Annotated in this window: 49 protein-coding genes (1 of these 49 cut by a window edge); 26 read left to right on the forward strand and 23 right to left on the reverse strand. The window is 67.1% G+C overall.

The features are described from left to right. The first annotated feature begins 102 nt into the window (after positions 1-102). Positions 103-600 carry a GNAT family N-acetyltransferase gene (locus ACFVIV_RS25300; RefSeq protein WP_379200330.1) on the forward strand — a complete coding sequence of 166 codons (498 nt, stop codon included), beginning with the start codon at positions 103-105 and terminating at the stop codon, positions 598-600. A gap of 84 nt (positions 601-684) precedes the next feature. Here the strand turns inward: ACFVIV_RS25300 and ACFVIV_RS25305 are convergent, their stop codons facing one another. After that, entirely contained in the window at positions 685-1,335 is a 651-nt protein-coding gene (locus ACFVIV_RS25305; RefSeq protein WP_379200332.1) for an amino acid-binding protein, read from the reverse strand. A gap of 226 nt (positions 1,336-1,561) precedes the next feature. On the opposite strand from ACFVIV_RS25305, the gene gatC reads away from it, so the two are divergent. Beyond that, on the forward strand, positions 1,562-1,858 hold the full coding sequence (gatC, locus tag ACFVIV_RS25310) for an Asp-tRNA(Asn)/Glu-tRNA(Gln) amidotransferase subunit GatC (protein ID WP_379200334.1): 297 nt from the start codon (positions 1,562-1,564) through the stop codon (positions 1,856-1,858). Further along, the gene (gene gatA, locus ACFVIV_RS25315; RefSeq protein WP_379200336.1) at positions 1,855-3,324 is read left to right on the forward strand and encodes an Asp-tRNA(Asn)/Glu-tRNA(Gln) amidotransferase subunit GatA; all 1,470 of its coding nucleotides are present in this window, start codon (positions 1,855-1,857) and stop codon (positions 3,322-3,324) included. The genes gatC and gatA overlap by 4 nt, the downstream gene beginning before the upstream one ends. A 71-nt stretch (positions 3,325-3,395) precedes the next feature. On the opposite strand, the gene ACFVIV_RS25320 is transcribed toward gatA, so the two are convergent. Beyond that, positions 3,396-4,277, reverse strand: coding sequence for an SDR family NAD(P)-dependent oxidoreductase (locus tag ACFVIV_RS25320; protein ID WP_379200338.1), 882 nt, complete (start codon positions 4,275-4,277; stop codon positions 3,396-3,398). A gap of 156 nt (positions 4,278-4,433) precedes the next feature. Here ACFVIV_RS25320 and ACFVIV_RS25325 point away from each other — a divergent pair, with 156 nt between their 5' ends. Beyond that, entirely contained in the window at positions 4,434-6,488 is a 2,055-nt protein-coding gene (locus ACFVIV_RS25325) for an ADP-ribosylglycohydrolase family protein (protein WP_379200340.1), read from the forward strand. A gap of 163 nt (positions 6,489-6,651) precedes the next feature. Here ACFVIV_RS25325 and ACFVIV_RS25330 read toward each other — a convergent pair whose 3' ends face one another. Further along, positions 6,652-7,977 (reverse strand): alpha/beta-hydrolase family protein, encoded by a 1,326-nt coding sequence (locus ACFVIV_RS25330; RefSeq protein ID WP_379200342.1) that lies wholly within the window; start codon positions 7,975-7,977, stop codon positions 6,652-6,654. A gap of 96 nt (positions 7,978-8,073) precedes the next feature. Between ACFVIV_RS25330 and ACFVIV_RS25335 the strand changes: the two genes are divergently transcribed. Continuing rightward, the gene (locus ACFVIV_RS25335; protein WP_379200344.1) at positions 8,074-8,289 is read left to right on the forward strand and encodes a hypothetical protein; all 216 of its coding nucleotides are present in this window, start codon (positions 8,074-8,076) and stop codon (positions 8,287-8,289) included. A 149-nt stretch (positions 8,290-8,438) separates the two neighbouring features. Here ACFVIV_RS25335 and ACFVIV_RS25340 read toward each other — a convergent pair whose 3' ends face one another. Further along, entirely contained in the window at positions 8,439-9,113 is a 675-nt protein-coding gene (locus ACFVIV_RS25340) for a hypothetical protein (RefSeq protein WP_379200346.1), read from the reverse strand. 167 nt (positions 9,114-9,280) lie between these two features. Between ACFVIV_RS25340 and ACFVIV_RS25345 the strand changes: the two genes are divergently transcribed. The 3 genes from ACFVIV_RS25345 to ACFVIV_RS25355 all read left to right on the forward strand — a co-directional run bounded on the left by ACFVIV_RS25345 (position 9,281) and on the right by ACFVIV_RS25355 (position 14,312). Then, a complete protein-coding gene (locus ACFVIV_RS25345; RefSeq protein WP_379200348.1) occupies positions 9,281-10,507 on the forward strand; it encodes a sensor histidine kinase in 1,227 nt (408 codons plus the stop codon). 171 nt (positions 10,508-10,678) lie between these two features. Further along, positions 10,679-11,344 (forward strand): response regulator, encoded by a 666-nt coding sequence (locus ACFVIV_RS25350; RefSeq protein ID WP_379200349.1) that lies wholly within the window; start codon positions 10,679-10,681, stop codon positions 11,342-11,344. Positions 11,345-11,417: 73 nt separating this feature from the next. Continuing rightward, a complete protein-coding gene (locus ACFVIV_RS25355; RefSeq protein ID WP_379200351.1) occupies positions 11,418-14,312 on the forward strand; it encodes a protein kinase in 2,895 nt (964 codons plus the stop codon). A gap of 4 nt (positions 14,313-14,316) precedes the next feature. Here ACFVIV_RS25355 and ACFVIV_RS25360 read toward each other — a convergent pair whose 3' ends face one another. Beyond that, positions 14,317-14,493 carry a hypothetical protein gene (locus ACFVIV_RS25360; protein WP_379200353.1) on the reverse strand — a complete coding sequence of 59 codons (177 nt, stop codon included), beginning with the start codon at positions 14,491-14,493 and terminating at the stop codon, positions 14,317-14,319. Positions 14,494-14,864: 371 nt separating this feature from the next. Between ACFVIV_RS25360 and ACFVIV_RS25365 the strand changes: the two genes are divergently transcribed. Together ACFVIV_RS25365 and ACFVIV_RS25370 are read left to right on the forward strand one after the other, a co-directional pair. Then, on the forward strand, positions 14,865-15,746 hold the full coding sequence (locus ACFVIV_RS25365) for a helix-turn-helix domain-containing protein (RefSeq protein ID WP_379200355.1): 882 nt from the start codon (positions 14,865-14,867) through the stop codon (positions 15,744-15,746). Next, a complete protein-coding gene (locus tag ACFVIV_RS25370; protein ID WP_379200357.1) occupies positions 15,743-15,943 on the forward strand; it encodes a DUF397 domain-containing protein in 201 nt (66 codons plus the stop codon). The genes ACFVIV_RS25365 and ACFVIV_RS25370 overlap by 4 nt, the downstream gene beginning before the upstream one ends. Before the next feature lie 73 nt (positions 15,944-16,016). Here ACFVIV_RS25370 and ACFVIV_RS25375 read toward each other — a convergent pair whose 3' ends face one another. From ACFVIV_RS25375 to ACFVIV_RS25400, 6 genes are all read right to left on the reverse strand, one after another. Beyond that, positions 16,017-17,048, reverse strand: a complete 1,032-nt coding sequence (locus ACFVIV_RS25375) for an ATP-dependent 6-phosphofructokinase (protein WP_379200359.1) — start codon at positions 17,046-17,048, stop codon at positions 16,017-16,019. Positions 17,049-17,141: 93 nt separating this feature from the next. Then, entirely contained in the window at positions 17,142-17,972 is an 831-nt protein-coding gene (locus ACFVIV_RS25380) for a hypothetical protein (RefSeq protein ID WP_379200361.1), read from the reverse strand. Positions 17,973-18,267: 295 nt separating this feature from the next. Then, positions 18,268-19,158, reverse strand: a complete 891-nt coding sequence (locus tag ACFVIV_RS25385) for a serine hydrolase (RefSeq protein ID WP_379200363.1) — start codon at positions 19,156-19,158, stop codon at positions 18,268-18,270. A 43-nt stretch (positions 19,159-19,201) separates the two neighbouring features. Continuing rightward, entirely contained in the window at positions 19,202-20,947 is a 1,746-nt protein-coding gene (locus ACFVIV_RS25390; protein ID WP_379200365.1) for a protein kinase, read from the reverse strand. Positions 20,948-21,004: 57 nt separating this feature from the next. Then, entirely contained in the window at positions 21,005-21,658 is a 654-nt protein-coding gene (locus ACFVIV_RS25395) for a response regulator (RefSeq protein ID WP_379200569.1), read from the reverse strand. A gap of 29 nt (positions 21,659-21,687) precedes the next feature. Next, on the reverse strand, positions 21,688-23,073 hold the full coding sequence (locus ACFVIV_RS25400; protein WP_379200367.1) for a sensor histidine kinase: 1,386 nt from the start codon (positions 23,071-23,073) through the stop codon (positions 21,688-21,690). A 193-nt stretch (positions 23,074-23,266) separates the two neighbouring features. Here ACFVIV_RS25400 and ACFVIV_RS25405 point away from each other — a divergent pair, with 193 nt between their 5' ends. The 6 genes from ACFVIV_RS25405 to ACFVIV_RS25430 all read left to right on the forward strand — a co-directional run bounded on the left by ACFVIV_RS25405 (position 23,267) and on the right by ACFVIV_RS25430 (position 30,286). Further along, entirely contained in the window at positions 23,267-23,596 is a 330-nt protein-coding gene (locus ACFVIV_RS25405; protein ID WP_379200369.1) for a hypothetical protein, read from the forward strand. 39 nt (positions 23,597-23,635) lie between these two features. After that, positions 23,636-24,463 carry an ABC transporter ATP-binding protein gene (locus ACFVIV_RS25410; RefSeq protein WP_379200371.1) on the forward strand — a complete coding sequence of 276 codons (828 nt, stop codon included), beginning with the start codon at positions 23,636-23,638 and terminating at the stop codon, positions 24,461-24,463. After that, positions 24,460-26,955: an FtsX-like permease family protein gene (locus ACFVIV_RS25415; RefSeq protein WP_379200373.1), complete on the forward strand. Its 2,496-nt coding sequence runs from the start codon at positions 24,460-24,462 to the stop codon at positions 26,953-26,955. Before ACFVIV_RS25410 ends, ACFVIV_RS25415 begins: the two co-directional genes overlap by 4 nt. A 44-nt stretch (positions 26,956-26,999) precedes the next feature. Beyond that, entirely contained in the window at positions 27,000-28,514 is a 1,515-nt protein-coding gene (gene gatB, locus ACFVIV_RS25420) for an Asp-tRNA(Asn)/Glu-tRNA(Gln) amidotransferase subunit GatB (protein ID WP_379200375.1), read from the forward strand. 213 nt (positions 28,515-28,727) lie between these two features. Next, the gene (locus tag ACFVIV_RS25425) at positions 28,728-29,525 is read left to right on the forward strand and encodes an alpha/beta fold hydrolase (protein WP_379200377.1); all 798 of its coding nucleotides are present in this window, start codon (positions 28,728-28,730) and stop codon (positions 29,523-29,525) included. Further along, on the forward strand, positions 29,519-30,286 hold the full coding sequence (locus tag ACFVIV_RS25430; protein ID WP_379200379.1) for a MerR family transcriptional regulator: 768 nt from the start codon (positions 29,519-29,521) through the stop codon (positions 30,284-30,286). Before ACFVIV_RS25425 ends, ACFVIV_RS25430 begins: the two co-directional genes overlap by 7 nt. Before the next feature lie 62 nt (positions 30,287-30,348). Here the strand turns inward: ACFVIV_RS25430 and ACFVIV_RS25435 are convergent, their stop codons facing one another. Continuing rightward, positions 30,349-31,065 carry a hypothetical protein gene (locus ACFVIV_RS25435; RefSeq protein ID WP_379200381.1) on the reverse strand — a complete coding sequence of 239 codons (717 nt, stop codon included), beginning with the start codon at positions 31,063-31,065 and terminating at the stop codon, positions 30,349-30,351. A gap of 115 nt (positions 31,066-31,180) precedes the next feature. Then, on the reverse strand, positions 31,181-32,341 hold the full coding sequence (locus tag ACFVIV_RS25440; protein ID WP_379200383.1) for a PQQ-dependent sugar dehydrogenase: 1,161 nt from the start codon (positions 32,339-32,341) through the stop codon (positions 31,181-31,183). A gap of 147 nt (positions 32,342-32,488) precedes the next feature. On the opposite strand from ACFVIV_RS25440, the gene ACFVIV_RS25445 reads away from it, so the two are divergent. Continuing rightward, positions 32,489-33,358: a DoxX family protein gene (locus ACFVIV_RS25445; RefSeq protein ID WP_379200385.1), complete on the forward strand. Its 870-nt coding sequence runs from the start codon at positions 32,489-32,491 to the stop codon at positions 33,356-33,358. 110 nt (positions 33,359-33,468) lie between these two features. Here the strand turns inward: ACFVIV_RS25445 and ACFVIV_RS25450 are convergent, their stop codons facing one another. Genes ACFVIV_RS25450 through ACFVIV_RS25460 form a run of 3 tightly spaced genes read right to left on the reverse strand, consistent with a single transcriptional unit; the run spans position 33,469 to position 36,111 of the window. Then, positions 33,469-33,768 carry a hypothetical protein gene (locus ACFVIV_RS25450; protein ID WP_379200387.1) on the reverse strand — a complete coding sequence of 100 codons (300 nt, stop codon included), beginning with the start codon at positions 33,766-33,768 and terminating at the stop codon, positions 33,469-33,471. 14 nt (positions 33,769-33,782) lie between these two features. Beyond that, on the reverse strand, positions 33,783-35,624 hold the full coding sequence (ilvD, locus tag ACFVIV_RS25455; protein ID WP_379200389.1) for a dihydroxy-acid dehydratase: 1,842 nt from the start codon (positions 35,622-35,624) through the stop codon (positions 33,783-33,785). 58 nt (positions 35,625-35,682) lie between these two features. Then, positions 35,683-36,111, reverse strand: a complete 429-nt coding sequence (locus ACFVIV_RS25460; protein WP_379200391.1) for a PH domain-containing protein — start codon at positions 36,109-36,111, stop codon at positions 35,683-35,685. Positions 36,112-36,484: 373 nt separating this feature from the next. Between ACFVIV_RS25460 and ACFVIV_RS25465 the strand changes: the two genes are divergently transcribed. The 3 genes from ACFVIV_RS25465 to ilvC all read left to right on the forward strand — a co-directional run bounded on the left by ACFVIV_RS25465 (position 36,485) and on the right by ilvC (position 40,046). After that, entirely contained in the window at positions 36,485-38,440 is a 1,956-nt protein-coding gene (locus ACFVIV_RS25465; RefSeq protein ID WP_379200393.1) for an acetolactate synthase large subunit, read from the forward strand. Beyond that, positions 38,437-38,940, forward strand: coding sequence for an acetolactate synthase small subunit (gene ilvN, locus ACFVIV_RS25470; protein WP_379200395.1), 504 nt, complete (start codon positions 38,437-38,439; stop codon positions 38,938-38,940). Before ACFVIV_RS25465 ends, ilvN begins: the two co-directional genes overlap by 4 nt. Positions 38,941-39,044: 104 nt before the next feature. Next, a complete protein-coding gene (gene ilvC, locus ACFVIV_RS25475; RefSeq protein WP_379200571.1) occupies positions 39,045-40,046 on the forward strand; it encodes a ketol-acid reductoisomerase in 1,002 nt (333 codons plus the stop codon). Positions 40,047-40,126: 80 nt separating this feature from the next. Here ilvC and ACFVIV_RS25480 read toward each other — a convergent pair whose 3' ends face one another. Continuing rightward, complete coding sequence (locus ACFVIV_RS25480; protein ID WP_379200397.1) at positions 40,127-40,768, reverse strand: hypothetical protein; 642 nt, start codon at positions 40,766-40,768, stop codon at positions 40,127-40,129. 95 nt (positions 40,769-40,863) lie between these two features. Between ACFVIV_RS25480 and ACFVIV_RS25485 the strand changes: the two genes are divergently transcribed. Then, positions 40,864-41,619, forward strand: coding sequence for a TetR/AcrR family transcriptional regulator (locus ACFVIV_RS25485; RefSeq protein WP_379200399.1), 756 nt, complete (start codon positions 40,864-40,866; stop codon positions 41,617-41,619). Here ACFVIV_RS25485 and ACFVIV_RS25490 read toward each other — a convergent pair. Then, on the reverse strand, positions 41,616-41,903 hold the full coding sequence (locus ACFVIV_RS25490; RefSeq protein ID WP_379200401.1) for a hypothetical protein: 288 nt from the start codon (positions 41,901-41,903) through the stop codon (positions 41,616-41,618). The two genes, ACFVIV_RS25485 and ACFVIV_RS25490, sit on opposite strands and share 4 nt — an antisense overlap. A gap of 386 nt (positions 41,904-42,289) precedes the next feature. Between ACFVIV_RS25490 and ACFVIV_RS25495 the strand changes: the two genes are divergently transcribed. From ACFVIV_RS25495 to ACFVIV_RS25515, 5 genes are read left to right on the forward strand one after another with little or no spacing between them, the layout of a single operon-like run. Then, positions 42,290-43,759 carry an ATP-binding protein gene (locus tag ACFVIV_RS25495; RefSeq protein ID WP_379200403.1) on the forward strand — a complete coding sequence of 490 codons (1,470 nt, stop codon included), beginning with the start codon at positions 42,290-42,292 and terminating at the stop codon, positions 43,757-43,759. Beyond that, the gene (locus tag ACFVIV_RS25500) at positions 43,756-46,689 is read left to right on the forward strand and encodes a Z1 domain-containing protein (protein WP_379200405.1); all 2,934 of its coding nucleotides are present in this window, start codon (positions 43,756-43,758) and stop codon (positions 46,687-46,689) included. The genes ACFVIV_RS25495 and ACFVIV_RS25500 overlap by 4 nt, the downstream gene beginning before the upstream one ends. Positions 46,690-46,723: 34 nt before the next feature. Next, entirely contained in the window at positions 46,724-48,835 is a 2,112-nt protein-coding gene (locus tag ACFVIV_RS25505) for a helix-turn-helix domain-containing protein (protein WP_379200407.1), read from the forward strand. Further along, on the forward strand, positions 48,832-49,821 hold the full coding sequence (locus tag ACFVIV_RS25510; RefSeq protein WP_379200409.1) for a hypothetical protein: 990 nt from the start codon (positions 48,832-48,834) through the stop codon (positions 49,819-49,821). Before ACFVIV_RS25505 ends, ACFVIV_RS25510 begins: the two co-directional genes overlap by 4 nt. A 2-nt stretch (positions 49,822-49,823) precedes the next feature. Further along, on the forward strand, positions 49,824-50,732 hold the full coding sequence (locus ACFVIV_RS25515) for a DUF6339 family protein (RefSeq protein WP_379200411.1): 909 nt from the start codon (positions 49,824-49,826) through the stop codon (positions 50,730-50,732). 25 nt (positions 50,733-50,757) lie between these two features. Here the strand turns inward: ACFVIV_RS25515 and ACFVIV_RS25520 are convergent, their stop codons facing one another. The 5 genes in view from ACFVIV_RS25520 to ACFVIV_RS25540 are tightly spaced (at most 45 nt apart) and all read right to left on the reverse strand, a layout consistent with a single transcriptional unit that may run on beyond the window. Beyond that, on the reverse strand, positions 50,758-51,861 hold the full coding sequence (locus tag ACFVIV_RS25520) for a DNA cytosine methyltransferase (protein ID WP_379200413.1): 1,104 nt from the start codon (positions 51,859-51,861) through the stop codon (positions 50,758-50,760). A 45-nt stretch (positions 51,862-51,906) separates the two neighbouring features. Next, positions 51,907-52,917 (reverse strand): DNA cytosine methyltransferase, encoded by a 1,011-nt coding sequence (locus ACFVIV_RS25525; protein WP_379200415.1) that lies wholly within the window; start codon positions 52,915-52,917, stop codon positions 51,907-51,909. Then, positions 52,914-55,079, reverse strand: a complete 2,166-nt coding sequence (locus ACFVIV_RS25530; protein WP_379200417.1) for a UvrD-helicase domain-containing protein — start codon at positions 55,077-55,079, stop codon at positions 52,914-52,916. Before ACFVIV_RS25530 ends, ACFVIV_RS25525 begins: the two co-directional genes overlap by 4 nt. 7 nt (positions 55,080-55,086) lie before the next feature. Beyond that, a complete protein-coding gene (gene drmB / locus ACFVIV_RS25535) occupies positions 55,087-56,805 on the reverse strand; it encodes a DrmB family protein (protein ID WP_379200419.1) in 1,719 nt (572 codons plus the stop codon). Beyond that, positions 56,802-57,340 carry the 3' end of a helicase-related protein gene (locus tag ACFVIV_RS25540; protein ID WP_379200421.1) on the reverse strand. The gene runs 2,644 nt beyond the window's last position, so only the last 539 of its 3,183 coding nucleotides appear in the window; the start codon falls outside the window, past its right edge; its stop codon occupies positions 56,802-56,804. The genes drmB and ACFVIV_RS25540 overlap by 4 nt, the downstream gene beginning before the upstream one ends.

Consider the following 57,340-nt stretch of genomic DNA (forward strand, 5'->3'; position numbering starts at 1 on the left):
CGTAGAGGGTTCGGTAAATACTTACACGGCGACGCGGGGGGTTAATATCGCACCGGCGTCGCCGTTCGATCATCTCGAAGACGACGACAACGGAGGCGGTTCATGAGCGGCGCGGTGGAGATCCGGCAGGCGACTCCCGAGGAGTACGGCGCGGTCGGTGCGCTCACCGTCGACGTCTATGTGGGCGAGGGGTACATCAACCCCGATAGCGACTACGTCCCGGAACTCGCCGATACCGATACCCGGGCGGAGACCGCGCGCATTCTCGTGGCGGTCCACGACGGCCAGATCGTGGGATCGCTCACCGTCGCCACGCCCGGTACCCCGTTCGCCGATATCGCTCGTCCGGGCGAGCTCGAGTTCCGCATGCTGGCCGTGGCCAAGACCGCCCGCGGGCTCGGCGTCGGGTCCACGCTGGTGCGTCATGTGATCGATATCGCTCGCGCGGAAGGCTTCGACGCGGTGGTCCTCACCACCATGCCGCTCATGCAGGACGCCCGCCGCATGTACGACCGACTGGGTTTCATCCATGTGCCGGAACGGGATTGGCTGACCATGGCGGGCACCCCGCTGACCGTCATGCGCATGCCGCTGAACTGACCTCCGCCATAAAGCATTCCGCGCCGGTGCGCACGAGGCGCACCGACGCGAAACGGCGGCAGGGTGCCCGAGGGCACCGGAGTCTTATCCGAGAACGGTCGCGATTATCCCGGCGAGATAGCCCAGGCGCGCGACCTCCGAGGGCCGGAAGTCCGGTCCGCCCGGGCGGCCCAACAGCAGCACCTTCCCGGTATTGCCCAGCGGCGCGGCGGCCAGCTTGGTGTCCATGTCCCGCCAGAGCTGCGGCACCCATTCGGCTTCGCCGTCGAGGACCGCGGGCTTTTCCAGGGGCATCCACGGCGCCGAACCCGCCTGGGTGGACGGCGCGCTCTGCGAACCCACCACGCGGTAGGCGCCCTGCGGGCCGATATCGATGACGGTGCTCCAGCCGACGCGCAGCACCCGCGGCACGCCGTCGACGAGCACCTGCAGCCGATCGTCGCGGGCATTGGCGACCTGATCGATGAGCTCCAGCTCGCGGTGCGTATCCAGCATTCCCGAATACGGCCGCAGCGAGTCCACCTGCACGTCGTGCAGCGATTCGGCCGCCGTGATCAAGGTGTCGGGCAGCGCGCCCGGCGGGACCTCCACCACGATGTCGTCGATCGCGAAGCCGTCACCGCGTTCGACCACATCCAGCGAGAGGATGTCGGCGCCCACCGAACCCAGCGCGAGCGCGAGCGAACCGAGACTGCCTGGCCGATCCGGAAGTTGCACGCGAAGCAGGTAAGACACGTGCCTTCCTCTCTCTTTTCCTCAGCGACCGAAACCTTGGGGTGGATACCCGGCTTCGCCAATACTTACACCCTTGGTAGCCGGTTATCGAATCGAAGCAACCAGAGTGACCCGAGCCACTTACCGAATGGTTACCTATCGGGGCCGGACAGTCCAGCCGGGCACGACTCGCTAGGCTGTGTCTGGCCGAATCACACGCAAGAACCATGCTGAAAGGGGTCCCGCGGTGCCCGCCATCTCCAGGGACGAGGTTGCACACCTCGCCCGGTTGTCCCGGCTCGCCCTGACCGACGACGAACTCGATCTCTACGCCGGTCAGTTGGATTCGATCCTGACCCACGTCAAGCAGATCACCGAGGTCGCCGCCGACGTTCCCGCCACCGCGTCCCCGAATCCGGAGACCAATGTGACGCGCCCGGATGTGGTGCAGCCGTGCCTGACTCCGGATGAGGCGCTGTCCGGCGCTCCCGCGGTCGAGGAGCAGCGGTTCCTGGTTCCGCAGATTCTGGGGGAGGGCGAATGACCGACCTGACCAAGCTCAATGCCTTCGAGCTGGCCGAGAAGATCCACGCCCGCGAGGTGTCCTCGGTCGAGGTGACCGAGGCGCACATCCGGCGCATCGCCGAGGTCGACGGCGAGATCAACGCCTTCCTACACGTGGCCGGCGAGCAGGCGCTCGTCACCGCCGCCGAGGTCGATCAGGCCATCGCCGCGGGCCGGGTGGCCTCGCCGCTGGCCGGTGTTCCCTTGGCGCTCAAGGACGTTTTCACCACCACCGATATGCCGACCACCTGCGGGTCGAAGATTCTCGAGGGCTGGGTGGCGCCGTACGACGCGACGCTCACCACCAAGCTGCGCGAGGCCGGCATCCCGATTCTCGGCAAGACCAATATGGACGAGTTCGCCATGGGCTCCTCCACCGAGAACTCCGCCTACGGCCCCACCCGCAACCCGTGGGACAAGGAGCGGATCCCGGGCGGCTCCGGCGGCGGTTCGGCGGCGGCGCTGGCCTCGTACCAGGCCCCGCTGGCCATCGGCACCGATACCGGCGGCTCCATCCGCCAGCCCGCCGCGGTCACCGCGACCGTCGGCACCAAGCCCACCTATGGCACGGTGTCCCGCTACGGCCTGGTCGCCTGCGCGTCCTCGCTGGATCAGGGCGGCCCGTGCGGTCGCACGGTCCTGGACACCGCGCTGCTGCACGAGGTCATCGCCGGATACGACCCGCGCGACTCCACCTCCCGCAATGTGCCGGTGGCCCCGGTCGTGGCCGCCGCCCGCGAGGGCGCGAAGGGCGATCTGAAGGGCGTGAAGGTCGGCGTGGTGCGGGAACTGCACTCCGACTCCTACCAGCCGGGCGTCATCTCCTCCTTCGACGCCGCCGTCGCGCAGCTGAAGGATCTGGGCGCCGAGGTGATCGAGGTGTCCTGCCCCAACTTCGAGCACGCGCTGTCGGCTTACTACCTGGTCATGCCGTCGGAGGTGTCCTCGAACCTGGCCCGCTTCGACGCCATGCGCTACGGCCTGCGCGTCGGCGACGACGGGACGCACAGCGCCGACCAGGTCATGTCGCTCAGCCGCGAGGCCGGGTTCGGCCCGGAGGTCAAGCGCCGCATCATGATCGGCACCTACGCGCTGTCGGCGGGCTACTACGACGCCTTCTACGGGCAGGCGCTGAAGGTGCGCACGCTCATCGCGCAGGACTTCGACCGGGCCTACGAGACCGTCGACGTGCTGGTCTCGCCGACCAGCCCGTTCACGCCGTGGAAGCTGGGCGAGAAGGTCAACGATCCGCTGGCCATGTACCTGTCGGACCTGTGCACGCTGCCGACCAACCTGGCCGGGCACTGCGCCATGTCGGTGCCGTCCGGGCTGAGCGCGGACGACGGGCTGCCGGTGGGTCTGCAGATCATGGCCCCGGCGCTGGCCGACGACCGGCTGTACCGGGTCGGCGCGGCCTACGAGGCGGCGCGCGGGCCCATCGCCTGAGCGATCGCCCGAGCGGGAGAAGCCGATTCGGCTCCCGGCCGATGGAGACATCGGCCGGGAGCCGAAGTCTTTCAGGCGGGCCAGGTGAATTCCGGGTCGGTGGCGTAGTCCAGGCGGCGCTGATCCAGGGCCATGGCGACCATGGTCTGCGCGCCCGGGCCGATGATCCTGCGCAGCGGCGGGTTCGGATCGTTCACCAGCTCCAGCAGGGCGGCCGCGCCGACTTCCGGTGCGGCTTCGACCCATTCGCCCTCGGCGGGTTCGGCGGGCTCGGCCGGGGCGTCCTGCGCCGCGGCGGTCAGCTCGGCGACCAGCTCCGGGGTCGGATAGTCGGGCATGCCCAGGATGGCGGTGCGCACTTCCTGATACGCCGGAATGCCTGCGGCGAACTTCATGCTGGACTTGGCCCAATCGGTGTCGAAGCCGCCCATCTGCGCGATGGTCACCTTGATGCCGAATGGGCGCAGTTCATCGGCCAGCGAGGCGCTGAAGCCCTCCAGAGCCCATTTGCTGGCGTTGTACAGCCCGAACAGCGGCAGCGAGCCGACCGCGCCGACCGTCGAGATCTGCACGATGTGCCCGGAGCCCTGCGCGCGCAGCCGCGGCAGCGCCGCCTGCGAAACCCACAGCGCGCCGTAGAAATTGGTGTCCATCTGATCGCGAATCTGATCCTCGGTCAGCTCCTCGATGGCGCCGACCAGGCCGAAACCGGCATTGTTCACGATCACGTCGAGCGACCCGGTGAACTCGAAGGCCGCCGCCACGGTGTCGGACACCTGCTTGCGATCGCGCACGTCCAACGGCAGCACCCGCAGCCGCTCGGTGGCCAGATCGTCGAGGGCGTGTGGATCGCGCACGGTCGCCACGACATGGTCGCCGGCCGCGAGGGCCGCGACCGTGAACGCGCGGCCGAGCCCGCGGCTTGCGCCGGTAATGAACCAGGTTCGAGTCATCGAAGTCCTTTCCTTGCGAGACCTGTTTGTCTCGAGACAAATTTGCCAAAGTGGTTGACATGCCCCTCGAACCAGGGGGCGAGGCCGTCTCGCTGCGGCGATATCGTGGAGACGGGTAGGCTGCGACCCGTTAGACGCCATAAGAGGGATTGGGGAATGCTGCTACCGGGGGAAGTTTTCGCGGGCTATGTGATCGACCGTGAACTGGGCCGGGGCGGGATGGGATCGGTGTACGCCGCGCATCACCCGCGACTGCGGCGGCTGACGGCGCTGAAACTGTTGCATCCGGAAATGTTCGGCAACAACGAGACTCGTGTCCGCTTCGAGCGCGAGGCCGATGTGGTCGCACAGCTGGATCATCCGAACATCATTACCGTCTACGACCGCGGCGCCGAGGGCGAGCAGCTGTGGATCGCCATGCAGTACGTCGACGGCGTCGACGGGGCGGATCTGGGGCCGGACAACCTCACGCCGGAAGGGGCGGTGCAGATCATCGTTCAAACGGCGGCCGCGCTGGATTACGCGCACGGTAAAGGCGTCCTGCACCGGGATGTGAAGCCCGCCAATATCCTGCTGTCGCACTCCGCCGGGGCGGGTGCGGGGTTCTCCCAGCGAGTCCTGCTGAGCGACTTCGGGATTGCCCGCGTGCTCGGCAACGCCCCCATCACCCGCTCCGGGACGCTGACCGCGACGCTGGCCTACGCCTCGCCGGAGCAGCTGAGCGCGGTGCCCCTGGATCACCGTTCCGATCAGTACTCGCTGGCCTGCACGCTGTACCGGTTGCTCACCGGCGCAGGGCCGTTCGACGCGGACAATATCGCCGCCGTCATGCTCGGGCATCTGCAATCCGCGCCGCCGCCGGCGAGTTCGGTCAATCCCAAACTGCCGCAAGCGCTGGACGCGGTACTGGCGCGGGGGCTGGCCAAGGATCCGCAGGACCGATACGCCTCCTGCACCGAATTCGCCCAGGCCGCATTGCAGGTCGTGTCGCCGCCGGCGGCTCCGGTGCTGACCGATACCCGGCCGCTGCCGGTGGCGGCCGCGCCGATCCGGCGGGTGCCGGCGCATCTCGAGCTCGTGCACGGCTGCCTGCTCGGCAGCGCCATCGGCGATGCGCTGGGCGCGCCGGTGGAAATGCTGCTGCTGCGCGATATCAAGCAGCGGTTCGGGCCGCGGGGCGTGACCGGTGAGCGAAACAGCTACCGGGGCAAGATCTCCGATGAGACGCAGCTGACGCTGTTCACCATGGACGCGCTCATTCGCGGGTCGGTCCGGGTGCGCGCCCGCGGGCTCGGCGACGCCACCGACGGGCTGATTCAAGGCATCACCGTTGGGCTGGTGCAGGAATCGCTGCTGGTGTGGTTGCAGGGGCAGGGGATCACGGTGCCCGAACAGCCGCTGCTGCTGCGCAGCGGGCTGACCGGCTATGCGGAGCTCATGAGCTATCGCGGTCCGACGCATACGACCACCACGGCCATGCAGCGGGTGGCGGGTCAGTTGCAGCCGAGTGCGCCGCTGGGGACGCGCAATCGGCCGATCAATGATTCCAAGGGCTGCGCGGCGGTGGTGCGGTCGGTGCCGTTCGGTTTCACGCATTCACTGGAGTACGCCTTCGAAACGGCCTGTGACGCAGGGGCGATCACGCACGGGAATCCGGGCGGGTGGTTGCCCGCGGGGACGCTCGCCGCCATCGTGTTCGGGTTGTGCCGCGGCCTGGAGCTGCGGGCGGCGGTGGAACAGGCGCGCGCCGAGCTGGTTCGGCATCGCGATCACGAGGAGACCTCGCACGCGCTGGCCGCCGCCATCCGACTGGCGCACGGATCGGCGCGGTTGGGGAGTCCGATGCCCGCGCTGGAAGTGCTCGAGTCATTGGGTTCGGGTGTGGTCGGGCCCGAAGCCCTGGCGATCGGCGTGTATGCCGCCCTGTGCGCGGAATCGGTCGGCGGGACCCCGGAGCAGATCTTCCGCAATGGAGTCCTGTTGTCGGTCAACCATTCCGGGGACAGCGACGCCACCGGAGCGGTCTGCGGGGCGCTGCTCGGTGCGCGATTCGGGGTGAGCGCAATGCCGCAGCAGTGGCGGGCCGGGCTCGACGCGGCCCCCATCATCGAGCGGCTGGCCAACGATTTCTGCCGGGAGTTCGGGCCGAACCCGCCGCGCAACGCCTACGGCGAGCCCACCGACGAGTGGTACACCCGGTATCCGGGATAGGCGGGCGCGCACCGAGATCCGGGTTGGGCACTCGGGCCTCGGCACGCGGGCCTCAGCGCTGGGGCACCCCGTGCTCGGGATCTGGCGCTTGATTACCCGGTGCTCGGGACCAGGCGCTCGGGCGCTTGGTGCTCTGGGACCAGGCGCTGGGCACCAGCGCCGGTTAGCAGTCGGGGATTGCGGTGCCCTGATCTGCGCCGTAACGGTGACCGTGCCCGGCCGGGGCATCCAGTGCGCCCAGCAGGTCGACGGCGGTCTGCACGAAGCTGACGCCGGGGATCCATTGCGGCATCGGAGCATCCGGGCGCGTGCCCGCGAGATCCGGCGGTTTCCACAGCAGCGACGGCGACCAATGCACCACCGGGTCGGAAGAATTGGCCAGGACCGTCGCACCCGCGCGATGCACCTGCCCGGCGGGCGGCCCGGCCCACAGCACGCCGCAGGTGCGCCGATCCTGCGCGGCGTCGTTCGCGAAGATCGAACTGCCGCCCAGCGCACCGAGACTCTGCCCGTAGACGAACAGCCGCGGCGGATCCGGCATGTGCGCGACCCGTTCCTCGATCGCGGTGAACAGTGCCCGCGCCGACTCCTGTGCGGCGGTCCGCCCGAACAGGAATGTCACCCAGCTCGGCGCGGCCGAATACTGCAACCCGATCAGCGCCACATCCCCGCCGAACCGCTGATCGATCCCGGCGGCCGCCTCGCCATCGATCCACCCCGACCCGGTCGGCACGGTCACCACCAGATTCCGCTTCTCGAACCCGCCCGACCGCTCCAACTCCCGAATCGCCAGCTCCACCCGGGAATCCAGATCCGGAGCGGAATGCAATCCCACGTACACCCGCACCCCCTGCCCCGGATCCCCGGCGACGAACCGCCGCCCCTGCGCCCCCAACGCCGGCCAGCTGATGGCCGATTCCGGACTCCCCGACCGCGTCGGCGAAACCGGCTGCACCACAGCGGGATCGAACCGAGCGTCAGCGGCCGCGTAGGCGGCCTGCCGCCAGTCCACGATCCCGGGCACCACCACGAGCTGCGTGGCCACACCCAGCACGACGAGCCCCGCCACCGCCCGTGCCCGCCCCAATCGCCGTGCGGCCCAGCGCAGCCCACTCCAGCCCGCCGCAACCGCACCCACGATCAGCATCGTCCCCACACCCCAGTGCAGCCAGTACCCGGCCCCGATCCGCGCCACCCCCATGACATCCCGCAGCTGGTTCTGCCAATACCCCGCCCGCAGCATGGCCGCGACCACCAGAATCGCGGTCACCCCGAGCATGGGCTTCCGGAACCGCGCCCATCGCGAGGTCTCGATCCGCAAGCGGCGCAGCACAACCCGAGTGAGTCCAACTCCCGCCAGCGCCAGCATCACCAGCAGCGAAGTCAACACCGCCTGCGCCGACGCCGTGCGCGGCAACAGCCCGGGAGCCAGCGACGCGAGCACCCCGAGCCCAACCCCCGCGGTGGTACCCACCCGCGGCCACGCCATGACGCCACGCTCACGCCACGATGCGGGCCCGCGCATTCCACGCCGCATGCCTGGCCGTCGATCAGCCCCGGCATCTCGGCGCAGATCCTCCCCTGCATGGCGCAGATCTGGCTCTGCATGGCGCAGCTCTGGCTCTGCATGGCGCAGCTCTGGCTCTGCATGGCGCAGGTCTGGCCCGGCATGACGCAGGTCTTCCCCGGCCCGGCGCGGATCCTCTCCTGCATGGCGCAGATCTTCCCCGTCATTCCGGCGTGCTTTTGGCCGGAATCTACTGGGCTGGTGTGGATCCCGGCCAAGAGCATGCCGGGATGACGGATGGGGCTGCTCCGATGGCGAGTGGAGGTGCCCCGATGGCGAGTGGAGGTGCTCCGATGGCGAGTGGAGGTGCTCCGATGACGAGCGTGACTTCTGCTCGGTTGCTCGGATGATTTCGTCGGCTGCTCCGGTGCGGATGTCGGTCATCACGCCACCGCCGGAACGGTCAGGTCGACGCGACGGGCGCGGGCCGTGCGGATCAGCAAGAGCAGGAGGGCGAGGGAGCCGGTTGCCGCGAGGGCGAATCCGGCGATGCGCAGCGGGGCCGGGACGGTGTCGGAGGTGTCGTCGAACATGGCCTCGTGGACCGGGACGCCGTAGTTCTGGCGGATGGAGTTCAGGTCGACGGCCGTGGTGGCGATGCCGGCCATGACCTGGCATTGGGTGCGGGTGTAGGTGGTGGGTCGGGTGGCGCAGGAGGCGTGCATGCGCTGTTCGAGGCCGGCGTCGAGGGTTTGGCGGGCCCAGGGGCCGAGCGGCTGGTTGTGGGCGTCGGCGTAGCGAAGCAGGTCGTAGCCGAAATCGTGGGCCTTGCAGGCGAGATCGAATTCCGCGGGCAGCGGGACGGGGGAGGAGCAGTCGCCGCGGGGGTTGACCAGCAGACCGGATTCGAGGACGGGGCGGTAGCCGAACTCGGCCTCGAAATCGGCGGGGATGACGGCCGGATCCGGGTGCGCGGCAGTGGATTCCAGGATGGCGCGGCGGGCGGCGGTGTCCTCGGGGGCGGCCGGCGCGGTGGCCGCGACGGCGGTGGCGGGTGCGAACACCACGGCTACGGAGAACAGCATGGTCGCGGCGGAGGCCAAACGGATCGCTCTCATGGGAAACGACGCTAGAAATCGGGGTGATCTTGCCGCCTCACGCTGCGGGGCCGTTCCCGCATGCGCGGGCCGGGGGAGCAGGATGGGAGGGTGATACCGGAGTAGGGGGTGGCAGATACCCCGGCCGTATGAGGTCTGGAGCCGTAATGGTTTCTAGTGTCGTAGACATGCTCGGAACATCCCTGGCGCCCAAGCGCCGCCTCAAAAACGCGCGACTCTGGTTCGACGCGGTCACGGTGCTGGTGGCGCTGGTGTTCATCGCGGTGGCCTGGCCCACCCTGCACCTCACCCATCAGGTGCCGGCGGCGGCGCAGCCCTTCATCGCGGGGCTGGCCGCCTTCCCGATCCTGCTGGTGCGGGCGAACCCGGCGCTGGGCTGGGCCATCTCCGCCGGATCCGCGCTGCTCATCGCGCTGGCCATCCCGCATCAGCCGGGCAATGCGCTGCCCTTCCAGGTGATCCACATCCTGGCGCTGTTCGCGCTGGTGTTCGCGGTGGCGGTGCAATCGCCCATGCAGCTGGTCGGCGTGGTGTGGGTGGCGACCTCGCTGCTGTTCGGCACCACCATGGCCGCGACCGGGGACAGTTTCTCCGATGCGGGCTTCGGCTGGCCGGTGGCCATTACCGGGCTGGTGGTGCTGGGCCTGCTGGTGCGCTGGCTGGTGTCCTCGCGCCAGGCCCTGGTCCGGCAGGAGGAGGTGACCGAGCTGGAGCGGGCCCGCCGGGCGATCCTGGAGGAGAAGGCCCGTATCGCGCGCGACCTGCACGATGTGGTGGCCCATCACATGTCGATGGTGGTGGTGCAGGCGCAGACCGCGCCGTACCGGATCAATGATCTGTCCCCGGAGGCGCGGGCGGAATTCGAATCCATCGGCACCGGGGCGCGCTCGGCGCTCAACGAGATTCGCGGGCTGCTGGGAGTACTGCGGAGTGACGGGCAGCTGCCCGAGCATGCGCCGCAGCCCACCGCCGCCGATGTGCAGGCCATGCTGGAGGGCGCGCAGCGGGCCGGGGTGCCGCTCGCCTGGAGCATCGACGGCGTGCTCGCGGGCATTCCGGATACGACCGGGCTGGCGCTCTACCGCATCGTCCAGGAGTCGCTCGCCAATGCCTCGCGGCATGCGCAGGGCGCTCCGGTGCGGGTGCACATCGCCGTCGGCACGGCGCTGACCCTCACCGTCGAGAACGGCCCGGCCATTGGCGCCAGGCCCGCCGACCCCTCGGGGACGCCGGGCAGCGGTCTGACCGGTATGCAGGCCCGCGCCACCGCGGTCGGCGGCACCCTCAGCGCCGCGCCCCGGCCCGATGGCGGGTTCGTGGTGCACGCCGAGCTGCCGCTCGCACCTGTCCTCGCAGGTGAGGGTGGCGCCGTGGCACTGGAGTCCGGTATCTAGCGCGCCCCTCGGCTCCGAGCTGCCGTCGTTGCCGCCGGTTGCGGATGCTCCGCAACCGGCGGAGATCTGTGTGCCGATGTCCCTACCAGCGTGTCGGGGTGCGAAGCTGCCGTGGTGGCGGCTGTAGGTCGCCGGGCATGGCAAACTCGGTTGCGTGCGTGAGGTGGGACTATGGCGATAACGGTGTTGATCGCCGACGATCAGGCGATGGTGCGTGCGGGCTTCGGGGCGCTGCTGGCCGCGCAGCCCGATATCAGCGTCATCGGTGATGCGCCCGACGGGAAAACCGCTGTGGCGGAGGCGAAGCGGCTGCGCCCGGATGTGGTGCTCATGGATGTGCGCATGCCCGAGATGAACGGGCTCGATGCGGCGCGCGCGATTCTGGCGGCCGGGTTCGATCCGCCGGTGCGGGTGCTCATGCTCACCACCTTCGATATCGACGACTACGTCTACGAGGCGCTCGGCATCGGGGCCAGCGGGTTCATGCTCAAGGACGCGCCCGCGGAGGAGCTGGTGCGGGCCGTGCGCGTGGTCGCCGCGGGCGACGCGCTGCTGGCGCCGACGGTGACGCGCCGGCTCATCGCCGATGTGACCCGGCGCCGCAACAACACTCGCCGCGCCCCGGCGCCCGCGCTGTCCGCGCTCACGCCGCGCGAGCGGGAGGTGCTGGAACTGGTGGCGCGCGGTATGTCCAATGCCGAGATCGCCGAGAGCCTGTTCGTCGCGGAACAGACGGTGAAGACGCATGTTTCGAAGGTTTTCGCCAAACTGAATCTGCGCGATCGGGCGCAGGCGGTGGTGCTGGCCTATGAATCCGGGCTGGTCACCCCCGGCTGATCCGGAGCAGTGGCGCGCGGGCGCGCCGGCGGTAGGCTCACGGATCCGTACGTCACCGAAAAGGGGGTCGTAAGTGCTGAACAGCGGTGACGTGTTCGCCGGTTTCACCATCGAGCGGCTGCTCGGCCAGGGCGGGATGGGCTCGGTCTATCTCGCCCGCCACCCCCGGCTGGGGAAGCTGACCGCGCTCAAGCTGCTGAACCGGGAACTGTTCGCCGACAGGGAGATCCGCGCGCGTTTCGAGCGCGAGGCGGACCTGGTCGCGCAGCTGGACCACCCCAATATCGTCGAGGTCTACGACCGCGGCACCGAACACGATCAACTGTGGATCTCCATGCAGTTCGTCGACGGTATCGATGCCGCCAGCGTCAACCCCGTCATCCTGCCCCCCGAGCGCGCGGTGCAGATCATCGAGGGCGTGGCCGCCGCCCTCGACTACGCCCACTCCCGCGGCGTCCTGCACCGAGACGTCAAGCCCGCCAACATCATTCTGGCCCGCGCCGTGGCCGGCCACGGCGAACGCGTCTTCCTCTCCGACTTCGGCATCGCCCGCCTGCGTGAGGATTCCACCCACCTCACCCAGACCGGCATGTTCACCGCGACCCTCGCCTATGCCTCCCCCGAGCAGATGACCGGCGCCCACCTCGACCACACCACCGACCAGTACTCCCTGGCCTGCGCCCTCTACTGGCTCCTCATCGGCATCGGCCCCTACGACTCCCCCCACCCCGCCGAGTTGATCCGCGGCCACCTCCAACTCCTCCCCCCGCCGGTCAGCCTCCGCCGCCCCGGCCTCACCCCCGCCATGGACGCCGTCCTCACCAAGGCCATGGCCAAACGCCCCACCGACCGCTTCCCCTCCTGCACCGCCTTCGCCAAGGCCGCCCGCCGCGCCCTCACCGACCCCCGAATCCCCACGCCCCCACAACCACTGGGCACCACCTACCCCCCCGCCCCCACCTCCCAACCCGGCTACCAACCGGGATACCAAGCCCCGCCGCCGGGTTACACCCAACAGCCCGGCTACCCATCCGCCCCGCCGAACTACCCTGCGCCCCAGGCATACCCGCCCCCCGCCTATCCGGCCACGCAACAGGGTTATCCGCCCCCCGGCTATCCACCTCAGCCGCAAAGCTATCCGGCCCCGGGTTACGCTCCGCAACCCTCCCCACCTGCCCCGGGCTATGCCGCCGCGCCCCCGCAGCCCGCCGCTCCTCCGAATCGACCACAGCCCGCGCCGCCCGCGCAGCGCTCGCCCGATCCCTCCGAACAGCGCACCGACCTGCTTCCCCAGCCCGGAGCGCCCGCGCCGCCACCGGAATCGACCACACCCGAATCCGACGACGACGCAAGACGAAGCCCGCACGCGACCACACCCTCCGGCCCGCAGATATCGGAGCCGGAGCCGGGCGGTCCGCCCGAATCCAGTGCAGCCGCTGCGCACTCCGGTGAGGCAGCAACGGAACAGCCCGGGCAGCCCGAGCACGCACCGCGTGAGTCCGCACACCGCGGTGACCAGACATCGATGCCCGCGAGCGCTGAGCAGGAGGGGGAGGCGAGCCCGGCCGCTGGCGCGCCGCCTGAGTTCCGGTACGGCGGGCCCGTGGCCGCGTCGCCCGAATCCGGTAAAGCCGCAAGGCAGTCCAGTGGCTCGACAGCGGATCGGTCCGGGCTGCCCGAGCATGCACGGCGTGAGCCGGCGCACCGCGGTGACGAGGCATCTGCGCCCCCGGTCGCCAGCGAGCCGCAGCAGCGGAACGACGAATTCGAAGCGAGCGCACGTTCCTCGACTTCGGACATGTCGCCCGAATCCGGGGCAGTCCTGCGCCCCGGCTCCCCAGCCTCACAGCCGGATTCGACTGCGACAGCAGGTTCGCCCGAGCACGACGCGGGGGCACAGCAGACCGAGCCGGTGCCGCCGGGCGGGTATGACGATGAAGCCGTGGAAGCGGCGATCGCGGCCAATCTTGGGCCCGAGTGGGCGGGCCGGGCGTCGGCGGGACGGGCGGCCGACGCCGGAGATGCCGCAGGCGCGCCGGAGGTTTCGCCGCAGGGTGATGAGCCGTTGCCGGGGGAATCGGCTGCGGTGCAGCGGGCCGGTTCGGCAGGGCCACGCGGCCGCGATGCCGAACTCGCTGCGGCGGGCGACGCCGCTCGCGGCCCGGGGCAGCCCGACCATCCGGACGAAGATTCGCCGCATTCGACGACGGGTCTATTCGGAGTGGGCCCGACGCCCGAATCAGGCGATGACGCATCGCATCCGGGTGATGTCGGTGCTGGAGAGCCAGGTGTGCGGGAGGCATCCCGACTCAGCGATGCCGGCGAGCACCCATTCCGGACGACAGCCGGTGCGGCTGGGGACTCCGGCGCGGAGGAGGTAGGAGCGGCCGGGGATGGGCCGGGGTCGGTTGTCTATCCGGCGGGCGGGGAGCGGGGCTCGGCGGAGGCGGTGGAGCGCGCGCGGGCGCGGACGGATGTGATGCCGCTGGCGGGGGACGAGGGTGAGTCCGCGGTGAACGACAGCGGTGAGACCGGCTCGGTGGCGGGTGCGAAGCCGTATCCCGCTGGAGAGCTGAGGCATCCGGAGTCGGGGGCGTTCGTGCCGGTGCGCGATGAGGTCGAGAGCAGCGGGCCGGGGGTGGTTGCGCCCCATTGGGTGGGCGATGAGGCCGAAGGCAGTGGCACGGGGCGGGTGGCGCCTGCGTGGACGGGCGATGAAGTCGAGGGGAGCGGGGTGGGGCGGGTGCCGCCGGTGCTGGGTGGGGAGTTCGGGGCGTATCCCGGCGGGGGTGGGTTCGGGCCGGGGTATGGGCAGCAGCCGGGTGGGGGGTATCCGCCGGGATTGGTTGGGCCGCGGGAGCGGCCGCGGGCCGAGGCGTCGCAGACGACGGCGATGGTGGTGTTGGGGCTGGCGGTGGTGGCGCTGGTGTTGATGCTGGCATTGGTGGTGGTGACGCTGGGCGGGTGAGGGGTCAGGGGACGGCGTCTTGGGCCAGGACCATTTGGCCGGTGTCGACGAGGATCTGGCGGGCGCGGCGGCGCACCAGGCAGTTGTCGACGGTGCAGCACATGTGGATCTGCATGGCTTGGTGGGCCTGGGGGAGGGTTAGGTCGCCGGGGTCGATGGTGCAGTCGAAGAGATACATCATGGTGTCCGCCGGATGCAGCGCAGGGTCCTGTGCAAATAGCGGTCCGGCGCTGGTGCACGGGCGGCCACTGCGTCGGACCTGAGGCAAGCGTATCGAGATTCGGCCGCTCGCATGGGGAATACGCGTGCTCGCCGACAGTTGTTCACTGGCACGTATGGGTTGTTTGGTGCGCCCGGCTCGGGGACGAGTGGTCCAGACATCAGGGTTCCGGCTCTCACCGGGCGCGCCTCGAAGTACAGCACTCCGGCGACGACACAGCAATCGAAACCACACACCGCCGCGGAGTTTTTCGAAACCGCCAGGTCAGCATTCATAACGCATGGGAGCATCGTTCACAGTGACCGAAAACCGCCTTCGTGGGGGAGGATTCGATGTCCGACCATGGTTCCACTCTGCCGCGCCGCCAACTGGGGCGATACCTGCGCGAGGGGCGCATGCAATGCAATATGACCATCGCCGAGGCGGCCGGCCTGATGGAGTGGAGCGAATCGAAACTCCAGCGCCTGGAAACCGGTAACGCCGAGAAGATTCGGGTGCTCGATATCCGGGAATTGTGCCGTATCTACGACTTCGACGAGGAGTTCAGCGCCGCCCTGCTCGGGCTGGCCCAGCAGGCCAGTGTCAAGTCCTGGTGGCACGAATACGACGACCTCATTCCCGAGGGCTTCAATGTGTATGTCGGCCTGGAGGCCTCGGCCCGCGCGTTGATCTCCTATCAACCCGATCTGATCCCCGGCCTGATGCAGACCGCCGACTACGCACGCGTTCTCATCAGCGATTACTGGCCGGATGCTGCCGCCGACCAACTCGATCGCCGGGTGCAGTTGAAGATGCGCCGCCAGTCCCTTTTGACCAGAAAACGCAGCCCCGCCACCTTCGAGGTGGTGATCCACGAAACCGCATTACGCCGGGTCGTGGGCGCTCCGCAGATCATGGCGGCGCAATTGCGGCGCGTGGCGGACATGTCGACACTGCCATCGATAGCGGTTCGTGTACTACCCTTCTCCGCGGGCGTCCCGATCGGGCATACCGTCGGGCCGTTCGTGATTCTGGAATTCGGCCGGGACAGCGGAAACCGACCGGTCGAACCAACCGTGGTGTACCTGGAGAACTTTCTGGGCGACCTGTATCTCGAGAAGCAGGCCGCGGTCGAGAGGTATCACCAGGCGTACCAGTCCCTCCAGCGCGCGGCGCTGGATGAGGCGAGCAGTAGGGATCTCTTGCGGAAGGCAGCGAAGGAGTACGCGACGTGAACGAACCGTCCGGTGTCCGGTGGTTCAAGAGCGCCCGCAGCACAGGGGCGAAGGAATGCGTGGAAATCGCGTTCCTGGACAGCGGTGTGGGAGTACGCGATAGCAAGAATCCGACCGGTCCGAAATTATTTTTCGGTCCGGCCGAATGGGATCGGTTCACCACCGCGTTGGTGACCGGGCGCTTCGATCGCCGCTAGCGCGCGGCGCGGAACGGAAACGAATCGGGGCCCTCGCGCAAATGCGGGGGCCCCGATCCATAGGCGACGAAGGTCAGCCGAAGAAGGCCGCAGCTTCCCGGTAGCGTTCCTGCGGAACCAGTTTCAGCTGTTTGGTGGCTTCCGACAACGCCACCAGTTCGATTTCGGTCCCGCGCAAGGCCACCATTTGCCCGAATTGTCCGGCGTGCACGGCTTCTGCCGCATGCACGCCGAAACGCGTGGCCAGCACCCGGTCATACGGCGTGGGCGTGCCGCCGCGCTGCACATGGCCGAGCACGGTCACCCGCACCTCCTTGCCGATGCGCCGCTCGATCTCCGGCGCCAGCTGCTGCGCCACGCCGGTGAACCGCACGTGCCCGAACTCGTCGATCCCGCCGTCGCGCAGGCTCATGGACTTGGGATCGGGCGTGGCCCCCTCGGCCACCACGCAGATGAAATGCGAATCCCCGCGCTGGAAGCGCCGTTTCATCATGGCGCACATCTCGTCCACATCGAAGGGCACCTCGGGCACCAGCGTCAGGTGCGCGCCGGAGGCCATACCGGAGTTGATGGCGATCCACCCGGCATGCCGGCCCATGACCTCCACCAGCATGACGCGCTGATGCGATTCCGCCGTGGTGTGCAGCCGGTCGATGGCCTCGGTGGCAATGGAGATGGCGGTGTCGTGCCCGAAGGTGGTGTCGGTGCAGTCGATGTCGTTGTCGATGGTCTTGGGCACGCCCACCACGGGCACGCCCTCGTCGGCCAGCCAGCTGGCCGCGGTCAGCGTGCCCTCGCCGCCGATGGGGATGAGCGCGTCGATGCCATTGTCGTCGAGAGTCTGCTTGATGCGGCCCAATCCGGCGCGCAGCACATCCGGATTGGTGCGGGCGGTGCCGAGAATGGTGCCGCCCTTGGTGAGCAGCCGGTCGGTGCGGTCGTTGTTGAGGATCTGGATCTTGCGATCCTCGAGTAGCCCCCGCCACCCGTCCTGGAAGCCGACGATCGCATCCCCCCAGCGGCCGTTCGCGGTACGAACGACGGCTCGGATCACGGCGTTCAGGCCAGGGCAGTCCCCGCCTCCGGTCAAGACTCCGATGCGCATGTGACCTATCTTGCCCCGAGTCCGGGAGTCCGTGGGGCGCACCCCCGTGAACCGCTGGTTAAGACCTGGGCGATCCGCCGGTCACCGCGCGCTTCAGCAGACCCCGCCCTGCAATTCGTCCAGATGCTCGCCGACCAGCGCCGCCACCTTGTTGAGCATGACGGTGCCCTCGTCGAAGGACCCGGAGCTGGGCGCCGCCGCCATGGCCACGGCCACCTGCCCGCGCTCGACCGGAATCAGCCCGAACTGCCGGACCAGGTAGTTCCCGCTGGTGTCGGGTCCCCAGCCGCCCTTGAATTCGGCGCCGTCCAGATTGCCCAGCCCCCAGCGCTGCCCGTAGCTGATCTGCCCCATGAGACCGGTGACGCTGTCGGACTCCGGCAGGCACGGCAGCTTCGCGGCGAAGCGCACCTGTGCGTCCAGCGACCAATCCGCCTGTCCGAAGGCGGAATACTCCGAGCGGGTCCGGGTGGCGGGAACCTTGGTGACCGCGTCGCCGCCCTCGCGCAGCACCGCCTCCACGGCTTGGGCCGCGGCGGCGGGCGCGCCGAGGGACTGCCAGAGCACATCGGCGGCCGAATTGTCCGAGTAGGTAATGGCCGTGCTCGCGGTGCCCGAATAGCCGGAGTTCTGCCGCAGCGCCGCCAGCGCCAGCGGCACCTTCATGGTGGACCAGGCCGGGCCGCTGCTCCAATCGCCGAGGGTCACCACGCGATCCCCGCCCACCGGCAGAATGGCCAGGGCCACCTTGCCGTTGAGGGCCGGGCGTAGCTCATTGCTGAAATCCCAGGCGAGACTGCCGGGCATGGCCATGACGATGCCCGCGGTGGTGGTCGCGGGCCCGCCGGCGGCGCTGGTCGTGGTGGGCACCATGACCGGATCCTCGGTGGAGCAGCCGACGGCCCCGGCCAGTAGCAAGGCCACCGCACCACAGCCCGCCGCGCGTGCGAAGCGGCGGAGGGGCCGAAGCCGCCCGCCCTTACTGTCAGCGGCGCGCGATCGCGATGCGTCCACCCGGTTTACCTCCGTACGTGTCCGGGTACATGTAAGTCCCTGTTCCTAGCGGACACACGTAAACCCGTCAATTCGCAAGGGATTGTTGTGCGTCCGGGCGGCAGGGTCAAACGCAGTGCGTATAGCCGCATTTCAGCGTCAGCGGTGATATTCCCTGCGGCTCAATGGCGACAGTGCCGAATCGAGTGACGACACCGCCCCCGCGTCAGTGGCTGCACAGCCCGCCGTGCAGGTTCGGTAGGTGCTCGCCGACCAGCATGGCCATCTTGTCCATCATGTCGGTGGCGTCCTCGAACGAGCCCGACTCCGGCTCGGCGGCCATGGCCACCGCGATCGGCCCGGACAGCGTTGGGATCAAACCGAACTGGCGAACCAGGTATTTGCCGGTGTCGTCGTGCGGCCCCCAGCCGCCCTTGAATTGCGCGTCGATCAGCCGGCCCAGCCCCCAGCTCTGGCTGGGCGTGATCTCGCTCATGAACGTGACCACCCGGTTGGCCATGGGCAGGCAGGGCAACTGCGCCGCGAAGCGCACCTGATCGGTGAGCGTCCAATCGGTGGCGCCGAATTCGTAGAGCTGATTGCCGCCCAGCGCGGCCAGCTGCGAGTGCCGGGACCCCACATCGGTGTTCATGTCTCCGGCCTCGTGCAGCACCGCCTCCACCGCGTCGGCGGCCTCGTTGCCGGTGCCGAGGGAATCCCAAAGCGCCTGCGCCGCACCATTGTCCGAATAGGTGATGGCGGCCTCGGCGGTATCGCGCAGCCCCTCGGGATCATTGCGCAGCGCGGCCAGCGCCAGCGGCACCTTGATGGTCGACCAGGCGTCGCCGACGACCCAGTCGCCCAGCACCGTCATGTCCCCGCCGCCGACCGGCATGATCGCCAGCCCGACGCTGCCGTCCAGTCCGGCCTCCAGATCGGCGAAATCGGCTGCGAGAGAAACGACATTGGGCAGGCCGAACAGATCCGGCAGGGTGGGTCCGATCATCGACATGCCCGGGCCCCCGACGGCCCCCAGCGCCACGGCGGCCGGATCGGCCACCGGATTGCCCGTCACCCGGTCCGCTCCGCACGCGGAGACCGCGAGCAGCGCCGCCATCGCGAGGCCTCGGGCAACAGCCTTGCGACAGGCCGGAATAGGGTCAGTAGACATACACCACCGCGTTCTCGCCACCCGTGCAGGTGACCAATTTGCCTGTGGCCGTACAGCTCATCGTGTACGACCGGTTGGTGACCGGGCTGACCGCCACCACGCTGGTCGCCGTCCCCGGCCGCCCAGCCGTCGCGTCAGCATACGCCCGGCGCACTTCTTCCGCGAAAGGACAACTGGTGACACCGTTTCCGATGGCGGAGGTGGTGTAACCGCTCAGGGCGGAGTACACCTTCGCGCACGGCGTGGCGCCGGCCGGCAACTGCACCGTGGTGGGCGCCGCGGAGGTCGTCGTAGTGGGCGGTTGGGTCAGCGGCACGGTGATGTTCGGATCGTCCTGCGCCACCGTCGTCTTCGGTGATTCGGAACCGGAGCGGTCCAGGACTTGCCAGCCCACCGCGCCCGCGATGGCGGCAATGGCGATCACCAGCACACCGATGGCCATCGGCACCGCGATGGACGTGCGCGAGGACCGCCGCGGCGGCGGCTGCGGATCCTCGTAGCGCGGATGATCCGAGGTCGGATACAGCGACGGGTCGGGCGCGGGCGCGTACGGAAAGTCCTGCGGCTGGGCGTGTCCCCACACCGGCTGCTGCTGTTGGGGCCCGCGCGGCTGCGCCTGCTGCGGCAGCGGCGTGTAGTGCAGATCGCTGACCCGCACCACGGTCGGATCGGCGGGCACGATGACCGGCAGATCGCTGGTGGCCGGCTGCTCCTCGCCCACGGCGGGGAAACTGCCCGTGGTGTACGGCGGATAGTTCCCGGTATTCGGTTGCACCACAGTGGGATCGGTATTGCGCACCGGGGGCGTGTTCCGGACCGTGGGCGCGGCTGCCGGCGGTTCCGGCGCGGGCGGCACGGTGCGCCCGCGCGGCAGCACCTCGGTCGGCGGCGCCGCCACCATGCCGCCGCTGAGCGCGGTGCGCGCGGCCCGTGCGAACTCACCCGCGGTCAGATAGCGCGCGGCGGGATCCTTGGCCAGCGCCCGCGCCACCACGGCGTCCAGGGCCGGGGGAATCCCGCTCTGCTGCGTACTCGGGCGCGGCGGCGGATCCGAGAGGTGCGCGCGGATCAGCACACTCATATTGTCGGCCGGGAACGGCTTGCCGCCGGTGAGGCATTCGTGCAGCACGCAGCCGAGCGAGTAGATATCGGCCCGCCCGGTCACCGGTCCGGAGTCGAAGCGCTCGGGAGCCATGTAGGCGTATGAGCCCACGGCGCTGCCCGCGATGGTGAGCGTGGTGTCGCCCTCGGCGCGGGCGATGCCGAAGTCGGCGAGATATGCGAAATCCGCATCAGTGACAAGGATATTGGCGGGTTTCACATCCCGGTGCACAAGACCCGAGTAGTGCGCGGCGTCCAGCGCGGCCGCGATCTGGTCGATGACATTGACCGCGCGCAGTGGCGCCATGGTGCCCTGGAAGTCGAGCAGGCTGCGCAGATCCTGGCCGCGCACCAGCCGCATATCGATGTAGAGCACACCGTCGATCTCGCCCCAGTCGTGGATGGGGATGATGTGCGGTTCGGCCAGCCGCGCCGCGGCCTGTGATTCGCGGCGGAAACGCTCCTGGTAGGAGGGATCTTTCGCGAGCTCGGCGGGCAGCAGCTTGAGCGCGACCACCCGATCCTTGACGGTGTCGTAGGCCTCGTAGACCTCACCCATACCGCCTCTGCCCAGCAGCGAGCGCAACTCGTACGGCCCGAACCTGCCGCCGGCCCGTGATGGCGGTGCTTCCACCCCGTCAAACCTCCAACTCCCGGGAGGGCAACGACGAAATGTCCGCGACCCACCCCTCTAAGAAGTGGATTCTCCGGGGGAAACTACACCGTGGTCAAACGCGAAGACGATCGCCGCCGCCCGATCCCGTAACCCGAGCTTCCCGAAGATGTGCCCCACGTGGCTTTTCACGGTCACTTCGGAGATGCCGAGCTCCTTGGCGATCTCGCCATTGAGGCGGCCGCGGCCGATGAGTTCGAGAACTTCGAGTTCACGCACGGTGAGTTCGGACAGGTGGGTGTCGCCGGGCGCGGGCGTGGGACGTGCCGACCGGTATGCGGTCAGCACGCGCGGCGTCACCGAGGGATCGAGCCACGCGCCGCCCGCCGCGACGGTGCGCACGGCCCGGATCAGATCCTCGGCGGGGGAGTCCTTGAGCAGGAACCCCGCCGCGCCCGCGCGCAATGCTCCCGATAGCAATTGATCATCATCGAAGGTGGTGAGCACCAGCACCGGCGGCGCGTCCGGTCGCAGCCGCAGCGTCCGGGTGGCCTCGATGCCGCCGATGCGCTTCATCCGCAGATCCATCAGCACCACATCCGGCCGCTCGGCCGCCACGGCGGCGGGCACCTCGTCCCCGTCGGCGCATTCGCTCACCACGAAACCGTCACGGCGGCGCAGGATCCGGCGCAGCCCGCCGCGCACCAGTTCCTGATCGTCCACGACGAGCACGGAGACGAGCTCCTCATCCGGTTGCGCGGTCACGCACCCTCCTGAATCTCCTTGGGCGCGACCGGATCCGGGCGGGCCTCGAACTTGCGGGTCATCGATTGCAGGGCGGTGCGCAGGGAATCCTCGGCGGCATTGGCGAGACAGCCGAGGCTGGTCACCGGGATGCCGGTGAGCGGAATCTGCGCGTGCACATGCCAGCCGCCGTCGACGGGGCCGGCGGTGAGCGCGCCGTCGAGCAGCCCGATGCGCTGTCGCATACCGGAAATGCCCATGCCGCGTCCCGGGCGCGCGGCGGCCCCGGCGGGCAGCGTATTGCTCATATCGAACCGGATATCCTTGGCGCATATCTTGATTCGCAGCTTCGCGTCCGCGCCGGGCGCATGCTTGGCGATATTCGCCAGCGATTCCTGGCTGATCCGGTACAGCGCCAGCCCGACACCGGCCGAGACCGCGGAGGTATCGCCGTCGAGGCGGTAGTCCACCGTCATGCCGGCGCGGACGAAATCCGCCACCAGATCACCGATATCCGCCAGGTCCGGTTCCGGGGTCTGCGAGGCCGGCCGTTGATCGAGCAGGCCCACCGTGCGCCGGATATCGGCCATGGCCTGGCGGCCCAGCCGTTCCGCGTCGGTGAGCGCGTCCACCGCCTCGTCCACATCGCGATCGGTCTGCAGGGCATGCCGGGCGGCGGTCACGTGCAGCAGCGTGATGGACAGCGAATGCGCGATCACGTCGTGCACCTCGCGGGCAATGCGGCGGCGTTCGTCGTCTGCGGCCTGCACGGCTCTGACCTCTTGATTCTCGCGCTCCTGGAACAGGTAGCGGCGTTGATAGTTCAGCAGCTGCCCGACCATCCAGCCGCACAGGATGCCCACCACCCAGACCGGCAGCGGCAGGTCGACATGCCCGATGGAACTGAAGAAGACCAGTTCGCCCAGCATGGCCAGGGTCACCGGGATGCTCGCCAGCATCGGCGTGATGGCGGCGATCTCGCCGGCGGCGGCGAACAGGATGAACGGCGCGATATCGGTGGGCACCGGCTGCGCGAGGAACAGCGCCGCGGACGACATCGTGAATACGGCCACGATCAGCGGTTTGGGCAGGACGCCCAGGAAGGCGTACAGCGGCAGGTGCAGGTTGAGCACCACCAGGGCGACGACCGGCAGGATGCTCGGGCCGTAACCCTCCTGGTATCGATGGAGCATCGCGATGATCCCGACCACCAGGACGACCAGGTCTATCAATGCGACCACCGGGGCCGGATAGCCGTACTCGGTGCGCTCGACATTGCGCCGGAACTCCTCGGCGGGATTCCGGATGAACCGGCGGATGCGCGCCGCGCTGGTCCGCGGCAGGGCCCGCAGATCCCGCAACGCCTGCCCGAGGGCTGCCGGGGTGGCGTTGGTCACGTTCATTCTGCAAGGCTAATGGCCGATGTTGACGGCGTACATCGTGCGGGAGCAGGGGCACGGCTCCTACCGGGGTAGGAGAGCAAGTCGCGTCCGGGGCACGACGACAGGAACACGGCCCGTCCGTAGCGTCGGGTGTATCGGCACAGTGCCCGATCACAACCGAGATCACCGGGCGCGTTACGAAAGGCTGGGGGCCATGTCCTGGGCAGACCTGCACGCACGCACCGACATCCTGCACGCCGTCCTCGACCGGGCGGCCCGGGATCCGTTCGATCCCACCCTGTTCGACGACCTGCCGGGCCTCGACCGGCTCTTCGGCGGACCCGACGGCGTGCTGCTCGCACTGCGGCACCGCTGGGAGAACCATCTCGTCGTGAAACTGGAACACGCACTGGCGCAAGGCAAATCGGTGGTCGACGTGCACAACGAGCTCACCGCCGAGCAGCCCGCGCTGCGCGCGATCCTGGACGCCTACGACACCGATCGTCTCTACCGCAGCCCGCGACCGCGGGCGCTGGCCAGCTGAGCCATCCGGCAGCCGGCCGATCAACGAGGGGAAATCACCATGCTGGAACTGACCGACGTCGTCAAGGAATACCGGGTGGGGGAACAGACCGTCCGCGCGCTGGACGGCATCAGCCTGCGCATCGAGGCGGGCGAGTTCACCGCCATTATCGGGCCGTCCGGCTCGGGCAAGAGCACGCTGCTGCATCTGCTGGGCGCGCTGGACACTCCGGGTTCCGGGTCGATCCGATTCCAGGACAAGGAGATCGGCGACCTCGACGACGATCGGCAGTCCGAATTCCGGCGACATCAGGTCGGTTTCATCTTCCAGTTCTTCAACCTGCTGCCCACCCTGTCGGCATGGGAGAACGTGGCCATCCCGAAGCTGTTGGACGGCACCGGATTGCGCAAGGCCAAGCCGCGCGCCCTGGAGCTGCTCGAGCTGGTCGGCCTGGCCGATCGCGCCGAGCATCGGCCGGCGGAACTGTCCGGCGGGCAGATGCAGCGGGTCGCGGTGGCGCGGGCGCTCATTATGGACCCGCCGCTGATCCTGGCCGATGAGCCCACGGGCAACCTGGATTCCAAGACCGGCGCGTCGATTCTGGAACTGCTCGGCGACATCACCAAGCAGGGCAATTCCGTGGTGATGGTGACCCACGATATGGGCGCGGTGCGCTACTGCGACCGGGTCATCACCCTGCGCGACGGCCGCATCGGCGCCACCGAGCGGGTGGAGCGCGGCGATGACGGCAAGGTGCGCGCCATTCCGGAGGCGTTCCGCAAGGCCACCGATTTCGGCGGGACCGACACCGACGGAGCCGCTTCCGATGACGCCGCCTCCGATGACGCCGGGGCCGCCTCCGATGATGCCGGGGCGGTGCGCGCATGATTCGCGCGGTCTGGGATCGACTGCGGCTGTTCAATATCGGTGAGCTCCTCGCCCACCGCGGCCGCACCACCATGTCCATGGTCGTCATGGGAATCTCCGCGGGACTGCTGGTCTCGGTGTTCAGCATCTCCGGATCCATTACCGGCTCGGTGGACAAGCTCACCCGCAGCCTGGGCGGCAATGCCGCGCTGGAGATCAGCGGCATCACCGATGCGGGCTTCGATCAGCAACTGCTGCAACAGGTCCGGAGCACCGCCGGGGTGCAGACGGCCGTGCCCATGCTGCGGCAGTCCATCGGCGCCGACGACAACCGGGCCCTGCTCATCGGGGCCGACGCCAGCGTCTCCGAACTCGGCAGCGATCTGGACGGACCACTGCGAGATCAGGCGAGCAAGCTGCTGACCGTGTCCAACGGCGTTCTGGTGGGCGCGGGCATGGGGCTCGCCGAAGGTGAGAAGCTCCAGTTCGGCGCGGTCACCGCGACAGTCGCGGGCGTACTCGACGACGAGACCTCGCAACAGCTCAACGGCGGGCACATCGTGATCACGATGCTGCCGGTGGCGCAGAAGATCACCGAGCGGGCCGGGCGGCTGGATTCCATCCAGATCATTCCCGCCGCGAATGCCGATGTGGCACAACTGCGCTCGGCGCTCACCGAGGCGGTGGCCGGTCGCGCCGTCGTCGCGGATCCGGGACTGCGGGCGGCACAGGCGGGCGGCACCGTGCAACTGGTGCGCTACTCGACACTCGCCTCCTCGGCCGCGGCGCTCATCGTGTCCGGGTTCCTCATATACAACGCCATGAGTATGGCGGTGGCACAACGCCGTCCGGTGCTGTCGCTGCTGCGCGCCATCGGCGGCCGCCGCGCGCCCATGGTGCGGGACCTGATCGTGGAGGCGGCGCTGCTCGGCCTGCTCGGCGGCCTGATCGGCTCGCTGATCGGCGTGCTCATGGGCCGCGGCGCCATCGACCGGCTGCCCGCGGCCATGCTGAACGCCGTGGAGGCGCGCACCGAATACATGGTGCCCGCCTACGCCATACCCGTCGCCATCGCGGCCTGCGTGGCGGCCAGTGTCGCCGCCGCCGCCATCGCGGCCCGCCAGGTGTACAAGGTGGAGCCCATCGAGGCGCTCGTTCCGGTGGGCGTGTCCACGGCGGACAAGGCGAACCCGATGCTGCGCTGGGGCGCGGTGGTGCTGGGCGTGGTGCTGGTCGGGGCCGGAATCTTCATGGCCAACGGCGATTTCGGCCGGCTGTCAATGACCGCCAGCGCGCTGTCCATCGGCGGCGCGGTCATGTTCTGCTTCGCCGCCACCGGGCCGATCGTGCGCGCCACCGCGGCGGTCGCCCGGCTCTTCGGCGCACCCGGCGCGCTGGGCGCGACCGCGGTGGAACGCTCGCCGCGGCGGGTGTGGGCCACGGCCATGACGGTCATGATCGGCGTCACCGCCGTGGTGGCCATCGGCAATGCCACCCGCAATATGGTCGATTCGGCGGGCGAGACCTTCGAGGGCCTGGGCGTCACCGATGTATTCATCAGCCCCAGCTCCATGCAGGAGTTCCCCACCGGGCCGATCCTGCCCGCCGACCTGAAGGCCAAGGTCAGCGCCGTACCGGGCGTCGAGGGTGTGGGCTCGGCGCAGATGGCCTTCGCCACCCTGGGCGGCGGCCGGGTCATGTTGCAGGCCTTCGAGGAAGGTCAGGGACGCAGCACCGTCACCGACGGCCTGAGCGCGGACGTGTTCCGCCGCATGGCACTCGGCGAGGGCGTGGTCGTATCCCGCGACGTGGCACGGTCATTGGATGTGAGCAAGGGGTCGATGCTCGAGCTACCGACCGCGACCGGCATCCACCGGGTAGAGGTGCTGGACGTCGTGCCGTACTTCTCCGCCATCGCAGGCGTGGTGCTCATGGATCTGGAGATTCTGCGGCAGTGGTATCAGCGGCCCGGGGAAACCATTCTCGGCGTGGACTTCCTGCCCGGCGCGGATCCGGCGCAGGTGCAGGCCGCCATTCGGGACGTGGTGCCCGCCGAGCTGCATGTGGAATCCGGCGCCGACTCGGTGGCCGCCATCTCCTCGAGCCTGCAGCAGGGCACCTCGCTCAGCTCCTCCATCCTCTGGATCGTGGTGCTGGTGGCCACCGTCGCGCTGCTGAACACGCTCATGCTGTCGGTCCTGGAACGCCGCCGCGAGCTCGGCGTGCTGCGTGCCATGGGCACCAGCCGCCGGTTCCTGCTGCGCGCGGTGCTGGCCGAGGCCGCGGGCATCGGTGTGGTCGGGGCGGGGCTGGGCCTGGCCATCGGCGCGGCCGTGCACTATCTGGTCACCATCGCCATGACCAATACCGTCTCGGTCGACGTCGCCTACCAGCCCAGCCCGCTGCTGCTGGTGTACGCCGTCATCGCATTGGTGCTGGCGCTACTCGGCTCCATCCCACCCGCGGTGCGAGCCGCGCGGCTGCCGATCGTGGAGGCCATTGCCGCCGACTGATACTGCTGCGCCTCATGCGGGCCGCATTTCATAGGATGGTCCGCATGAGCGCAGCCACGGTCGAGTTGATGGACTACTCCGACGTCATTGCACGGTACGAGCCGGTGCTCGGTATGGAAGTCCATGTCGAGCTGGGCACCGCCACCAAGATGTTCTGCGGATGCCCGACCGAATTCGGCGCCGAGCCCAATACCCAGGTGTGCCCGGTCTGCCTGGGCCTGCCGGGCTCGCTGCCGGTGGTGAACGAGAAGGCCGTGGAGTCGGCGATCCGCATCGGCCTGGCGCTGAACTGCTCCATCACCCCGTGGGGCCGGTTCGCGCGGAAGAACTACTTCTACCCGGATCAGCCGAAGAACTACCAGATCAGCCAGTACGACGAGCCCATCGCGACCAACGGCTACCTCGATGTGGTGCTCGATGACGGCTCCACCTTCCGGGTCGACATCGAGCGCGCGCACATGGAGGAGGACACCGGCAAGTCGCTGCACGTCGGCGGTTCGACCGGCCGCATTCACGGCGCCTCGCACTCGCTGCTGGACTACAACCGCGCCGGCGTGCCGCTCATCGAGATCGTCACCAAGCCGATCACCGGCGCGGGGGAGCGGGCGCCCGAAGTGGCGCGCGCCTATGTGACCGCGCTGCGCGAGGTGCTCAAGTCCCTGGACGTGTCGGACGTGAAGATGGAGCAGGGCTCGCTGCGCTGCGACGCCAATGTCTCGCTCATGCCCATCGGCGCCAAGGAATTCGGCACCCGCACCGAGACCAAGAACGTGAACTCGCTCAAGAGCGTCGAGGTCGCGGTGCGCTTCGAGATGCGCCGCCAGGCCGCGGTGCTGGCCGGGGGCGGCACCATCATCCAGGAGACCCGCCACTTCCACGAGACCGACGGCTCCACCTCCTCCGGTCGTGTGAAGGAGACCGCCGAGGACTACCGCTACTTCCCGGAGCCCGACCTCGAGCCCATCGCGCCCGACGCGGCGTGGGTCGAGGAGCTGCGCGGCACCATCCCGGAGTACCCGTGGCTGCGCCGCGCCCGCATCCAGGCGGACTGGGGCCTGTCCGACGAGGTCTTCCGCGACCTGGTGAACGCCGGGGCGCTGGACCTCATCATCGCCACCGTCGACGCCGGCGCCTCGGTCGAGGCCGCCCGCGCCTGGTGGGTGAACTCCCTGACCGAAAAGGCCAAGGAGCGCGAGGTTTCCATCGAGGACCTGCCCATCACCCCCAAGCAGGTCGCCGAGGTGGCCGCGCTGGTCGAGGCCAAGACCATCAACAACAAGGTCGCCAAGCAGGTCGTCGACTTCGTCCTCGCCGGCGAAGGCGACCCGGCCCAGATCGTCGAATCCAGGGGCCTCGGCATGGTCTCCGACGACTCCGCCCTCCAGGCCGAGGTCGACAAGGCCCTCGCCGCCAACCCGGACATCGCCGAGAAGATCCGCTCCGGCAAGGTCCAGGCCGCCGGCAAGGTCGTCGGCGACGTCATGAAAGCCACCCGCGGCCAAGCCGACGCCGCCCGCGTCCGCGAACTCGTCCTGGCCGCCTGCGGCGTCGAAGGATAAGTAAGGGTTTCGGGGGCCTGGCCCCCGTTCCCCCTCGGGCGTACCAAGGGGGCCTGGGCCCCGCTCCTGCCTCCGGCGTACCAAGGGGGCCTGGGCCGCGCTCCTGCCTCGGGCGCAGCTAAGGGGGGTTTCGGGGGCTTAGCCCCCGCTCCCTCCTCAGCCGCAGCGGTGAGGTTGACCCTGACGCAGGGTCAACCTCGCAGCATGAGCGGCATGACTGCGAAAGCCGATGCACTCCAGCACTTCACGGTCCACCACGACGGCGTCGTCATTCCTGTCTCGCACGGCGGCCGCGGACGGCCGCTGGTGCTGTGCCCCGGGCTGACCTCGAGCCGGGCCGAACTGCATGAGCTGGGCGGATTCCTGCGGCGCGATCACCATGTGATCAGCTTCGACCTGCGGGGGCACGGCTTGTCCTCGGCCGCCGATCGCTACGCCTTCGAGGCGTTCGCCGGTGATTTCGCCGCGGTGATGGCGGCGGTGGAACGGCTCGATCTGCCCGCGCCGCCCGTGCTCGCGGGCCATTCCTACGGTGCGGATCTGATCGTGCACCATGCCGCCGAATTCCCTGGCGTCGCCGCCGAACTCGTGCTCATCGACGGCGCGAACCCGATTCCCGAACCGTTCATCACCGAGGCCGACCTGCCGGAATTCCGGGAGCTGTGGGAGAACCTGGCGACGTGGCAAGAGACCTTGAAAGGTACCCCGCGTCAGGTACTGCTGACTCCACGGCAGATTCTCGACCTGAACCTCGAACTCGATGTGATCCGCACGGAACAGACCCTCGATCGCTTTCGCGCCATCGACTGCCCGATCACCATGATCATGTCGGCCGCCATGGCCGGGCACGGCACCGAAGGTCGCACGCCGCAACGCAATCGGAACTGGCGGGCGGGCATAGAACGGCTCGTCCGCGAGCTGCCGCAGATCTCGGTCACCTGGCTCGAGGCCACGCACGCGCTGGTCGTCACCCACGCCCGCGAGATCGCGGGCAGACTGGCCACATGTTGACCATCGGCGAGCTGGCGTCCTATGCCGGGGTGACGGTGCGCGCGGTGCGGCACTATCACGCCAAGGGACTGCTGCCGGAACCGGAACGGGACCACTCCGGCTATCGCCGGTACGACGCCGCCGCCGTGGTCGAGCTGATCAGGATCCGGACCCTCGCCGAGGCCGGGGTTCCGCTGGCGCGGGTGCGGGAGCTGCTCCGGGCGGACCCGGAGGAGTTCGCCGCGGCCGTCGCGGAGATCGATGAGCGGCTGCAAGCGGAGATCCGGCAGCGGGAGCGGCACCGCGAGCGGATTGCCCGCCTCGCCGCGGGCGACAGCCTGGCCCTGCCGCCGGAGGTCGTCGAATTCCTCGACCGGATGCGGTCGCTCGGCGTCGACGAGCGGATCGTCCGGGTCGAACGCGATGGCTGGATCCCGCTGGCCGCGCACACCCCCGAGCGCATCCCGGAGTTGATGGCGCACAAGCGCGCACAGCTCGCAGGCCCGCTGCTCGACTTCTATCTCACCTTGAGCCGTGCCCTGGACCGGACCGACAGCGACCCCATGCTGATCGAGCTGGCCGACACGACGGCCGCCTACCTCACCCGGCTGGCCGACGAGCAGGGCGAGGACTATGTCGGCGGCGATATCGCGTCCTCGCTGGCCGAACTGCTGGACGCGCTGGCGTTCGAGACCGCACCACCGGCCCGCCGGTTGATCGAGCTGTTGCGCGAGCGCGGCTGGACCGGCTGGACCCGGCTCGAACGAACCCGGCCCAGTTGACCTGCGCGCGTTCAGGAATACACGCCCGAATACACGCCGGGGAAGCAGCAGCCGGTGACCATTCAGAAATAGACGCCCGGGAAGCAGTAACCGGTGACCAGCTGACGGTCCCCGTAGCGCACGGCGCCCGGATCCCACTGCGCGCCCAGGCCCTGGACGAAGGAGCGCGCCACATCCAGATCGGCGCGGTCGGCGACCAGGATGAGGGTGCCGTCCTCGGTGATCGAGCCGCCGCCCAGCACATCTCGCGCGACCGGATCGGCCAGGAGGGCGTCATGGAAGCGCGCTAGGTCGACGCCGGGAACACGGACGAGAAAGCCGTCGGCGCGTTCATGATCGGCGGGCAGGAATTCGATGCCGAGCACGGCCTCCTGGCTGTAGCGCACCTTGATGTCGTCGGCGATCCAGCACAGATTGTCGCGCCCGGTGCAGGCCAGTTCGAAGCGGCGGGCGGGCTCATAGGTGATCTGCTCGGACTCCTCCGACCAGAAGACGCCGTCGATGGGTTCGGAGTGGACCGTGAGCCCCAGCTCCATGGCCGCGGTGAGGTTGACCTCGATCTCGAACTGGGTGAGCGGGTCGTTCATGCGCGGGTCGGCGGGATCGGTGATGGTGTCGCGGTTCCAGGTGCCGAACAGCTCCGCGGTGGGCTGCAAGGGATTTCCCTGCGCGCAGGACCAGGGACCGTAGGCTTCGGCGGTGCCCGAGGCCGCGGTGAGCAGCCCGCCGGTGAGCATGATGACGGCCGCGAAGGCGGCGGCGATTCTCGCAGTGATCATTTCGGCCATTACCCCTCCCGAGAGGGTTGAACTCGGCAAACTATTGAACGGGATGCGAAACAATCAAATTGTATTGCGATAACGCCGCCACCATTCGGAAATGCGGAACCGGGGCCTAGTCCGGTCCGCTGCCGTTGCCCGACGAGGGCGGCGGAATGCGCACGACCCGATCGTCGAACGGCCCGGGCGCACCCGGCGCCTCCTTGTTGATCGTGCCCACCCACACGGTGCCGTCCGCGCCGATGGTGGCGCCATTGAGGCGGCCGTACTTGTTCTGCACGGTCAGCGTCGGCGCCTCGGTGATCGATTTGGTGGCCGGATCGATCTTCGCGAAGGCCAGCGCATTGGATGTGCTCATGGAGACGGCGACGGCATCGGAGGCGGCCGCGCACCCGGCCACGCCGGGATGATCCGTCCACGACCAGGCCGTGCTCACCGCGCCGTCCTTGGTGACGCGCTGCAGCCGGTCCTCCACGGCGGTGCGGTCGGTGACCCAGATGTCCTCGGGACCCACGCACACATCCCCGGCCACACCGATACCCGAGATCAGCACCTCCGGATTGGGCGGTTGCCCCGGAACCGGATCCTTCACGCGCAGCAGCTTGCCCGCGAGCGAGCCCGGATCACCGGAGGCCGCCGGATTGCCGGCATCACCGGTGAGCACCAGCAGGTCCTGGCCCGCGAAATCGATCGCCCCCCGATTCCCGGTCTGCCCCTTGGGGATTCCGGTGAGCACCGGCTTCACCGACCCGTCCTCCGACACCCGGATCACCCGGTTGTCGCTGGGGCTGGTGACATACAGGTAGTACAGCCCGTCCTCGTAGAACGACGGCGACAGCGCGATATCCATGAGCCCGCCGTCCACGGTGCCGACATCGATCGGCTGATCGATCTCCTGCTCCTTCTCCGGCGGCAGCGGCGCCTCGGTGGGCCCCACCGGCGGCGCCAGCGTCAGCACCTTCAGGCTGTCGCGGTCCAGCACGATCGCTCCGCCGCTGCCGAGCGCGACAATGCCGCCGGTCCTGCCCAGGCAGGAGATCACCACATTCGGATCCGGATCGATGCACGGCCCCTCCGGCCGCTGCGGCGAGGTGGACGGCGACTGCGGATCCTTGGTTTCCGGTTCGGCGTCCTGCCAGGAGGGCTCGGTGGTGAACGGGCTCGACGCGCTGTCGTCGAACCGGGCGCAGCCGGACAGCAGCACGGCGCCGAGCGTCACGCCCAGCACGACCTTGCGTGCGCCCCTCCCGATACGGCTCGCGGCAACCAAACTCATGGCTCAGACGTTACGGAAAACCCGGCGCGCGTGCGCGGACGGGGTCGCGGAACGACGGCCCGTTCTGCCCTATCGGCGCGAACTGGACAGTGGACACGCCCACCTATCACCGTGTGTCGGACGCTTCGGGCGCATAGTGTTGCCCGCGTGACCGAAAAGCCGAATGAACCGCCCGCCGGCGCTCCGGGCAGCGCCCAGCCCCGGTCGGGGGGTGCACCGGTGCGCAGCCCCTTCGATTCGCCTACCGAGCAGTTCGCCGCTCCGGCCGGTGCCAAGACCGAGAAGCTCACCAAGGATCTGCCCCGTACCGACGAGGATCTGGGGCTGGAACCCGACGTGCCGCTGTACTCCGAATTGAAGAATTCGATTCCCGGCGCGTCGTCACCCGCCGACACCGCACCCACCTACGGCTTCGCCTCCATCCCGCCGGCCCCCGCGCCGCCGGGCGAAACCAGCACGCGGCCGTTCCGCCGCGACGACCGGCGCGGCACCCTGGATCTGGGATTGCTGTTGCTGCGCTTGGTCATCGGCGGCACCTTCATCTATCACGGCCTGCAGAAGCTGACCGGCTGGTTCCACGGCCCGGGGCTGGAGGGCACCAAGAACATGATGGAGAACGGCGGCTGGGATCAGCCCAGTGTCGCCGCCAGCCTCCTCATCGTGGGCGAGCTGGGCGGCGGCATCCTGGTGGTGCTGGGCCTGGCCACGCCGCTGGCGGCGGGCGCGCTGCTGGCCGTCATTCTCGACGCCTGGATGTGGAAGCAGGGCATGGTGCCCGGCTTCCAGTACAACGCGGCGACCGAGACGGGCGTGGAGATCGACTCCATTCTGGTCGGCATTACCGCGGCGCTCATCCTGACCGGGCCGGGCCGGTTGTCCTTCGACCGCAATCGCGGCTGGGCGGCACGGCCTTTCATCGGTTCCTGCGCCGCCATGGTGGCCGCCATCGCCGCGGCCGTCGCGACCTACGTCGTCCTGCACGGCGGCAACCCGCTGGTCGGGATCGGCCCCTTCTAGACGGCGCGAAACACGAAGCTCTAGACGGCACGGAACACGAAGCGGCCCGGGTGATCCGAAGATCACCCGGGCCGCTCGTCGTGTCACACCGGATCAGTCGACGCGGGAATTCACCACTGCGTGTTGGTGAATCGCTCCCACTCGTCGTAGGTCTCCTGGTGCAGGCGCATCACCTGGGAGGACTTCGCGTCGATCTGTTCCTGCAAGGCCGCACGATGCGCGTTCATCTGCGCGAGTTCCGGTGCGGAGGCCATGAATTCCCGCGATTCCAGCTCCCGCGACTCGGCGGCGAGTTCCTCGGCTTCGGCGAGCAGGGTCTTCGCCTGCTTGTTGCGGGCGTCGCTACGCTCCAGCATCGCCGTGTACTCGGCCAGCATCGTGTCGGCCTTGCCGATGTATTCGATTGTCATTCCCTGCTCTCTTCTTACGGCACCCGCCGCACAGCACCCTTATCCGCCGAGGTCGCCAGCGCGGCGTAGGCACGCAGCGCGGTGGTGACCGGGCGATCGCGATGCGCGGGCTGCCAAGGCCGTTCCGACGCATCCATTTTGGCGCGCCGCTCGGCGAGAACCGAATCGGGGACCAGCAATTCGAGAGCACGCGTGTGCACATCGATGCGAATGCGGTCGCCGTTCTCGATCAGGCCGATGGTGCCGCCGCTGGCCGCCTCGGGCGAAATATGGCCGATGGACAGGCCGGACGTGCCGCCGGAGAAGCGGCCGTCGGTAATGAGCGCGCACACCTTGCCCAGGCCGACGCCCTTGAGGAAGGAGGTGGGGTGCAGCATCTCCTGCATGCCCGGCCCGCCCGCGGGTCCCTCGTAGCGGACCACGACCACATCGCCGGGCTGGATCTGCTTGTTGAGAATGACCGAGACGGCTTCTTCCTGGGATTCGACCACCACGGCCGGGCCCTCGAAGGTGAACAGGTCCTCGTCGATGCCGGCGGTCTTGAGGATGGCGCCGTCCGGGGCGATATTGCCGCGCAGCACGCACAGGCCGCCCTCGACGGTGTAGGCGTGCTCGACCGAGCGGATGCAGCCCTTCTCGGCATCGGTGTCCAGGGAGGACCAGCGGTTGTCGGTGGAGAACGGCTCGGTGGTGCGCACGCCGCCGGGCGCGGCGTGGAACAGCTCGACGGCCTCCTGAGAAGCCTTGCCGGAGCGGATATCCCAGGTGTCGAGCCACTCGTCGAAGGACGCCGTGTGCACGGTGGTCACGTCGGTCTCCAGCAGCCCGCCGCGGCGCAGCTCGCCGAGGATGGCGGGAATGCCGCCGGCGCGGTGCACGTCCTCCATGTGGTAGTCGGAGTTGGGGGAGACCTTCGACAGACACGGCACCCGACGCGAGATCTCGTCGATGGTGCCCAGATCGAAGTCGATCTCACCCTCCTGCGCGGCGGCCAGGGTGTGCAGCACCGTGTTGGTGGAGCCGCCCATGGCCACATCGAGGGCCATGGCATTGCGGAAAGCCTTCTCGTTGGCCACGTTTCGCGGCAGCACCGAGGCGTCGTCGTCGCGGTACCAGCGGGTGGCGATATCCACGATGACGGTGCCGGCCTTCTCGAACAGCGCGCGGCGGGCCGCGTGCGTGGCGAGGGTGGAGCCATTGCCCGGCAGCGCCAGGCCCAGCGCCTCGGTGAGGCAGTTCATGGAGTTGGCGGTGAACATGCCGGAGCAGGAACCGCAGGTCGGGCAGGCGCTGCGCTCGACCTCGCCGAGGCCCTCCTCGGAGACCGCGCTGGAGGCGCTGGCCGCGATGGCGGTGATGAGATCGGTGGGCGCCTGGGCGACGCCGCCCACGACGACGGCCTTACCGGCCTCCATGGGGCCGCCGGAGACGAATACGGCCGGGATGTTCAGCCGCATGGCGGCGTTCAGCATGCCGGGAGTGATCTTGTCGCAGTTGGAGATACACACCAGCGCATCGGCGGTGTGGGCATTGGCCATGTACTCCACCGAGTCGGCGATGATCTCGCGCGAGGGCAGCGAGTACAGCATGCCGCCGTGACCCATGGCAATGCCGTCGTCCACCGCGATGGTGTGGAACTCGCGCGGGACGCCGCCGGCCGCCCGTACCGCATCGGCCACGATCTCGCCGACGTTCTTCAGGTGCACGTGGCCGGGCACGAACTGGGTATAGGAGTTCGCGATGGCGACGATCGGCTTCCCGAAGTCGGAGTCGGTCATACCGGTGGCGCGCCAGAGCGCGCGGGCGCCGGCGGCATTGCGGCCGATGGTGGTGGTGCGTGAGCGAAGCGGTGGCATTGGTCCTCGAATTTCGTCGCGGGGGCTGGTAGCGACTGCACCGGAAGTGATCCGGCAGCTATTCCACGGTACTCCCGGGCTCCTGTTCCGATTTCTCGGCGTCGTCCTCGGTGTCGGCGTCCTCGGGTTCGATGAACGGATCCGGAATTCGCCCATTGCTTGCTGCGACCAGATCGCGGAGGCGGTCATAGCCCACCGCGGGCAATGTCACATCCGACTCGTCGGCCAGATGCAGGCGCAGCCAGCCCCGCTTGGGGATGCGCAGACCCTTGATCTCGGCCCAGTCGATATGTCGCGATCCGAACATGGAGCGCACATCGATGCCGGAGTCGGAGACCTTGGTCCGGACGCGTTCGACCCAGACGGCCAGCGCGATCGGAATGGCGAAGAGCACCCAGAGCACCTTGGGCGCCCCGAAGAAGGGGAAAGCCACCGAGAACAGCAGCAGGAAGACCCCGAGGTGGGCGAGTCTGGGGAGGCGGATCACGCGACCCGTGTCCGATCCAGAGTCGGGCGTGTGGGACGATCGAGCCGGTGGCACGGACTGATGCGGTGATGACACACCCCCATCCTCGCATTCTGTTGAACGAACCCGAACAACCGCTCTGTCTCACATAATGGGACACACATGGTCAGATGTTTGACTCATCGACTCGCGCACGCTTACCGTCATCCGCGTGAATCGAATCGAGTTGCTCGTAATCGGCCGGCGCGTCCAGCGCTGAGCCGACGACTTTCAGGTCTTTTACGTCAGCTCGCAACTGCGACGCGCCACCCTCGAACAGCCCCGGCTGTCGAGGGCTTTTTTGTGTTCAGGCAAGTCCCATGGACTCGAACGACAAGCAGTAAGGAACGAGACGGTGAGCGCACCTACCGCCCGACCCGGGCCCTCGGCCCGCAGGCCCGCGCCCTCGGCTGCCCAGCCGAGCGCGGCCCCGGCCAGCACTCCGAATCGTCGCCAGGTCCCGCCCGAGCGGGTCACCGGCGCGCAATCGGTCGTCCGCACCCTCGAAGAGCTCGAGGTGGACACGGTATTCGGTATTCCGGGCGGCGCGATCCTTCCCGTCTACGATCCGCTGTTCGACTCGACCAAGGTCCGCCACGTGCTGGTCCGGCACGAGCAGGGCGCGGGTCACGCGGCCACCGGCTACGCCCAGGCAACCGGCAAGGTCGGCGTCTGCATGGCGACCTCCGGTCCCGGCGCGACCAACCTGGTCACCCCGATCGCGGACGCCCAGATGGACTCGGTGCCGATGGTGGCCATCACCGGCCAGGTCGGGCGCAGCCTGATCGGCACCGACGCCTTCCAGGAAGCCGACATCTCTGGCATCACCATGCCGATCACCAAGCACAACTTCCTGGTCACCGACCCGCTGGACATCCCGCGGATGATCGCCGAGGCCTTCCACCTGGCGGCCACCGGCCGTCCGGGCGCGGTGCTCGTCGACATCCCGAAGGATGTGCTGCAGGCGCAGACCACCTTCAGCTGGCCGCCGGAGATGCGGCTGCCCGGCTACCGTCCGGTCACCAAGCCGCACGGCAAGCAGGTGCGCGAGGCCGCGCGGATGATCATGGAAGCCAAGTCGCCGGTGCTCTATGTGGGCGGCGGCGTGATCAAGGCCGACGCCTCCAAGGAGCTCCTCGAACTGGCCGAGCTGACCGGCATCCCGGTGGTCACCACCCTGATGGCGCGCGGCGCGTTCCCGGACTCGCACACCCTCAACATGGGCATGCCCGGCATGCACGGCACCGTGGGCGCGGTTGCGGCGCTGCAGCGTTCGGATCTGCTGATCACCCTGGGCGCGCGGTTCGACGACCGCGTCACCGGCCAGCTGGACTCCTTCGCGCCCGGCGCCAAGGTCATCCACGCCGATATCGACCCGGCCGAGATCGGCAAGAACCGGCACGCGGACGTGCCGATCGTGGGCGACTGCCGCGAGGTCATCTCCGAGCTCATCGACACGCTCAAGGCCGACCCGGCCGCGGGCGAGGCGCCGCTGCTGGATCTGACCGACTGGTGGACGTACCTGGACGGCGTGCGCAAGTCGTACCCGCTGGGCTACACCCCGCCCAAGGACGGCTCGCTCTCGCCGGAATTCGTCATCGAGAAGCTGGGTCAGCTCGCCGGTCCGGATGCCATCTACTGTGCCGGCGTCGGCCAGCACCAGATGTGGGCCGCGCAGTTCATCAAGTACGAGAAGCCGCGCACCTGGCTGAATTCCGGTGGTCTGGGCACCATGGGCTACGCCGTCCCGGCCGCCATGGGCGCCAAGATGGGCGCACCGGACAAGGAGGTCTGGGCGGTCGACGGTGACGGCTGCTTCCAGATGACCAATCAGGAACTGGCCACCTGTGCCGTCGAGGGCGTGCCGATCAAGGTCGCGCTCATCAACAACGGCAACCTGGGCATGGTGCGGCAGTGGCAGACCCTCTTCTACGAGGAGCGCTACTCCAATACCGATCTGGGCACCCACACCCTGCGCATCCCGGACTTCGTGAAGCTGGCGGAAGCCCTGGGCTGCCACGGCATCCGGGTGGAGAAGGAAGAGGATGTGGAGGCCGCGATCCGCGAGGCGCAGTCCATCAACGACCGGCCGGTCGTGATCGACTTCATTGTCGGCAAGGACGCGCAGGTGTGGCCGATGGTCGCCGCCGGCACCTCCAATGACGAGATCATGGCCGCCCGCGGCATCCGCCCGCTGTTCGACGACGACGAGTCGGCGTCCGAGCCGGCCGTCATCCACGAGGCCATGTCCCACGAGAAGGCCACCCTGGCCGCCCACGAGCGTGCCGCCAAGAAGGGGTCCGAGGAATGAGCACCACCCACACCCTCTCCGTGCTGGTGGAGGACAAGCCGGGCGTGCTGGCGCGCGTGGCGTCGCTGTTCTCCCGCCGCGGCTTCAATATCGAGTCGCTGGCCGTCGGCGGCACCGAGATTCCCGACATCTCGCGCATGACCATCGTGGTGACCGTGGAGGATCTGCCGCTCGAGCAGGTCACCAAGCAGCTCAACAAGCTGGTCAACGTCATCAAGATCGTGGAGCAGGACGCCGATTCCTCGGTGGCCCGCGAACTCATCCTGGTGAAGGTGCGCGCCGACGCCAGCGTGCGCACCCAGGTCATCGAGGCCGTGAACCTGTTCCGCGCCAAGGTGATCGACGTCTCGCCGGACGCGCTGACCGTCGAGGCCACCGGCACCCGCTCCAAGCTCGACGCGCTGCTGCGCATGCTCGAGCCCTACGGCATCCGCGAGATCGTCCAGTCGGGCGTGGTCGCGGTGGGCCGCGGTCCGAAGTCCATTACCGCGACTCGCTAGTAACCGGGTCGCACCGCGACCCACCGCCCGAACACCCGGCATGCTGTAGCCGGGACTACAACGTCATCAGATATCCAGAAGGGAACCAAAAAGTGGCAGTCGAGATGTTCTACGACGACGACGCTGACCTGTCGATCATCCAGGGCCGCAAGGTCGCGGTCATCGGCTACGGCAGCCAGGGCCACGCCCACTCGCTGAGCCTGCGCGACTCCGGCGTCGACGTCCGCGTCGGCCTCGCCGAGGGCTCCAAGTCCCGCCCGAAGGCCGAAGAGGCCGGCCTGACCGTCGGCACCCCCGCCGAGGTCTCCGCCTGGGCCGACGTGATCATGGTGCTGGCGCCCGACACCGCGCAGGCGTCCATCTTCACCAATGACATCGAGCCCAACCTCAAGGACGGCGACGCGCTGTTCTTCGGCCACGGCCTCAACATCCACTTCGGCCTGATCAAGCCCCCGGCGAACGTCACCATCGGCATGGTCGCCCCGAAGGGCCCGGGCCACCTGGTCCGCCGCCAGTTCGTCGACGGCAAGGGCGTTCCCGCCCTGATCGCCATCGACCAGGACCCGAAGGGTGAGGGCCAGGCCCTGGCGCTGTCCTACGCCAAGGGCATCGGCGGCACCCGCGCCGGCGTCATCAAGACCACCTTCAAGGAAGAGACCGAGACCGACCTCTTCGGCGAGCAGGCCGTGCTCTGCGGCGGCACCGAGGAACTGGTCAAGACCGGTTTCGAGGTCATGGTCGAGGCCGGCTACGCCCCCGAGATGGCCTACTTCGAGGTCCTGCACGAGCTCAAGCTGATCGTCGACCTCATGTACGAGGGCGGCATCGCCCGCATGAACTACTCGGTCTCCGACACCGCCGAGTTCGGTGGCTACCTGTCGGGCCCGCGCGTCATCGACGCCGGCACCAAGGAGCGCATGAAGGCCATCCTGGCCGACATCCAGGACGGCACCTTCGTCAAGCGCCTGGTCGCCAATGTCGAGGGCGGCAACAAGGAGCTCGAGGGCCTGCGCAAGGCCAACGCCGAGCACCCCATCGAGGTCACCGGCGCCAAGCTGCGCGGCCTGATGAGCTGGGTGGATCGCCCGATCACCGAGACCGCGTAAGTCTCGCGCGCGTATTACGCGCAGGAACGGCCCGGCACTTTTCGGGGGTGCCGGGCCGTTTCGTATTCCGGGGCAGGGGATTACGCGTTGACGAGGGTCGGTCGTCTGGTCATGGTGATGCCGATGGCGAGCAGCCACAGCATGGTGAGGCCGCCCATGGTGGCGGTGGTGCCCCAGCCGTTGGCGGCGTAGAAGTCGGCCGGGGTGTTCCCGAAGAACAGGGACGGGACGAACAGCAGGTGGATCACCGCCAGGACGAGGGCCGATCTGCCGGTCCATCCCGGAAGCAGGCGGGTCTTCAGCACCGCGAATCCGAAGGCGGAGAAGAACAATGCCTCCAGCAGGCGTGAGACGGTGCCGTAGAGAATGTAAGTCCCGGACTCGGTGATTGTCGTGTCGATGTCGGCCGGTGATTGAATCGCCGCGCCGACTTCCAGGCTCATGGACACGAAAACGACTGTCACCCACATCAATCCGGCCGCCATGGCCAGTGTGGCCACCCAGTCCAAGCGGGCATCCGTGCGTTTGAGCAGCGTGCCGAATCCGGTCATGAACACAACCAGCGCCGTCAGCCCCAGGAGACCGAACAGGCTGCGGGTCAAGATATTCCAGTCCGGCGGCGGACCACCATAGACGAAGTACAGCGGCAACTCGATAAGGGTGAGAACCGCCCCGATGACGGCCGCGAGCCCAGTCGCCCGCTGAAGGGTTGAGGTGTCCATAACAACGCCTTTCAAAAGTATATCTCTTATACTATAAGGCATATGCTAACCTGAAGCGGACTCGATTACCAGGGCTTTTCCAGGAGGTACGCAGCATGGAGCGCAAGGCTCCAGATGATCTGGCACGCCTCTGGCGACTGCCCACCGGTTCGAAACTGGGCCGCCGCGCCGAACTCGACGTGGACCGCATCGTCGGCACCGCCGTAGACCTCGCCGACCGCGACGGCACCGCCGGCGCAACCCTCCCCAAGATCGCCGCAGCGCTGAGCGTCACCCCGATGTCGCTCTACCGGCACATCGGTTCCAAGGATGAACTGGTCGACCTCATGGCCGACGCCGCCTTCGGCCCAGCCCCCGAGCCCGTCGCCGCAGAGTCGGAATGGCGCCCCGCCCTACGTGAATGGGCCTTGGCAGTAAGCGCCGTCTACCGCCGCCACCCCTGGCTGGCCCAACTCCCGATAAGCGGCCCCCCACGCGGCCCGAACGCCATCGCCTGGATGGACGCGGGCCTCCGCGCCCTGCGTCCCACACCGCTGGACTGGCCCGCCAAAATCGGCGTAATCACCGTAGTAGGCGGCTACGTCCGCCAAGCCTTCGTCACCGGCAGGCAACTGGAAGAAAGCCGCCGCGCCGCCAACCTGAACGAAACCCAGGCCCTCCGCAACTACACCGCCGAAGTAGCAACCCTGGTCGACCCGTCCCAATTCCCCGACGCCGCCGCCCTCTTCGCCTCCGGCATCTTCGAAGCCATGCCCTCGTCCACCGATCCAGTGGACGAGGACTTCACCTTCGGCCTGGACCTGGTACTCGACGGCGTCACAGCCGCTGTCGAGAACCGCCCCGGCCGCTAGCGATTGGGATTGTTCTCGTACCCGCGGTCATCGTCCTGCTTACCCGGGCAAACCCAAACCCACTTGTGCTCCCACTTCCCATCGGAATGGTCATAGCTCAGGTCCGCCACCCACTTGCACTTCGGCTTATCGGTTTTGGCGGCGTCATATCGCACCTGCCCGACCGAGGCCGAAGGCGCCGCCGCGGCAGGCGCCACCAGCGCCGCCAACGGCACCACGGTGATCGCGCCGGCCACAACCACGCGCGCCAGCCTCCGCGATCCACTGCTTTTCGTCGACTGCATACTCCGACTCTCCTCCCTGCCCGACCCCGAACGCCATGGTGCTGCCACGATCTCGGGAATATTCAGGGTTCCGTAGTCCTAAGGGATGATGGCTACATAGGACAGAACGTATTCGCCTGCGGCACGGTTCGATCGATGAGATAACGATCGGCGCCGGCGGCGGTAAGACCACCCCATCCGTGACCGGCCTGCGAGCCCTCGATTCGGGTATCGGTAACTGAATCTGTCATTCTCCGCGATCCCGTAACGCCGGCCTCTGAACCTCGAAGCATTCGCTAGAGTTCACATCCGGTCAGTTGTCGGGAGCAGGGGTAGCCATGGCGGAAGAGTGGAAGTTCGACGTTCCCGTCGCAGGGACCAAGACCCTTCCACCGGACCCTCGCTACATGGAGGCCCTGACCAGCCAGGGTTACGGATTCGAAGCTGCCATAGCCGATCTCGTCGACAATTCTATCGACGCAGGCGCCAAGGACGTCGTCATCCACTTCCTCCGTGACGGCGACCGCCTGGTAAGCCTGCTCATCATCGACGACGGCCGCGGTATGACCGAGGAAGAACTCGACATCGCCATGACGGTAGGCGGCCGCCGCGACTACGCCGCCAACGCCCTGGGCATGTTCGGCACCGGGCTGAAATCCGCCTCACTCTCGAGCGCCGCCGCCGTCACCGTAACCAGCCGCACGCGCACCAGCCGTCCAGCCGGCCGACGCTGGGTGATGGAACGCGCCAAGACCGGCTTCCAATGCGACATAGTCGATCCCGCCTATGCCCAACAACTGATCGACCGCTACGCCGGCAACCCCATCATGTGGCAAGGCACCGTAGTCCGCTGGGACGGTGTCAAGGATTTCCCCCACAATGGCGGCCCGGAACAAACCGAACGCTATCTCTCCCGCACCATCAACGCGCTGGGCATGCATCTCGGATTGCAACTGCACCGGTACCTTGCGCGCGGTGATTTCAACATCACCATTGCCGTCGAGGACATCGCAACCGGTTCTGTTGTCATGGATTTTGGCGTCCTGCCGCTGGACCCGTTCGCCTACCCGGTGACAGGAGACCCCGACTACCCCCGCGTCTTCACCGCCGAATTGCCCTCTGGCGGTTCCGTACAGCTCACGGCGCACATCTGGCCGCCCCGCTCGTCGCTGCCGGAGTTTCGGGCCATCGGTTCCTTGCAGCGCACCCAGGGCTTTTACCTCTACCGCAACGATCGCCTGGTGCAGGCCGGTGGTTGGAACAACTTCCGCCAGCCCGAACAGAATCTGGTGCTCGCCCGCGTCGCGGTGGAACTCCCGTCCGAGACCGGTGACACCTTCCGGCTGACGGTCAAGAAGGACGGCGTCGAGATATCCCCGGAATTCCTCGCGACCCTCGACAACGCGGTAGACGCCGCAGGCACCAAGTTCGCCGAGTACATGACCGCCGCTGACCGCCGCTACCGTGACGCCCGCCGCCGCGCCGGCGTAGAACGTAAACCGGTAATCCCACCAGGTGGCGGCTTCGACCCCTCACTGCGCGAAGCGATTTCAGAAGAACTGCCCTACTTGATCGGCGAGGAGCCCATCGCCATTCGGTGGGAGCCCCTCGATGGCGACGCCTTCTTCGATATCGACCGCGAAGGCCGGGCAATCCTGTTGAACCATCGCTACCGTGCCGCCATCCTGGGTGGCCGCCGCGGCGGTCTCGATGACGTCCCTGTCATCAAGTCTCTGCTGTACCTGATGCTGCACGAGGTATTCCAGCGCGAGCGCGCAGGCAGTCGTGAGAAGGACAACCTCGCGTTGTGGCAATCGGTCTTGGTCGCCGCCGCGCGCGCCGAGCAAGGTCGCCCGGACGATCAGGACGGTGAATGACAGTGGACATCGATCTCAGGATCGCGCTGCACGCGGCTGTGCTGGCCGATATGGCGGGCAGCAAGCCCAAACGGCTGGTGCGAGCGATGAGCTATCAAGCCGAGGACCTGCCCGGCTCGGAGCCCTACGCCGACGAAGAGGACTTCCGCCAACACCTCCAAGCCGCTCCCGCGGGAAATCAGGTGGTGGACATGTGGCGAAAGCAGTTGCGGGCGTGGGACTTCGCCGATCGACCGTTGTGGTCTGCGGCGGACCCCTGTACCGAGGAACGCCGCGCCGACATCTATCGGGAACTTGCCGTCGAACCGACAACGGCGAAGGTGCTCGACGCGGCGATCGCGGTGGTCACTGGTCCCAGACCCGTGGTGATCTCCAAGGAATTCGTCCCCTGGTACGCCATACACCAGGGACGCTCCTTCTATTGGCCCAGGTACACCGAACTATTGAGCCGGAAGGGTTGGCCGGACCAGGCGATAGCAGCCTTGGACATGGCCACCGAAAGCGTTGTGGAACGCCTCTCGGACCCCACCCGACCTGAGGCATACCAATCGAAAGGCCTGGTCGTCGGCTATGTCCAATCAGGCAAGACCGCCAACTTCACCGGCGTGATCGCCCGGGCCATCGATGCCGGATACCGGCTCGTCATCGTCCTCGGCGGGACCCTCAACCTTTTGCGCGACCAAACCCAACGTCGCCTGGACATGGAGTTGGTAGGCCGGGAGAACGTGCTGCGCGGCGCCACAGAGTTCGAATCCGACTATGCCGACGATCCTGATTGGATCCATCGCAAGTTCATCGAATTCGGTACCGCGCCTTCGGTTCTGGGTGGCTTCGACATCCATCGGCTGACCACCCGTCACGATGACTACCAGAGCCTTCTACAAGGGATCGTCGCGTTGGAGTTCGAGAAGCAGGAGCCTGCACTCCCGCTCTTCGACCCGAAGAACCTGCACCGCGCTGCGGCACGGCTCATGGTGGTCAAGAAGAACAAAGCCGTCCTCACCAAACTCGTCAAAGACCTCAACAAGATCCGCACCCCGCTCCACGAGATTCCCGTGTTGATCATCGATGACGAATCTGATGAAGCCTCGGTCAACACCTCCAAGCCCAAGGCTGATGCCGACCGCACCGCGATCAACGAGAAGATCTCGCAACTGCTGACGATGCTCCCACGGGCACAGTATGTCGGCTACACGGCAACTCCTTACGCGAACGTCTTCATCGACCCGAGCGACAGCGCCGATATCTTCCCCAAAGACTTCATCATTTCGCTGGAACGCCCGAACGGCTATATGGGCGCATCCGACTTCCATGATCTCGACGTCGATTTCACCGATGTGGACCGCACCGTCGTCAATTCGAATGAACTGGCACACGTGCGTGATGTCATCGTCACCGACGATGACGACACCGGCCCCTTACGCCGGGCAATGGATATGTTCGTCCTCGCAGGGGCCATGAAGCTTTATCGCGCGGATGTGGAAGGCGTAGGCCTCGACCGCTATCGCCACCACACCATGCTCATCCACGAATCCAACTGGGTCGAATCCCACCGCCAACTGCTTGGTCGTGTCACCCAATTGTGGTGGCAGGCCGGGTATTCCAGCGGTGCAGGAGTCGAGCGCCTGCGCGAGATCTTCGACACGGACCTTGCCGTGGTGTCCGCAGCCCGCTCCGAGGGCCATGCGCTGCCTGCCTCGTTCGAGGAACTCCAGCGCTTCATCGGCCCTGCGGTGATGAACATAGGCGGTGATCAACAACCGATCATCGTCGTCAACGGCGACAAGGATCTCGAAACCGGCACCGCCGATTTCGATCGCCGCTCCATCTGGAAGATCCTCATCGGCGGCCAGAAGCTGTCCCGAGGATTCACCGTTGAAGGTCTGACGGTGACCTACTTCCGCCGCCGCTCCACGAACGCTTCGGCACTGATGCAGATGGGTCGCTGGTTCGGTTTCCGAAAGGGCTACCGCGATCTGGTCCGGCTCTATATCGGGCGAGAGGAGGAACACGGGAAGCAGGGGGTCGATCTGTACAAGGCATTCGAAGCCGTGTGCATGGACGAGGAAAGCTTTCGGCGCGAGTTGGAGCAGTACGCGGTGATGGTCGACGGCGTCCCCCAGATAACCCCGGCCCAAGTGCCGCCCTTGGTCTCCCAGCACCTTCCGATGCTGAAGCCGACCAACCCGAACAAGATGTACAACGCCCGCCTTGTCGAGATCCAGTCAGCGGGTCGCTGGGAGGAACCTACCGCGTACCCGACCGCGGTTCCCCACTTGCGCCACAACTCGAAGCTGTGGACTCCAGTCCTCGAATCTCTGCCCGAGACAGTGGATCTCATCTACGACCGGGCGAAGGGCCTGTCCTTCGAGGCGTTCGCGGGCGCGATCGAGGCGCCGTACATTCTGGAGGTGTTGGAGGCGCTGAAGTGGTGTGCGCCCGCCCAGTTCGAACCACACTTGACCTATCTGATGCAGATCACCGCGAAACGGCTAGTCGACGATTGGTTGGTATTGGCGCCACAGCACAACACTCCCGGCAAACGGACGCGATTCGGCTCCACCGATCGGGAGTACTCGTGGTTCGAACGTGAGCGTCGGCGTGGACCTCTGTTCGGTGGTATCAGCGATCCGAAGCACCGCGTGATCGCGCACCATATCGCCGGCGGTCCGAGTGAATCGGGTGACCCCACTGTCGACCGTCTATCCGGCGATCGCCGTGGCGTTCTCGTGCTCTATCCGATGATCGAGCCGGACCACAGGGCGGCTGCGGCAGCGGACGGCGCGATCGATTCGGGCCACGTCGTACTCGGATTCGGCTTCATCGCGCCCCAGGGTGCGCAATACGGCGGCAGTTCGATCGTCAGGTTTACTACGATCGACTCATCCAAGGACGTGGCCATCATCGATTCCAGCGATGGCGCACAGTGATTCGAGGTGATCGGGTGGGAGGGCCGCGGCGCGGATGACATACGACGCACAGGGGAGCTTTGGTTCCTGGCTGAGCAGTCAGCTCGAGCGCGCCAACAAATCTCCGGCCGAATTCGCGCGCGACATCGGGGTCACGAAGGCCGCGGTGACGGCGTGGATCATGGGCCGTTCGCAGCCGCATGCCGATCTCGAGGCCGAGATCCTGACGCACTTCGGCGCAGCCGCCGCACCGGTGGCGACCTCCGACGAAGCCCAGTTCGAGACATCGGTTGGTTGGCGCTTTCGACCCGCCCATGCCGACGGCGGTCGCGAGTACGGCAACGCGGCGATTTTCGCGTTCGATGTCGACCCGGACGTGCTCGTGCGGGAGGCTACTCAGAACTCGCTGGATGAACGTGTCGACCCGAATCGGCCGGTGCGGGTGCATTACACCCTGCACGAGTTGACCGGCTCCCATTGTGAGGCTTTCCTGCGCGCCATGCGGTGGAGCGAACTCGCCGGGCACTATCGCAGTGCTGCGACGCAATCGCAGCAGAAGGTGGCTCGCAGCCTCAACGCCGCGCTGAACGATCTCGACACACAGAAGTCGTTGCTGCTCTTGCGAATCGACGACTACAACGCGTCCGGACTGACTGGTGACGATTACGGCGACGGCCGTTTCGCCGCCGTTGTGCGCCGACAGCTCGACAGTCGCAAAGAATCGGCGGGCGCAGGTGCCGGCGGGTCGTACGGCCTAGGCAAGGCGACCCTGTGGGCCACCAGCCGTTTCGGCATGGTCCTGATCAATTCGACGTTGTATCTGCCGCAGGCGGGACGAACCGAGCGCCGGCTGATCGGCCGTCTCGACCTGCCGTGGCACACGGTGGGCGACAACGCTTTCGCCGGTCCGGCCTGGTTCGGTGAGCCTGATTCGCATCTGGGTGACGTGGACGTCTCCAAGTCTTGGTGGGCGGACGAGGTCACGGTTCGTGCATTGCACCTCGAACGGTACTTCCACGATCCGGGAACCTCATTTCTCATAGTCGGTGCCCATGACGGTTCCGGTAATGCCGAAACCCTGACGGATCTCCATAGAGCTATCGTCGAGGCTCTCGGCAGGCAGTTCTGGGCCGCGATGGTGACCGGTCGCGATTCGGTTCCCAAACTCGAGGCGAGGGTCACTGCTCTCCGGAACGGTGAGGTCGTGGTGGCGGACGTGCTGGTGGATCCGCACCAGCATCGCCCGGCCTTGAGCCGCGCACTGCAGGCCTATTTGGACGGCGAAACCGTCGATGCACTGACCGGCACCGATCAGGTTGTGCGCGTGGATGTTCCGCTGTCCGTGACACGACGTCGCGACGAGGACCGGCGGAAGCCGAAGGACACCGAGCACCGCGCCGTACTATTGCTCGCACCCAGCGACGAAGGGAGCGAGTCCGATTTCAAAGTCGCGTACATGCGCGGTAGTCGGATGACCGTGCAGGAGAAGCGTCCACGAAGTCTCCCCCTGGGCGCCATTCCGTTTCAGGCCGTGCTCCTGGCCGGCGGAGCTACGGAGCGCGATGGTGACGATGTGGATCGTGCCGAACGGTTCCTTCGGGCCTCCGAGCCGCCGGAGCACAATCGCTGGGGTCGGACTGAGGAGCTGTCCACCGAGTACGAACGCGGCGCGGGCACGCGGATCGAGGAGTTCCTACGCGCCGTCGACAAGGCTGTCTACGGTTTGGTGGGCCGTCGCGAGACCTCGACCAATGAAGGTCCCGCGGGTCTGCGCGAACTGCTCAAACTGGATGGCGGGTCCGGCGGCGGTGCTGCCACCGTACGAGGTACCCAGGGCGCACCGTCAGTGGTGTCGGTCAGCTCGACGGTCGACGATTCCGGAGCCTGGCGGGTGCGGATCAGGATCCGCTTGCCGGAGTCCGAATCCCCGTGGCTTCTCGTACCTGTCGCGAAGTTCGACGTGAGATCCGGAGGCCGTCCCGCGATCCGATGGAAGGAGATCGAGGAAATCCAGGGATGCGTCGTCGAGGACGGGCTACTGATGGTCGCACCCGGAACTCGCATGGCTGAGTTCTCCGGAATCACCGATCCGTCGAGCCATCCGGTGTTGAGCAAATATGCCCGGCTCGTCGTCGAACTTCGACAGAGTCGAGGGGCGAAGCCGTGAGTGTGGTCCAGAAGAATGCCGCGGTCGCCTATCCGGTTGTGTTCGGTGACATCCGGATCGATGTCTCGTCTGTTCGAGTCGACGGCGCACCGGTCCCATTGGCGAACATCAATGGCAGAGAGCGTGTGGTCGCGCTCCACCAGGCAGGTCGCCGGGACTGGCAGGAGGCCGAGATCGATGTCGAGATCGAGATGCCCGATGACGAGCTCCGCTCCGGCCCCTGGCAAGAGGTCGTCTGCCTGGCGGCGCTGAGTGAAGAAGCGACGAATTCCCGATGCACCGCAACAGCGCGTCGCGGCGACGACGGTATCTGGCGGGGGACGGTCACGATGCCCAGGGCTCGTTTCCGTCGACGCGCTTGTTTGGATGTGCTGTTGGTCGGGACCGTGGACGAGGTACCCGCCCGGTTGATCGGTGCCGGAGCTGCGGACACCGAGTGGTTCATCGACCTGATGGAGGCGGTTCCGGTCCGCAATCGTGAAATTGCCACTCGCGAATTGGATTTCAGCACCGATCCACGCTTCGTCCCATATGCGGATACGCTCTGCATAGCCGATGCCACGGCGGAAGAGCCTGTTGTGTACATCAACACGGCGGCCGTCGAAGGGCTGATGACCATCCTGCGTGGCAAGGGCGGATCGACCGCCGAACGGCTCGTTCGTGATCTGACGTTCAGCCAGATCGCACAGGACACCTGGACGGTGATGTTCCAGACGGCGATCAGCGATCTACAGCCGGACGAGTCCGAGGGATCCGAAATGCCGACGGGATGGCATGGCTCGGTGCTGCGCGCGATGTTGCCCGATGTGATGCCCGGATATTCCCAGGATGATGCGCTGAATCGGATTGCCGAGATCCGTCGCAGCGGTGAAGGATGGGCCGACTTGCAGGCGAAGGTCGAATATGCAGCCGCGAAACGCAGCCAGCGAACGAAGAAGTTGACCGTGGCGGTTCGAACCGTGCATCGTGACGGCGAGAGTGCGTGACCATGGGAAGACATGCGGTCGTAGAGATTCCGGACTACCTCGGGGTGCTGCAGCGTTTGGTGATGGCTCGATTTCTCACCGCCGGGGTGCGGGCGGGCATCGAGAACCCGCTTCGGGAGTCCCTGCTGAAAGCAACCCAACCGTTGACGGTCGAGCCGTTGGGACGATGGCGATCTCGGCCTGTTCGGGATCTGCTCGATGAAGCCATGCGCCGATTCGACCCGGGCGACACCACCGTCGACGGTTGGCTGGCGCCGCGCCTGCATGCGACCTTGCGAATGACACGTGCCGAGGCGGCTGACGCCGAGCTGTGGAATTATCTCGCTCTGGTGGTCGCCCCGGATTACGTGGTCTGGCGGCACAAGCCTCGTGGCTCCGGAGAAAAGACCGAAGCCCCTGAGTCTCGTTTCAACGGTTTGCAATATACGCAGGCATTCTCTCGCCTCTGGTGGGCTGCCGAACTGTTCCGGAACGGTCGTGATTACAGCCCGGTCGGGACTGTCTTCCGCTATCAGGAGTTTCCCAATACTGTTCTGCGATTCTCCGTGATCGATCACCGCCCGACCGCACTGGCGATCGTTCGTATGGTCGACGACATGATCGCGGCGAGGACCGCGGCGATCGGTGATGTCATCACACCTCTCGCAACAGCGATCAATGCGGCCGCCAGCACACTCGTTTTCGATGTGATCGCCCCGGATGCGGTCGTCGACCACTACGCGCTCCACGAATGGATCTCGGAGGTCGACGAGATGCCGCCGGTGCCTTGGGAGACATTGCCTTTCGGCCCTGATGACGGATCTGTCAGCGCCTCCACGGTGGAGGCGCTGTTGCCGCTGTTCGAAGAGTTGCTCGCGAGCGCCGGTCGGCGCGAACGGACGAAACCAGATAGGGCGTCGGGCCTCGGCTGAGCGTGTGGAAGATGCCGGGGCGGGTCTACCGCTTCCGCCCGCGAACAAGCCCGGGCACGCCGTTTCTGCTGCTGTACCAGCTGAGGTCGACCGCCCGGTCCAGTACATCGTTGTCGAGCTCGGCGTTCAACGCCGAAGCAAGGACGTGTGCACCGAGCCGGGGTGGGATGGCATTGCCGATCTGCTGAGCCGTATTGCGGTCGGACCATGGGTAGTCGCGCGGAAATGTCTGCAGCCGACCGGCTTCGGGCAGTGACAGGCGGCCCAGGTCACTGTCGTCCACCACACTCACCAGCCGGTTCCGAGAAACCTTGCCGGTGACCGTCGCCGCGGGTTCCTCCCAACTGCGGCGTCCGCGTGCTTTGGGATCACCGCCGGTGCCGTAGTTCGAGATGACCGCGAATCCCTTGCGTCCCAACGCATCACCCATTGTCACCCACGGGCGCAGGCCGGTGTCGTAATCGGTTCGGCGTTTGCCTTTCCGATACAGGTGATGGGTCGGGTCGGGCAGGAAGGGATGCTCGTCACGACGCGCGATGAGAATTGCGCGACGGCGAGTTTGCGGAACCCCATACTGCTCGGTGTGCAGGATTCTGCAGTCGACGAAATAGCCGATCTTGTTGAGTGCCAGGCCGACTGCGCGCCACACGGGGAGGACCGCGGTCACCTGCTCGAGCACGATTGCTTCGTAGGGTTTGCCGGCATGGTATGCCTCCAGCACCCAACGTAGCGGTTCCAGTACCAGACCGGAGCGTTCGTCACCGGTGTGCTTGTTCAGGGCGTCGAGACTCCGGCCGACCTTCCGGCCTCTGATCATGCGGTCGACCATCTCCAGCACATGAGCCAAAGCCAGTCTGCCGGTGCCGTTTCCGGCGACCGTGTACGTCTGACAGGGTGGTCCACCGGTGAGGACGGTCGCGTTCGGAAAGTGTGTGGGCCCGAAGTCGCGAACGTCACCGTGTTTGGTGCTGAGTCCCGCAGCCTCTCGTGTGGCGCAGGCGTCGCGGTCCCATTCGATGCCGTCGACATCCATACCCAGCCAGTGGGCACCGACATCGAGGCCGCCGGGACCAGCGAACAGATCTACCGCATGGATGCGCGGTGAAGTGTTCGAGGGGTTTGCGGGCATGATCGCCGATCTTATTCCAAGTGACCCGGAATTCGGGAATGCTCGTCAATATTCCGTTACGGCTTCTCTTATTGCGTGGCCGAGGGCACGTGCGACCGGCGGAGGTGTGGCATGTCCGATCTGTCGATAGCGCATCGTCTTTCGGCCCGCGAACTGCCAGTTGATAGGAAAGCCCTGGAGGATGGCGGTTTGCTCGACTGTGAGTCGCACCATGCCGTCCTTTCCCCGGCCCGGATTCCACGCGAAGTCGGGTCCAGGCACAACGTCGCCCAAGCTGCCCGCGTACACGCCCATACGAGCCCACGCCCGCTTCGTCCCGGATGGGCCCAGGTCGGCGCCACCGCGGTCCATCGAGCCGCCGACGAGTGTGGGCGCGACGGCATCGGCCTGGCGAGCCCAGCGGTCGGCGTCCGGCCACCCCCGCTCCGCCATCGACTTCCCCAGTGCGGCACCGACAGTCGTCCGGCGATCGGACGGCAGCGGGTCGGGCGGGCGGAACCGTTCGAGCAGGCCACCGCGCATCGCAACGAGAAAACCCTGTCTTCGAATCTGGGGAACGCCGAAATCGGCGGCATTCAGGCTGAACCAACGCCACTGATAGCCGAGATGTGTGAGCTCCTTCTCGATGAATCCGCGAACAGGCTCGTAGGTGTCCTTGGTCACAAGATCAACTAGGTTGTCGAGCAGCAGCGCTCGCGGCTGGACGCCATGGACGAGCATGACGGTGGCCATCAGGAGGCTCAGCTCATTGTCATCGCTGCGGGTTCGGTTGATGGCGGCCACCGCTTTGACGCGCGGCAGCCCTGCCGACAGTAGATCGACGTCGTAGCACTCGGGGTGCTCGGCCGGATCGAACTCCAACAGGTCCTGTTGCAGTACCTGCCAATTCGGCTGGTTCAAACGTAGGGTGTCACATGCCTGCGCCAAACTGTCGAGCAGCAGGACCGGTCGGAAGCCTGCCCTGGCCAGACCGGACGCGAGTCCGCCGCCACCCGCGCAAACATCGAGCAGGGTCGGTTCGCGGCGATGTGAGGTCGGCGGGGTGGTAACCATCATGCACTCGACGGCAGGGCTGCCAGCAGCGGCGACGGCGCCCCCGCCCAGGACAGCGCGAGGCGTTCGCGTGCCCGGGAACCGGCGACATAGAGCAGGCAGCGGAGTCGGTTCTCTTCCTGATGCTGCTCGTATTCCGTCAACTTGTGCAGGTACGGCGGAGGGAAGGAGTCCGCACCCAACTGCGCGAGCGCGACGGCGCGATACTCGAGTCCCTTGGCCCGGTGCATGGTCATCACACGGACTTCGTCGCCCAGGGCCGATTCGTCGGATCGGTCGTCGACCTGCACGGCCGGTATCCCGCGCACCGCCAGTGCTTCGGCGAGTCTCTCCACGTGGCGATGCTCGAGTGTGAACACGGCGATGTCGCTCAGCGCGCAGTCGTTGTTCCACCTGGTGATCGTGTCGGCGATCCGGTCGATCTCCGCCGTCGTTGTGGCGCAGCTGTTCATTTCCAACTCCGGGCCGCGGAATACCGAACGCGCGCCGGTGAAGTCGTCGACGTCGAGATCCAGGTCGTCCACCTCCTCGACGACGATCTGTAGACACCAACGCAGGATCTGTTCCGAGGTGCGATAGTTGACGGTCAACCTGCGTGAGCGCCCGCGAGTCTCGATCCCATAGCGTGACAAAGGAGTTCGCCTGCCGTAAATGCGCTGGTGTGCATCACCGACGATGAAAAGGTCGTCGGTGCCTTGCGGGACCAGATTCCGGATCATGCGCCAGTGTGCAGGATGCAGATCCTGCGCTTCGTCCACCACCGCATGTCGGTAAGGGAACTTCGCTCGTAGGGTCCGGTCGGCCTGCAGCAGGCCTGCGGCGTGGGCCGCGAGCTGCGTGAAGGTCATCAGACACGCCTCGGACATCAAGCGCTCGAACTGGGCGATGACCTGCCAGACATCGGACCGTTGGGACCGACTGAGCCGTTCGTTGCGTCCGGCGCGGGAAACACGCAGATAGCCCTGTTCGTCGCCGACTCCGTGGCCGAGCACTGTCTGCGACCATTCGTCGGCCAGAAATCTCGTATCCCATGATTCGATGCCGACCATTGTCGCCCGGGACCAAAGCTCCCTGACTCGCTGATCGGTGTCCGATACCAGGGTCGCCGTGGCCAATGCCGGCGCACCGATTCCGCTCGCCGCCACGACGCGTCGAGCCACAGCGTCGATGTTCACCACATCGATGTTCCGCAGACACTGTGCGCCGGCCAGAGAAGTGAGCTGGCTCTCGATCGACCGGGCCAAATTCTTCGTGAAGGTGGTGAAAAGCACCTTCTGCCCGGGCGTTCGGAGTCGAGCGCCGAGAAATCGAGCCCGGTGCACGGCGGTCACGGTCTTCCCGGTGCCTGCCCCGCCGGTGACCCGGAACGGTCCTTTCCAGCCGCGATGGGTCGCCAACTGTCGTTGCAAAGGATGCAACCAAATACGCCAGCGGGCGAGGTCACCCTCGAGCATTGCGCGGAGCTCGTTCTGATTGGCGACATCGAACGCGGTGAAGCTCAGTCGCGACAGCGGGCGCTGCAAGGCCTCTGCCAGGTCCTCGGTGTCCACCGAATCAGGGGCCTCGCCGACAAGGTCGCGCCACACGTCGTCGGCGCTCTTTCCACAGGCGAGATCCAGCACCGCGGCACCCTGAGAGGAGGGCAGGGCGAAGATGATCTCCTCGAGTGCCTTCTCATCGGTCACACGCTTGAGTTCGGCCGCGACCTCACGATCCACGCCGAACCTCTCCAGGTCCGCCTGACTCACTTTCGCTGAAATGAGGGGAGCAGCAGCGTCGTTCGTCGCATCACGGGCACGGTCGACAGCCTCGCCGAGCGCGAGGGAGTCGAACAGCTCGGCCGCACCGGTCCGAGGATTCACCTGAAGCGTCAGCCTACGAGCGTAGTCGTAGGCATCGTCGTGCTTCTTGACCGCGACCAACCACAATGCCGCTCGCTCCCCGTCCGCGCCGCCTGCGATCAGAACAGCTCGATAGCCGTCGTTGACCCGTGCGGTGCGAACGTACTTGTTGCGAGCCAACTTCGGTTGTTTGAGGTCCAACCCCGCTGCGTCCGGATCCTGCTGCAGCTTCATGATGAAAGGCATGACACGACTGCGGACGCTGTTGTCCAGAGCATCGAACGACTGCTGGAACAGATCATGAATCAGGACCTGAGTCTTCATCGTCGCCTCACCTCGGATAGTCGCTGAACAGACCTTCGGACTCCTGGTTGTCGACCGGGGTACCGAACAGCAGCGCCCGGTCCAGGAAGACGTTGTTCAGCTCGCACGACGTCTCCGGAACGAGTACGCAGGCGTGACAGGCCGCGAGGTTGAGTGCGTCGACCCCCGAACCCGTCGCTTCGATGCAGACAGGATCAGCCGAGCACCAGGACAGGCGCGTCAGTCCTTCGCGCATGGCGTCGGCGAACCTCTCTGGATCGGCCTGTGATGCAACACCTCCCAGACTCCCGGCGGAATCGGAGCTGGCCGTATAGATGAGTATGCCCGCCATGTTCTCGTCGACGAACAAGCGCTCCCGTAGCGATGCCGCCGGATACCCCGCATCGAGCGAGAACTGGTCGATGATGACGTGTGCCAGGGTATGCAGAGCTACTTTGACAATATCGACCTGCGGCGCTTCGATCCTGCCGAATTCCTCGGCTCGACGGTTCGCGGCGTTCTGCAAACGGGTCCGCCTGTCCTGAGCGAATGGACGTTCGGCCCACTCCGCCAGCGCCGCGCGGTCGAAGGCCGCGAAGACACCTTCGCCGATCACCTCGATGGCAGGCAGCCAATTCTTCTGGGTGTGCGACAGCGCGCAGAGCGCATCGGAGGACAGGTCGGTTACACCGTCGAGCCGAGAGAATCCGAACAACGCACGAATCTCGCGCAGCCGAGTGACTTTCCGAACCTCTGTGACCAACGAAGGCAGGTCGGGGTCGAGTTCCTGCTTCAGGCAGACGAAATCGGATGTCTTTCCATCGTCTTCGAAACCTGCGAGCAGGGCTTCGTATTCCTGACGGCGCAGCATCTCTTCATCGATCTCGACACCGCTGTCTTCACCGCGCTGTCGCTCGATCTCGCTCGCGAGCTCAGCCACGGTGAATTTCGCACCCGGCTCGCTTGCGAGATTCTCCAACAACCTGGCATTCACGGCTTCAGGGTCCTCGAAGAACTTCCAATGCCGCTTGACGAACTTCGCGACCGCTTCCGAATACGGCGGGATCGATATCGCCGACCGGACCGCCGGGAACCACACATTGGACGCACCACGCTGCACGGCCTGGGGAATCTCGGCGCACTCCTGCGTGTACTCAGGTCCGAGCCAGGGTCGAGCACCACTGCACTTACCGAACGGTGCCAGGGCTTTCAGAGTGGTCGCACCGTCGAGCGATCTGGGCGTGACGCCGCACGAGCATTGGAGGACAAGGTCAGCCAGCGAGGACGTCCTGCCCAGTGCCTTCAGACGCATTTCGTGTTTTACGCCGGCACCGGGTGTGCCCTTGTGCAGCCACTCGTAGTACGGGAAGTCCTTGATGTGCCCGCGTCGGCAGGTGACGATCAGTCGAAACGGCGTGAGATCTGCTTTGGCCTCGCACTGAGCGCATTTGGCGACATTCCAGTCCCGGGACAGGTCGAAGATCGTGCCGATACGGCGGCACGAAGTACAGATCTGAACCTCTGGAAAACGAATCACCGGGACGTCTCGCTTGCTCCCGGCAGGCGGTGATTTCAGTTGGAGGACACCCAGTGACCGAGCCAACCGCGGTTCGCTCACCAATGGGCTCTCGGCTCTCCACTCGTCCAGCCCAGCGATCATGAAACTGGTTGTCTCGGAGGGAAAGAGGCCGCCGATCCCGTAGGTGCTCAGCAACTGAGTACGACGTGCCCGGGGGTTGGCGGTCATGACTTCCTCCTCATGACGATCGGGTAAAGGGTGCTTTCGGCGTCGACGTCGCGCATGCTCTGCAATGTCGGCCAGGGTGTCTCGTCCTGTGAGTACTCGATGCTCTCGTCGACCAAAGCGGTTCCGGCCTCGACGAGCAGCGCGGCCTCGGGATTGGTTCTGTTGCTGTATCGAAGGTTGTGCTTGGCCGCGACGTCCTTGACCCAGACATCGAGGAGCCGATCGAGTTCGGTGCTGGTGGCGTCGTATTCGTTCTCGGCAACTCGATCGACCCGCTCCTCGATCAGCTTGGCGACTTCCCGCAATTCGTCCCAGTGCTTTTCGGCGAGTACCGCTGAGCTGTCCCCGGACAGAGCCGGTACCAGCAGACGGGCGAGTGAAACCAGGACGCCGTGCAGACCGCGGTCGCGCGCTCGGGCCGCGAAGGGCGTCGCGCTGGTCGCTTCCACGGCACGATAGAGCGCTTGGTGATAGGGGACGAAGTTCTCGTAGTGGGACCGATCGCGGGACCGCGCGCTGTTGAAGATGACGACGA

The organism is Nocardia sp. NPDC127526 (assembly GCF_042672265.1).
Classification (GTDB): Bacteria; Actinomycetota; Actinomycetes; order Mycobacteriales; family Mycobacteriaceae; genus Nocardia.

Coding starts and splice junctions, on each gene's coding strand:
- ACFVIV_RS25300 (WP_379200330.1), top strand. CDS start 103: ATGAGCGGCGCGGTGGAGATCCGGCAGGCGACTCCCGAGGAGTACGGC.
- gatA (WP_379200336.1), top strand. CDS start 1,855: ATGACCGACCTGACCAAGCTCAATGCCTTCGAGCTGGCCGAGAAGATC.
- ACFVIV_RS25320 (WP_379200338.1), bottom strand. CDS start 4,277: ATGACTCGAACCTGGTTCATTACCGGCGCAAGCCGCGGGCTCGGCCGC.
- ACFVIV_RS25325 (WP_379200340.1), top strand. CDS start 4,434: ATGCTGCTACCGGGGGAAGTTTTCGCGGGCTATGTGATCGACCGTGAA.
- ACFVIV_RS25330 (WP_379200342.1), bottom strand. CDS start 7,977: ATGGCGTGGCCGCGGGTGGGTACCACCGCGGGGGTTGGGCTCGGGGTG.
- ACFVIV_RS25335 (WP_379200344.1), top strand. CDS start 8,074: ATGGCGCAGATCTGGCTCTGCATGGCGCAGCTCTGGCTCTGCATGGCG.
- ACFVIV_RS25340 (WP_379200346.1), bottom strand. CDS start 9,113: ATGAGAGCGATCCGTTTGGCCTCCGCCGCGACCATGCTGTTCTCCGTA.
- ACFVIV_RS25345 (WP_379200348.1), top strand. CDS start 9,281: ATGCTCGGAACATCCCTGGCGCCCAAGCGCCGCCTCAAAAACGCGCGA.
- ACFVIV_RS25350 (WP_379200349.1), top strand. CDS start 10,679: ATGGCGATAACGGTGTTGATCGCCGACGATCAGGCGATGGTGCGTGCG.
- ACFVIV_RS25360 (WP_379200353.1), bottom strand. CDS start 14,493: ATGATGTATCTCTTCGACTGCACCATCGACCCCGGCGACCTAACCCTC.
- ACFVIV_RS25365 (WP_379200355.1), top strand. CDS start 14,865: ATGTCCGACCATGGTTCCACTCTGCCGCGCCGCCAACTGGGGCGATAC.
- ACFVIV_RS25375 (WP_379200359.1), bottom strand. CDS start 17,048: ATGCGCATCGGAGTCTTGACCGGAGGCGGGGACTGCCCTGGCCTGAAC.
- ACFVIV_RS25385 (WP_379200363.1), bottom strand. CDS start 19,158: ATGGCGGCGCTGCTCGCGGTCTCCGCGTGCGGAGCGGACCGGGTGACG.
- ACFVIV_RS25400 (WP_379200367.1), bottom strand. CDS start 23,073: ATGAACGTGACCAACGCCACCCCGGCAGCCCTCGGGCAGGCGTTGCGG.
- ACFVIV_RS25405 (WP_379200369.1), top strand. CDS start 23,267: ATGTCCTGGGCAGACCTGCACGCACGCACCGACATCCTGCACGCCGTC.
- ACFVIV_RS25410 (WP_379200371.1), top strand. CDS start 23,636: ATGCTGGAACTGACCGACGTCGTCAAGGAATACCGGGTGGGGGAACAG.
- ACFVIV_RS25415 (WP_379200373.1), top strand. CDS start 24,460: ATGATTCGCGCGGTCTGGGATCGACTGCGGCTGTTCAATATCGGTGAG.
- gatB (WP_379200375.1), top strand. CDS start 27,000: ATGAGCGCAGCCACGGTCGAGTTGATGGACTACTCCGACGTCATTGCA.
- ACFVIV_RS25425 (WP_379200377.1), top strand. CDS start 28,728: ATGACTGCGAAAGCCGATGCACTCCAGCACTTCACGGTCCACCACGAC.
- ACFVIV_RS25430 (WP_379200379.1), top strand. CDS start 29,519: ATGTTGACCATCGGCGAGCTGGCGTCCTATGCCGGGGTGACGGTGCGC.
- ACFVIV_RS25435 (WP_379200381.1), bottom strand. CDS start 31,065: ATGATCACTGCGAGAATCGCCGCCGCCTTCGCGGCCGTCATCATGCTC.
- ACFVIV_RS25440 (WP_379200383.1), bottom strand. CDS start 32,341: ATGAGTTTGGTTGCCGCGAGCCGTATCGGGAGGGGCGCACGCAAGGTC.
- ACFVIV_RS25450 (WP_379200387.1), bottom strand. CDS start 33,768: ATGACAATCGAATACATCGGCAAGGCCGACACGATGCTGGCCGAGTAC.
- ilvD (WP_379200389.1), bottom strand. CDS start 35,624: ATGCCACCGCTTCGCTCACGCACCACCACCATCGGCCGCAATGCCGCC.
- ilvN (WP_379200395.1), top strand. CDS start 38,437: ATGAGCACCACCCACACCCTCTCCGTGCTGGTGGAGGACAAGCCGGGC.
- ilvC (WP_379200571.1), top strand. CDS start 39,045: ATGTTCTACGACGACGACGCTGACCTGTCGATCATCCAGGGCCGCAAG.
- ACFVIV_RS25480 (WP_379200397.1), bottom strand. CDS start 40,768: ATGGACACCTCAACCCTTCAGCGGGCGACTGGGCTCGCGGCCGTCATC.
- ACFVIV_RS25485 (WP_379200399.1), top strand. CDS start 40,864: ATGGAGCGCAAGGCTCCAGATGATCTGGCACGCCTCTGGCGACTGCCC.
- ACFVIV_RS25490 (WP_379200401.1), bottom strand. CDS start 41,903: ATGCAGTCGACGAAAAGCAGTGGATCGCGGAGGCTGGCGCGCGTGGTT.
- ACFVIV_RS25495 (WP_379200403.1), top strand. CDS start 42,290: ATGGAGGCCCTGACCAGCCAGGGTTACGGATTCGAAGCTGCCATAGCC.
- ACFVIV_RS25500 (WP_379200405.1), top strand. CDS start 43,756: ATGACAGTGGACATCGATCTCAGGATCGCGCTGCACGCGGCTGTGCTG.
- ACFVIV_RS25505 (WP_379200407.1), top strand. CDS start 46,724: ATGACATACGACGCACAGGGGAGCTTTGGTTCCTGGCTGAGCAGTCAG.
- ACFVIV_RS25515 (WP_379200411.1), top strand. CDS start 49,824: ATGGGAAGACATGCGGTCGTAGAGATTCCGGACTACCTCGGGGTGCTG.
- ACFVIV_RS25520 (WP_379200413.1), bottom strand. CDS start 51,861: ATGCCCGCAAACCCCTCGAACACTTCACCGCGCATCCATGCGGTAGAT.
- ACFVIV_RS25525 (WP_379200415.1), bottom strand. CDS start 52,917: ATGATGGTTACCACCCCGCCGACCTCACATCGCCGCGAACCGACCCTG.
- ACFVIV_RS25530 (WP_379200417.1), bottom strand. CDS start 55,079: ATGAAGACTCAGGTCCTGATTCATGATCTGTTCCAGCAGTCGTTCGAT.
- drmB (WP_379200419.1), bottom strand. CDS start 56,805: ATGACCGCCAACCCCCGGGCACGTCGTACTCAGTTGCTGAGCACCTAC.